The organism is Ancylobacter radicis (assembly GCF_018449475.1).
Classification (GTDB): Bacteria; Pseudomonadota; Alphaproteobacteria; order Rhizobiales; family Xanthobacteraceae; genus Ancylobacter; species Ancylobacter radicis.
This window is the reverse complement of record NZ_JAHCQH010000020.1, coordinates 114,182-170,920: the sequence shown is the minus strand read 5'-3', so window position 1 is coordinate 170,920 and position 56,739 is coordinate 114,182. Positions and strand designations below refer to the sequence as shown.

Annotated in this window: 53 protein-coding genes and 1 riboswitch (2 of these 54 only partly in view); of the genes, 18 read left to right on the top strand and 35 right to left on the bottom strand. The window is 68.3% G+C overall.

Annotated features, from left to right (window positions below; genetic code table 11):
• From KIP89_RS15510 to KIP89_RS15490, 5 genes are all read right to left on the bottom strand, one after another.
• On the bottom strand, positions 1–830 hold the 5' portion of the coding sequence (locus KIP89_RS15510) for an amino acid ABC transporter substrate-binding protein (RefSeq protein WP_213756486.1). Its footprint begins 184 nt before the window's first position; 830 of the gene's 1,014 nt are visible here — the first part of the coding sequence; it begins with the start codon at positions 828–830; its stop codon lies beyond the left edge, outside the window.
• Positions 831–864: 34 nt separating this feature from the next.
• Positions 865–1,482, bottom strand: a complete 618-nt coding sequence (locus tag KIP89_RS15505) for a L,D-transpeptidase (RefSeq protein WP_213756485.1) — start codon at positions 1,480–1,482, stop codon at positions 865–867.
• Positions 1,483–1,730: 248 nt separating this feature from the next.
• Positions 1,731–3,056: a xylose isomerase gene (gene xylA / locus KIP89_RS15500; protein ID WP_213756484.1), complete on the bottom strand. Its 1,326-nt coding sequence runs from the start codon at positions 3,054–3,056 to the stop codon at positions 1,731–1,733.
• Complete coding sequence (gene xylB, locus KIP89_RS15495) at positions 3,053–4,510, bottom strand: xylulokinase (RefSeq protein ID WP_213756483.1); 1,458 nt, start codon at positions 4,508–4,510, stop codon at positions 3,053–3,055. The genes xylA and xylB overlap by 4 nt, the downstream gene beginning before the upstream one ends.
• Before the next feature lie 32 nt (positions 4,511–4,542).
• Complete coding sequence (locus KIP89_RS15490; RefSeq protein ID WP_213756482.1) at positions 4,543–5,580, bottom strand: LacI family DNA-binding transcriptional regulator; 1,038 nt, start codon at positions 5,578–5,580, stop codon at positions 4,543–4,545.
• A gap of 281 nt (positions 5,581–5,861) precedes the next feature.
• On the opposite strand from KIP89_RS15490, the gene xylF reads away from it, so the two are divergent.
• The 8 genes from xylF (at position 5,862) to KIP89_RS15450 (ending at position 12,461) form a co-directional block, all read left to right on the top strand.
• Entirely contained in the window at positions 5,862–6,902 is a 1,041-nt protein-coding gene (gene xylF, locus KIP89_RS15485; RefSeq protein WP_213756481.1) for a D-xylose ABC transporter substrate-binding protein, read from the top strand.
• A gap of 113 nt (positions 6,903–7,015) precedes the next feature.
• Positions 7,016–8,326: a sugar ABC transporter permease gene (locus KIP89_RS15480; RefSeq protein WP_213756480.1), complete on the top strand. Its 1,311-nt coding sequence runs from the start codon at positions 7,016–7,018 to the stop codon at positions 8,324–8,326.
• Between the two features lie 10 nt (positions 8,327–8,336).
• Positions 8,337–9,143 (top strand): ATP-binding cassette domain-containing protein, encoded by an 807-nt coding sequence (locus KIP89_RS15475; RefSeq protein ID WP_213756479.1) that lies wholly within the window; start codon positions 8,337–8,339, stop codon positions 9,141–9,143.
• A 124-nt stretch (positions 9,144–9,267) separates the two neighbouring features.
• Positions 9,268–9,630 carry a hypothetical protein gene (locus tag KIP89_RS15470; RefSeq protein WP_250152540.1) on the top strand — a complete coding sequence of 121 codons (363 nt, stop codon included), beginning with the start codon at positions 9,268–9,270 and terminating at the stop codon, positions 9,628–9,630.
• Between the two features lie 83 nt (positions 9,631–9,713).
• Positions 9,714–10,253, top strand: a complete 540-nt coding sequence (locus tag KIP89_RS15465) for a copper chaperone PCu(A)C (RefSeq protein WP_213756477.1) — start codon at positions 9,714–9,716, stop codon at positions 10,251–10,253.
• 99 nt (positions 10,254–10,352) lie between these two features.
• Positions 10,353–11,720: a PepSY-associated TM helix domain-containing protein gene (locus tag KIP89_RS15460; protein ID WP_213756476.1), complete on the top strand. Its 1,368-nt coding sequence runs from the start codon at positions 10,353–10,355 to the stop codon at positions 11,718–11,720.
• A 72-nt stretch (positions 11,721–11,792) separates the two neighbouring features.
• The gene (locus KIP89_RS15455; RefSeq protein WP_213756475.1) at positions 11,793–12,212 is read left to right on the top strand and encodes a winged helix-turn-helix domain-containing protein; all 420 of its coding nucleotides are present in this window, start codon (positions 11,793–11,795) and stop codon (positions 12,210–12,212) included.
• A 51-nt stretch (positions 12,213–12,263) separates the two neighbouring features.
• Positions 12,264–12,461 (top strand): hypothetical protein, encoded by a 198-nt coding sequence (locus KIP89_RS15450; RefSeq protein ID WP_213756474.1) that lies wholly within the window; start codon positions 12,264–12,266, stop codon positions 12,459–12,461.
• A gap of 99 nt (positions 12,462–12,560) precedes the next feature.
• Here the strand turns inward: KIP89_RS15450 and modC are convergent, their stop codons facing one another.
• From modC to KIP89_RS15430, 4 genes are all read right to left on the bottom strand, one after another.
• Complete coding sequence (modC, locus tag KIP89_RS15445) at positions 12,561–13,661, bottom strand: molybdenum ABC transporter ATP-binding protein (protein WP_213756473.1); 1,101 nt, start codon at positions 13,659–13,661, stop codon at positions 12,561–12,563.
• Positions 13,658–14,347, bottom strand: a complete 690-nt coding sequence (gene modB, locus KIP89_RS15440) for a molybdate ABC transporter permease subunit (RefSeq protein ID WP_213756472.1) — start codon at positions 14,345–14,347, stop codon at positions 13,658–13,660. The genes modC and modB overlap by 4 nt, the downstream gene beginning before the upstream one ends.
• A gap of 48 nt (positions 14,348–14,395) precedes the next feature.
• The gene (modA, locus tag KIP89_RS15435) at positions 14,396–15,205 is read right to left on the bottom strand and encodes a molybdate ABC transporter substrate-binding protein (RefSeq protein WP_213756471.1); all 810 of its coding nucleotides are present in this window, start codon (positions 15,203–15,205) and stop codon (positions 14,396–14,398) included.
• A gap of 193 nt (positions 15,206–15,398) precedes the next feature.
• Positions 15,399–15,641 carry a hypothetical protein gene (locus tag KIP89_RS15430; RefSeq protein WP_250152539.1) on the bottom strand — a complete coding sequence of 81 codons (243 nt, stop codon included), beginning with the start codon at positions 15,639–15,641 and terminating at the stop codon, positions 15,399–15,401.
• 268 nt (positions 15,642–15,909) lie between these two features.
• Between KIP89_RS15430 and KIP89_RS15425 the strand changes: the two genes are divergently transcribed.
• Complete coding sequence (locus tag KIP89_RS15425; RefSeq protein ID WP_213756470.1) at positions 15,910–16,104, top strand: hypothetical protein; 195 nt, start codon at positions 15,910–15,912, stop codon at positions 16,102–16,104.
• Positions 16,105–16,151: 47 nt separating this feature from the next.
• Here the strand turns inward: KIP89_RS15425 and glgX are convergent, their stop codons facing one another.
• The 10 genes from glgX to cbiE all read right to left on the bottom strand — a co-directional run bounded on the left by glgX (position 16,152) and on the right by cbiE (position 32,379).
• The gene (glgX, locus tag KIP89_RS15420; RefSeq protein ID WP_213756469.1) at positions 16,152–20,297 is read right to left on the bottom strand and encodes a glycogen debranching protein GlgX; all 4,146 of its coding nucleotides are present in this window, start codon (positions 20,295–20,297) and stop codon (positions 16,152–16,154) included.
• The gene (gene glgA, locus KIP89_RS15415) at positions 20,294–21,751 is read right to left on the bottom strand and encodes a glycogen synthase GlgA (protein ID WP_213756468.1); all 1,458 of its coding nucleotides are present in this window, start codon (positions 21,749–21,751) and stop codon (positions 20,294–20,296) included. Before glgA ends, glgX begins: the two co-directional genes overlap by 4 nt.
• A 42-nt stretch (positions 21,752–21,793) precedes the next feature.
• On the bottom strand, positions 21,794–23,062 hold the full coding sequence (gene glgC / locus KIP89_RS15410; protein ID WP_213756467.1) for a glucose-1-phosphate adenylyltransferase: 1,269 nt from the start codon (positions 23,060–23,062) through the stop codon (positions 21,794–21,796).
• Between the two features lie 14 nt (positions 23,063–23,076).
• Positions 23,077–25,323: a 1,4-alpha-glucan branching protein GlgB gene (glgB, locus tag KIP89_RS15405; RefSeq protein WP_213756620.1), complete on the bottom strand. Its 2,247-nt coding sequence runs from the start codon at positions 25,321–25,323 to the stop codon at positions 23,077–23,079.
• A 203-nt stretch (positions 25,324–25,526) separates the two neighbouring features.
• Entirely contained in the window at positions 25,527–28,031 is a 2,505-nt protein-coding gene (locus KIP89_RS15400) for a glycogen/starch/alpha-glucan phosphorylase (RefSeq protein ID WP_213756466.1), read from the bottom strand.
• An 85-nt stretch (positions 28,032–28,116) separates the two neighbouring features.
• Entirely contained in the window at positions 28,117–28,494 is a 378-nt protein-coding gene (locus tag KIP89_RS15395) for a DUF423 domain-containing protein (RefSeq protein WP_213756465.1), read from the bottom strand.
• Positions 28,495–28,496: 2 nt separating this feature from the next.
• A complete protein-coding gene (locus KIP89_RS15390) occupies positions 28,497–29,807 on the bottom strand; it encodes a cobyrinic acid a,c-diamide synthase CobB (RefSeq protein WP_213756464.1) in 1,311 nt (436 codons plus the stop codon).
• 136 nt (positions 29,808–29,943) lie between these two features.
• Positions 29,944–30,702 carry a precorrin-4 C(11)-methyltransferase gene (gene cobM, locus KIP89_RS15385; protein ID WP_213756463.1) on the bottom strand — a complete coding sequence of 253 codons (759 nt, stop codon included), beginning with the start codon at positions 30,700–30,702 and terminating at the stop codon, positions 29,944–29,946.
• Positions 30,699–31,097 carry a cobalamin biosynthesis protein gene (locus KIP89_RS15380; RefSeq protein ID WP_213756462.1) on the bottom strand — a complete coding sequence of 133 codons (399 nt, stop codon included), beginning with the start codon at positions 31,095–31,097 and terminating at the stop codon, positions 30,699–30,701. The genes cobM and KIP89_RS15380 overlap by 4 nt, the downstream gene beginning before the upstream one ends.
• Positions 31,098–31,107: 10 nt before the next feature.
• A complete protein-coding gene (gene cbiE / locus KIP89_RS15375) occupies positions 31,108–32,379 on the bottom strand; it encodes a precorrin-6y C5,15-methyltransferase (decarboxylating) subunit CbiE (protein ID WP_213756461.1) in 1,272 nt (423 codons plus the stop codon).
• Here cbiE and KIP89_RS15370 point away from each other — a divergent pair.
• Positions 32,378–33,178 (top strand): cobalt-precorrin-6A reductase, encoded by an 801-nt coding sequence (locus KIP89_RS15370; protein WP_213756460.1) that lies wholly within the window; start codon positions 32,378–32,380, stop codon positions 33,176–33,178. The two genes, cbiE and KIP89_RS15370, sit on opposite strands and share 2 nt — an antisense overlap.
• On the opposite strand, the gene KIP89_RS15365 is transcribed toward KIP89_RS15370, so the two are convergent.
• The 6 genes from KIP89_RS15365 to cobW all read right to left on the bottom strand — a co-directional run bounded on the left by KIP89_RS15365 (position 33,148) and on the right by cobW (position 41,210).
• Positions 33,148–33,936 carry a precorrin-3B C(17)-methyltransferase gene (locus KIP89_RS15365; RefSeq protein WP_213756459.1) on the bottom strand — a complete coding sequence of 263 codons (789 nt, stop codon included), beginning with the start codon at positions 33,934–33,936 and terminating at the stop codon, positions 33,148–33,150. The two genes, KIP89_RS15370 and KIP89_RS15365, sit on opposite strands and share 31 nt — an antisense overlap.
• Complete coding sequence (locus KIP89_RS15360; RefSeq protein ID WP_213756458.1) at positions 33,933–34,670, bottom strand: precorrin-2 C(20)-methyltransferase; 738 nt, start codon at positions 34,668–34,670, stop codon at positions 33,933–33,935. Before KIP89_RS15360 ends, KIP89_RS15365 begins: the two co-directional genes overlap by 4 nt.
• Positions 34,667–35,302: a precorrin-8X methylmutase gene (locus tag KIP89_RS15355; RefSeq protein WP_213756457.1), complete on the bottom strand. Its 636-nt coding sequence runs from the start codon at positions 35,300–35,302 to the stop codon at positions 34,667–34,669. The genes KIP89_RS15360 and KIP89_RS15355 overlap by 4 nt, the downstream gene beginning before the upstream one ends.
• Positions 35,303–36,526: a precorrin-3B synthase gene (gene cobG / locus KIP89_RS15350; RefSeq protein ID WP_213756456.1), complete on the bottom strand. Its 1,224-nt coding sequence runs from the start codon at positions 36,524–36,526 to the stop codon at positions 35,303–35,305.
• Entirely contained in the window at positions 36,523–39,990 is a 3,468-nt protein-coding gene (cobN, locus tag KIP89_RS15345; RefSeq protein WP_213756455.1) for a cobaltochelatase subunit CobN, read from the bottom strand. Before cobN ends, cobG begins: the two co-directional genes overlap by 4 nt.
• Before the next feature lie 158 nt (positions 39,991–40,148).
• Entirely contained in the window at positions 40,149–41,210 is a 1,062-nt protein-coding gene (gene cobW, locus KIP89_RS15340; RefSeq protein ID WP_213756454.1) for a cobalamin biosynthesis protein CobW, read from the bottom strand.
• A gap of 117 nt (positions 41,211–41,327) precedes the next feature.
• A riboswitch (cobalamin riboswitch) is annotated at positions 41,328–41,537 on the bottom strand.
• Positions 41,538–41,684: 147 nt separating this feature from the next.
• Between cobW and cobU the strand changes: the two genes are divergently transcribed.
• The 5 genes from cobU (at position 41,685) to KIP89_RS15315 (ending at position 45,378) form a co-directional block, all read left to right on the top strand.
• Positions 41,685–42,197, top strand: a complete 513-nt coding sequence (gene cobU, locus KIP89_RS15335; protein ID WP_213756453.1) for a bifunctional adenosylcobinamide kinase/adenosylcobinamide-phosphate guanylyltransferase — start codon at positions 41,685–41,687, stop codon at positions 42,195–42,197.
• The gene (gene cobO / locus KIP89_RS15330; RefSeq protein ID WP_213756452.1) at positions 42,194–42,808 is read left to right on the top strand and encodes a cob(I)yrinic acid a,c-diamide adenosyltransferase; all 615 of its coding nucleotides are present in this window, start codon (positions 42,194–42,196) and stop codon (positions 42,806–42,808) included. Before cobU ends, cobO begins: the two co-directional genes overlap by 4 nt.
• Before the next feature lie 135 nt (positions 42,809–42,943).
• The gene (locus KIP89_RS15325) at positions 42,944–43,168 is read left to right on the top strand and encodes an NINE protein (protein ID WP_213756451.1); all 225 of its coding nucleotides are present in this window, start codon (positions 42,944–42,946) and stop codon (positions 43,166–43,168) included.
• A gap of 166 nt (positions 43,169–43,334) precedes the next feature.
• On the top strand, positions 43,335–44,777 hold the full coding sequence (locus tag KIP89_RS15320) for a cobyric acid synthase (protein WP_213756619.1): 1,443 nt from the start codon (positions 43,335–43,337) through the stop codon (positions 44,775–44,777).
• Positions 44,778–45,033: 256 nt separating this feature from the next.
• Positions 45,034–45,378 (top strand): RNA polymerase sigma factor, encoded by a 345-nt coding sequence (locus tag KIP89_RS15315; RefSeq protein WP_369807172.1) that lies wholly within the window; start codon positions 45,034–45,036, stop codon positions 45,376–45,378.
• A 259-nt stretch (positions 45,379–45,637) separates the two neighbouring features.
• On the opposite strand, the gene KIP89_RS15310 is transcribed toward KIP89_RS15315, so the two are convergent.
• Complete coding sequence (locus tag KIP89_RS15310) at positions 45,638–45,913, bottom strand: hypothetical protein (RefSeq protein WP_213756449.1); 276 nt, start codon at positions 45,911–45,913, stop codon at positions 45,638–45,640.
• Positions 45,914–46,194: 281 nt separating this feature from the next.
• On the opposite strand from KIP89_RS15310, the gene KIP89_RS15305 reads away from it, so the two are divergent.
• Together KIP89_RS15305 and KIP89_RS15300 are read left to right on the top strand one after the other, a co-directional pair.
• A complete protein-coding gene (locus KIP89_RS15305; RefSeq protein ID WP_213756448.1) occupies positions 46,195–46,914 on the top strand; it encodes a response regulator in 720 nt (239 codons plus the stop codon).
• Positions 46,911–48,455: a sensor histidine kinase gene (locus tag KIP89_RS15300; RefSeq protein ID WP_213756447.1), complete on the top strand. Its 1,545-nt coding sequence runs from the start codon at positions 46,911–46,913 to the stop codon at positions 48,453–48,455. The genes KIP89_RS15305 and KIP89_RS15300 overlap by 4 nt, the downstream gene beginning before the upstream one ends.
• A 39-nt stretch (positions 48,456–48,494) precedes the next feature.
• On the opposite strand, the gene soxA is transcribed toward KIP89_RS15300, so the two are convergent.
• The 9 genes from soxA to KIP89_RS15255 all read right to left on the bottom strand — a co-directional run bounded on the left by soxA (position 48,495) and on the right by KIP89_RS15255 (position 55,970).
• Positions 48,495–49,292, bottom strand: coding sequence for a sulfur oxidation c-type cytochrome SoxA (gene soxA / locus KIP89_RS15295; RefSeq protein WP_213756446.1), 798 nt, complete (start codon positions 49,290–49,292; stop codon positions 48,495–48,497).
• Positions 49,292–49,612 (bottom strand): thiosulfate oxidation carrier complex protein SoxZ, encoded by a 321-nt coding sequence (soxZ, locus tag KIP89_RS15290; protein ID WP_213756445.1) that lies wholly within the window; start codon positions 49,610–49,612, stop codon positions 49,292–49,294. Before soxZ ends, soxA begins: the two co-directional genes overlap by 1 nt.
• Complete coding sequence (locus KIP89_RS15285; RefSeq protein WP_213756444.1) at positions 49,609–50,094, bottom strand: SoxY-related AACIE arm protein; 486 nt, start codon at positions 50,092–50,094, stop codon at positions 49,609–49,611. Before KIP89_RS15285 ends, soxZ begins: the two co-directional genes overlap by 4 nt.
• A gap of 3 nt (positions 50,095–50,097) precedes the next feature.
• On the bottom strand, positions 50,098–50,556 hold the full coding sequence (gene soxX, locus KIP89_RS15280) for a sulfur oxidation c-type cytochrome SoxX (RefSeq protein ID WP_213756443.1): 459 nt from the start codon (positions 50,554–50,556) through the stop codon (positions 50,098–50,100).
• A 5-nt stretch (positions 50,557–50,561) separates the two neighbouring features.
• Positions 50,562–51,806 carry an NAD(P)/FAD-dependent oxidoreductase gene (locus KIP89_RS15275; RefSeq protein ID WP_250152535.1) on the bottom strand — a complete coding sequence of 415 codons (1,245 nt, stop codon included), beginning with the start codon at positions 51,804–51,806 and terminating at the stop codon, positions 50,562–50,564.
• A 7-nt stretch (positions 51,807–51,813) separates the two neighbouring features.
• Complete coding sequence (locus KIP89_RS15270) at positions 51,814–52,119, bottom strand: c-type cytochrome (protein WP_213756441.1); 306 nt, start codon at positions 52,117–52,119, stop codon at positions 51,814–51,816.
• Positions 52,119–54,305 (bottom strand): xanthine dehydrogenase family protein molybdopterin-binding subunit, encoded by a 2,187-nt coding sequence (locus KIP89_RS15265; RefSeq protein ID WP_213756440.1) that lies wholly within the window; start codon positions 54,303–54,305, stop codon positions 52,119–52,121. The genes KIP89_RS15270 and KIP89_RS15265 overlap by 1 nt, the downstream gene beginning before the upstream one ends.
• A 10-nt stretch (positions 54,306–54,315) precedes the next feature.
• Positions 54,316–54,774, bottom strand: a complete 459-nt coding sequence (locus KIP89_RS15260; protein WP_213756439.1) for a (2Fe-2S)-binding protein — start codon at positions 54,772–54,774, stop codon at positions 54,316–54,318.
• A gap of 290 nt (positions 54,775–55,064) precedes the next feature.
• Positions 55,065–55,970 (bottom strand): SDR family oxidoreductase, encoded by a 906-nt coding sequence (locus KIP89_RS15255; RefSeq protein ID WP_213756438.1) that lies wholly within the window; start codon positions 55,968–55,970, stop codon positions 55,065–55,067.
• Between the two features lie 78 nt (positions 55,971–56,048).
• On the opposite strand from KIP89_RS15255, the gene KIP89_RS15250 reads away from it, so the two are divergent.
• On the top strand, positions 56,049–56,739 hold the 5' portion of the coding sequence (locus KIP89_RS15250) for a helix-turn-helix transcriptional regulator (protein ID WP_213756437.1). Its footprint extends 152 nt past the window's final position; 691 of the gene's 843 nt are visible here — the first part of the coding sequence; the start codon lies at positions 56,049–56,051; the stop codon falls past the right edge of the window.

The following is a 56,739-nucleotide window of genomic DNA, read 5'->3' as shown; positions in this document are numbered from 1 at the left end:
TCCGTACCGACAAACCGCTTCACATCGGGCTTCTGCGAGGACAGCGCCTGATCCAGCGTCGGCTGGCTGATGCCGAGCTCCTCGGCGTTCAGCAGCGCAAACAGGTTCCACTTCACCACGTTCAGCCAGGCATCGTCGCCCTGCCGCACCACCGGGCCGAGCGGCTCCTTGGAGATCACGTCGGGCAGCACGATATGGTCGGCCGGCTTGGCGAGCTTGAGGCGCAGGGCGTAGAGTTGCGACACGTCGGTGGTGAGCACATCGCATCTGCCATCGGCATAGGCCTTGACCACCTCGTCGACGGTCGGCAGCTCGATCAGTTCCAGCGTCATCTTGTTCTGCCGGAAATAATCCTGCGCGTTCAGGGCGCTGGTCGTGCCGCGCTGGGTGCAGACCTTGGAGTTGTTCAGCTCCAGCGCGCCCATCACGTTCTTGGCGGCGGGCACCATGAAGCCCTGGCCGTCATAATAGGAAATGCCGGCGAACATCAGCTTGAGGTCGGCCTCGCGCTGCAGCGTCCAGGTCGAGTTGCGCGAGAGCAGGTCGACCTCGCCCTTCTGCAGCGCCGGGAAGCGGGCCTCGGCCGAGAGCGGCACATAGTCCACCTTGGCGGCGTCACCGAGCACCGAGGCCGCGACCGCGCGACAGAAATCGACGTCGAAGCCGGTCCACTGCCCCTTGTCATCCTTGGCCGAGAAGCCCTCGAGGCCCTGGCTGACGCCGCATTTGAGCGTGCCGCGCGCCTTCACATCGGCGAGCGTATCGGCGTGAGCGAGGCTGGTCGCGAAGAGAGCGCCGGCGGTGGCCAGCGCACATGCGAGCTTGTTCATGTTTCCCCCAGTCGAACGATTGGATGCGGCGGCGTCAGAGTTCCGGCGCCTGCCGGATCACGACCTTGGTGCCCACGGGCACGCGGTTGTAGAGATCCTGCACGTCCGAATTCACCAGGCGGAAGCAGCCCGACGACACGGCCATGCCGATGGTGTTCGGCATGTTGGTGCCGTGGATGCGGTAGACGGTCTGGCCGAGATAGAGCGCGGCCGCGCCCATCGGGTTGCCCGGACCACCGGCCATGAAGCGCGGCAGATAGGGCTGGCGCTCGATCATCTCCGACGGCGGGGTCCAGTCCGGCCATTCGGCCTTGCGGCTCACCTTCTGCAGACCCGCCCACTGGAAACCGTCGCGGCCGACGCCGATGCCATAGCGCAGCGCGCTGGACGGACCGAGCACGAGATAGAGGAAACGCTCATTGGTGTGGATGACGATGGTGCCCGGCGCCTCATTGGTGCGGAAGAACACCGGCTGGCGGCGGAACTGGGGGTCGAGTTGCTCCTCGTCCGGCGAGGGCACATAGCCGGGCTTTTCCGGCACATCGACGATCTGCGCGCCAAGCGTCGCCGGCGGGCGCATCTGGGCGTCGGCGGTGGAGAGAGAAAAGGCGGCCGCCATGGCCAGCACGATTCCCGTTAATCCAAGGCGCATTTCCTATCCCTCTCAAGACGGCGGCGCCGCGGCGCAAGGCTGAAGCAGGTGCGTGACGGGCGGATGATGCCACGCCCGCCAAGGCGCTTCGATGGCCGGACGACGATTCAGCGGTCGCTCCCGCTGGTGATCGAAAGGGGGAATTGCCTTTAAGTCAATCGCCAAGGGATCGCGCGCGAAGGGATCGCCTGCGCGAAGGAGCCTCCCGTGCCGGCTCGCGGGAGCCGGCACGGGAGGATTTCCGCCAATCAGCGGAAATAGCTGCCCGCCAGCGCCTCAAGCCGCTCCTGCCGGCCGGAGCGCGGCTGCGGATCGAGATTCGCGGCGAGGACGCGGGCGGCGATGGAGTCAAGCGAGGCGCCCGGCTCCAGCATCGCCTTGTTCTCGGGCTTGTCCCAGCCGGCATAGCGATCATCGACCGCCTTCTGCAGCGCGCCGTCCTCGATCATGTCGGCGGCGACCAGCAGGGCACGGGCGCACACATCCATGGCCGCCGCATGGGCGATAACGAGATCCTCCGGGTCGATCGACTGGCGCCGCACCTTGGCGTCGAAATTGGTGCCGCCGGTGGTGTAGCCGCCCGCGCGCAGGATTTCGTAGAAGGCGAGCGCGGTGTCCTCGACATTGGTCGGGAACTGGTCGGTGTCCCAGCCGGACTGGGCGTCGCCCTTGTTCATGTCGATCGAGCCGAACACGCCGAGCGCCGCCGCCATGGCGATCTCGTGCTCGAAGCTGTGGCCCGCCAGCGTCGCATGGTTGGCCTCGATGTTGAGCTTCACTTCCTTCTCAAGCCCGGCGCGGCACAGCAGGCCGTACACGGTCGAGACATCGAAATCGTACTGGTGCTTGGTCGGCTCCTGCGGCTTCGGCTCGATCAGGATCGTGCCCTTGAAGCCGATCTTGTGCTTGTGCTCGACAACCATGTTGAGGAAGCGGCCGAGCTGGTCGAGTTCGCGCTTCAGGTCGGTGTTGAGCAGCGTCTCATAGCCCTCGCGGCCGCCCCACAGAACGTAGTTCTCGCCGCCCAGCTCATGGGTGATCTCCAGCACGTTCTTCACCTGCGCGGCGCCATAGGCGAACACGTCCGGGTCGGGATTGGTCGCCGCCCCCGACATGAAGCGACGGTTGGAGAACAGGTTGGCCGTGCCCCAGAGCAGCTTGGTCTTCGACGTCTCCATCTTCCGGGCGAAGATGTCCGCGATCGCCCGCACATTGGCGTTCGATTCCGCCAGCGACGCACCCTCGGGCGCGATGTCGCGGTCATGGAAGGCGAAGAACGGCACGTCGAGAATGCGGAACAGATCGAAGGCGACGTCGGCCTTGGCGCGGGCCAGCGTCATCTCGTCGGCGCCGTGCATCCATGGGCGCAGGAAGGTCTCGCCACCGAACGGGTCGCCGCCCGGCCAGGTGAAGCTGTGCCAATAGGCGACGGCGAAGCGCAGATGGTCCTCCATCCGCTTGCCGAGAACCACGCGGTCCTTGTCGTACCAGCGGAAGCTGAAGGGATCGCGGCTGTCCGGGCCGGCATATTTCAGCGGCTCGGCGGAGGGGAAGAACCCGGACGAGGCATTCATGAAATCACTCCCTTCAAAGCGGGGTAGAGAGCCCGGTAGCGGGCATGACGCTCCGCATAGGCGTGTTGAAGAACGGGGTTGGGTTCGATGGTCTCCAGCCGGCGCGGCGGCAGGCACACGGCCTCCGGCGCCTCGCCGGTGGCCGCCATCCGGGCGAGACGCGCGGCGCCGAAGGCTCCGCCCCGCTCGCCATCCTCGATGCGGTTGAGCGGCAGGCCGAGCACATTGGCCAGCACGCCGATCCAGAAGCGCGAGCGCGAGCCGCCGCCGATCACATCGGCCTGATCGAGCGTCGTTCCGGCCGCGGCGAGCGCGTCGAGGCAGTCCTTGAAGGCGAAGGCGACGCCTTCCAGCACCGCCTGCGTCAGCGTCTCGCGCGACGCATCATGGTCAAGGCCGATGAAGGCGCCACGGATCGCCGTATCATTGTGCGGCGTGCGCTCGCCCGAGAGATAGGGCAGGAACAGCGCCTTGGAGGGCGCGGCCGGCGCCTCGCCGAGCGGCGCCAGCAGATCGCCCGGCGCGATCTTCATCGCTTCCGACCACCAGCCGAGCGCCGAGGCGGCGGAGAGGATCACGCCCATCTGGTGCCAGGTGGCGGGTATGGCGTGGCAGAAGGCGTGCACGCTCGACTGCGGGTTCGGCGCGTAACGGTCGGTGGTCGCCCACAGCACGCCGGACGTGCCGAGCGAGACGAAGGCATTGCCGGCGCCAATCGCGCCAAGCCCGACAGCCCCGGCGGCATTGTCGCCGGCACCGCCCGCCAGAACCGGCGGCGTCGCCATGCCCCAACGCGCGGCGAGGTCCGGCGTGATCCGGCACGCGGCGGCGCTGCCCTCGATGAGGCGGGGCATGTGATCGCGGGAGAGGCCGGTGGCCGCAAGTGCCTCGTCCGACCAGTCGCGGCGCGCCACGTCGAGCCAGAGCGTGCCGGAGGCGTCCGACATCTCCTCGACCATCTCGCCGGTCAGGCGATAGCCGACATAGGCCTTGGGCAGTAGCACCTTGGCGGTTCGCGCGAAAATCTCCGGCTCGTGCTTCTTAACCCAGATCAGCTTGGGCGCTGTGAAGCCGGGAAAGGCGAGATTGCCCGCCACCTGGTGCAGTGCTGGGAAGCGTTCCTCCAGCTCACGGCATTCCGCCGAGGAGCGACCGTCATTCCACAGGATGGCCGGGCGCAGCACCGCGCCGGAGGCATCCAGCAGCACCGCGCCATGCATCTGGCCGGAGAGGCCGATGCCCTGCACGGCCGACAGCGCCGCCGGCTGCTGCGCCTTCAGCGCGTCGATGCTGGCGAGCGTCGCCTGCCACCAGTCTTCCGGGTTCTGCTCGCTGAAGCCCGGTTGCGGGCGGGAAATGGCGAGCGGGGTCTCGGTGGTGGCCAGCACCTTCTGGTCGCCATCGACCAGTACCGCCTTGACGGCGGAGGTTCCGATATCGAGGCCGAGGAACATGCCTCACATTCCTTGTACGCGGGGGGAGAAGATCACGGGAGATTGTCCCGGACGAAGATGTCGATGCGGATACGCTCCTGCTCGTTCAGCAGGGGCTCACCCGCGCAATGCGCTAGCAGGACGCGGGCCGCCGAACGGGACTGGTGGCCGGCATCCTGGTTGATCACCGCGTCCATCACGCCGCGCAGCAGGAAGCGCCGTGTATCGTCGGTGAGGTCATGACCGATGAAGACGAGGTTCTCGGTACGCTCGGCCGCGACGATCGCGGTGCCGATGCCGCGATTGCCGGCGCCGACATTGTAGACGCCGAGAAGGTCCGGCACCTCGCGCAGCATCCGGGCGGTGATCGCCTCGGCGCGCTCCTCGTCGTCGAGACTTTCCTGCGCCGGCAGCACCTTCAATCCGGGATACTCGCCGCCCAGCACCTGCATGAAGCCGAAATGGCGCTCGGCATGGTCGCGCAGCGCCGGCGTGCCGACGATGAGGCCGACCGAGCCCGACCGACCGCCGGTGAAACGGCCGATCAGCGTGCCCGCCGTGCGCCCGGCGGCGATATTGTCGATCCCGACATAATGCAGCCGGTGTGAGGACGGCACGTCCGACACCAGCGTGACCACGGCCATGCCGGACGAGGTGAGGTCGTCAATCGCCGCCCGCACCCGCGGATGGTCGAGCGCCACCACCGCGACGCCGTCATAGCGCCCCATCAGGCCCTCCAGCGTCGAGGCCAGGGTTTCGGGCGCGAACACGTCGACGCGCACCGTGTCGATATAGCCGTTATGGGTGGCGAGCCAGTTGGCGGTATTGGCCACCTGCTCGGCCAGCATGCGCATGAAGACATTGGAACCGGCCGGCAGGACGAAGCAGAAGCGGTATGTCTCGCCCCGCGCCAGACGGGCGGCGGCGAGGTTCGGCCGGTAGCCGAGCCGGGCCACCGCGTCCTTCACCCGGCCGGCCGTGGCGTTGCGCACCCCGGCCCGGCCATTGAGCACACGGTCGGCCGTCGCCAGCGAAACGCCGGCCTCGCGGGCCACGTCCTGCAGGGTGATGCGTGAAAGGGGTCTGGACATACCGTCATGTTGCCCTCAAAATCTGAGGTACGCAACTCAAGACACGTCATCACCACTTAGACCAAAAGTGGAGCGCCTGCGGCCACGGAATTTGCTAATCAGGGCCGATTACCGATCTTTTTGAGGTATGATAAGGTTCTATCGATCACTCAGATCGATCAACAAAAGGACGATTTCGGACATATGTGAGGTTCGAACGTCAGAAACGACCACGGCACGCGTCATCTCTCGAGGACCGAATGCCGACTGGCACAAAGCATCGCACCCTTTGGGAGGAACGCATGAAGACGAGCCTGAGCCTTACCCTCGCCGCGCTGGCGACCGTCGTCACCGTGGGCGCCGCCCGCGCCGCCGAGCCCGTCGTGGGCGTCTCCTGGTCGAACTTCCAGGAAGAACGCTGGAAGACCGACGAGGCCGCCATCAAGAAGGCGCTCGCCGCCGCCGGCGCAAAGTACATTTCCGCCGACGCCCAGTCCTCGGCCGCCAAGCAGCTGTCCGATGTCGAGGCGCTGATCGCGCAGGGCGCCACCGCCCTGATCATCCTGGCGCAGGATTCGGACGCCATCGCTCCCGCCATCACCAAGGCGCAGAACGAGGGCATTCCGGTCGTCGGCTATGACCGGCTGATCGAGAACCCCTATGCCTACTACATCACCTTCGACAACAAGGAAGTCGGTCGCCTCCAGGCCACCGAGGTGATGAAGGTCAAGCCCAAGGGCAACTATCTCTTCATCAAGGGCTCGGCGTCCGATCCGAATGCGGACTTCCTGTTCTCCGGCCAGATGGAAGCCCTCAAGGCCGCCATGGACAAGGGCGACATCAAGAATGTCGGCGAGGCCTATACCGATAGCTGGCTGCCGGCCAATGCCCAGCGCAACACCGAGCAGATGCTGACCGCCAACAACAACAAGGTCGACGCGGTCGTCGCCTCGAACGACGGCACCGCCGGCGGCGCCATTGCCGCGCTTGCCGCGCAGGGGCTTGCCGGCTCCGTGCCGGTCTCCGGCCAGGACGCCGACTTCGCCGCGCTGAACCGCATCGCCCTGGGCACGCAGACCGTCTCGGTCTGGAAGGACTCGCGCGAACTCGGCAAGAAGGCCGCGGAAATCGCCATCGAACTGTCCAAGGGAACCGACCCCAAGGCGGTTCCGGGCACCGCGACCTTTACGGGCGGCCCGAAGAAGCAGGCGATGAACTCGACCTTCCTCAAGCCGCTCCCGATCACCAAGGATAATCTCGGCGTGATCATCGAGGCCGGCTGGGTGCCGAAGGCCACCGTCTGCCAGGGCGTGAAGCCCGGCACGGTCAAGGCCTGCGACTGATCCAGACCGACGGATCGAGACCAAGCGGCGGCGGGAGTTCATCCCGCCGCACGCCCGTCAGGGCGCGCTGAGCGGCAAACGATATGCCCGGCGCGGACACTAGGAGGACGCTCATGACCGAGACCACGACGGCCGCAACGCCGGTACCGTCATCCCCGCCGCAGACCGCGCCGACCTCCTTCATCCGCGCGCTTGAGATCGATGTGCGCTTTCTCGGCATGATCGGCGCCCTCGCCGCCATCTGGATCGTCTTCGACATCCTGGCCGACGGCACCTTCCTGACACCTCGCAATCTCTGGAACCTGTCGGTGCAGAGTTCCTCGATCGCGGTGATGTCGACCGGCATGGTGCTGATCATCGTGATGCGCCATATCGACCTGTCGGTCGGCTCCATCCTCGGCGTCACCGGCATGATCATGGCGGTGTTTCAGGTCAGCTATCTGCTGCCGACCTTCGGCTTCAACCATCCCGCCGTGATGGCGCTGACGCTCGTCGCCGGCATCGCCGCCGGCGCGGCCATCGGCGCCCTGCATGGCTTCGTCATCGCCTATCTCGGCGTGCCCGCCTTCATCGTCACGCTGGGCGGCCTGCTGGTCTGGCGCGGCGCGGCCTGGGCGGTCGCCGAAGGCAAGACCATTCCCCTGGTCGACGACAATTTCAAGCTGCTCGGCGGCGGCGCGGATGGCTCGATCGGCGCCACCTGGAGCTGGGTCGTCGCGGTCATCGCCTGCCTCGCCATCGCGTTTGCAACCGTGCAGGCCCGCCGGCAGCGCCAGCGTTTCCACTTCCCGCTCAAGCCCGTCTGGGCGGAGGTCACCACCATCACCTTCGGTTGCCTGGCGGTCATCGGCGCGACGCTGGTGGTCAACGCCTACACGCTGCCCGCCGTGCTCGCCCGGCGCTATGCCGAGGCCGCCGGCATCGAGGTGCCGCCGGAAGGTCTGAGCGTCAGCTTCGGCTTTGCCGTGCCCGTGCTGGTGGCGCTCGCCGTCGGCATCATCATGACCTTCGTGACCAACCGCACCCGCTTCGGCCGCTATGTCTTCGCCATCGGTGGCAACCCGGAAGCCGCCGAACTGGCCGGCATCAACACCAAGCGCGTGACGCTCGCCGTGTTTGCCCTGATGGGCGCGCTCGCCGCCATCGGCGCGGCGATCTCCACCGCCCGCCTCAACTCGGCCACCAATGCGCAGGGCACGCTCGACGAGCTCTATGTCATCGCCGCGGCGGTGATCGGCGGCACCTCGCTGGCCGGCGGCTCGGGCACCATTGCCGGCGCCATGATCGGCGCGCTGGTGATGCAGAGCCTGCAATCCGGCATGGTGCTGATGCGCGTGGACACGCCCTATCAGAACATCGTGGTCGGCATCGTCCTCGTCTTCGCGGTGTGGATCGACACCGTCTACCGCAAGCGTTTCAAGTGAGGGCCGGCCGATGAACAGCCTCGCAACCACCGCCCCCGCCGCCCGCACCGGCACGCCGCTGGTCGAAATGCGCGATATCGCCATTTCCTTCGGCGGCATCCGCGCCGTCGACAATGTCAGCGTGGACCTCTATCCCGGCGAAGTGGTCGGCCTGCTCGGCCACAATGGCGCCGGCAAATCCACGCTCATCAAGATCCTCGCCGGCGCCTACCGGCAGGATTCCGGCGAGATCCGCATTGGCGGGCAGAAGGCGGAGATTGCCAACCCGCGTGACGCCAAACGCCTCGGCATCGAGACCATCTACCAGACGCTGGCGCTCGCCGATAATGTCGATGCCGCCGCCAACCTGTTCCTTGGCCGCGAACTGATGACCCCTTGGGGCACGCTCGACGACGTGGCCATGGAGGCGGCGACGCGCGAGGTGATGGGCCGGCTCAACCCGAACTTCCGCAAGTTCAAGGAGCCGGTGCGCGGCCTCTCCGGCGGCCAGCGCCAGTCGGTCGCCATCGCCCGCGCCATCCACTTCAACGCCAAGATCCTGATCATGGACGAGCCGACGGCCGCGCTCGGGCCTCAGGAGACGGCGCAGGTGGGCGAACTGATCAAGCAGCTCAAGGCGGAAGGCATCGGCATCTTCCTCATCAGCCACGACATTCACGACGTGTTCGATCTCGCCGACCGCGTCAGCGTGATGAAGAACGGCAAGCTGGTCGGCAGCGCCCGCACCTCGGACGTGACCAAGGATGAGGTGCTCGGCATGATCATCCTCGGCAAATGCCCGCCCGGCGCCACGCCCGGCCCCGGCGCCAGCCTCTGAACCGTGCCGGAGCAGCGGCGGCGTGCCGCTGTTCCGGGCGCGGCGGGAGCGTGCTACATCCGTCAGCGACGCACCGCCGAGGGCCTGAAACGGCATGACCCCTGACCGCAGCACATGGCGCAGAATGGCGACGGCCCTTGCCGTGGCCTATCTGCTTGTGCTGCAGGCCTTCATTGGCGGCATCGCCTCCGGCGCCCATGCGGCGGGGGGCCTTGCCGGCGGCGAGCTGGGACAGATCATCTGCCGCGGTATTCAGGCGGCACCTGAGACTCCCGCCAGCCCGGCCGATCCGGCCCATCACACGCCCGATTGCTGCACCACCGGCTGCCAGATGGCTGTCGGCGCAGCGGCGCCTCCGCCGGTGCCCGTCGTCGCCACGACGCCGGCACGCCTTGCCGTCGCTACCGTCCTCCCGCCGGACCAGACGCTCACCTTCAGCGGACTGAAACGCTCCCCGCGCCTTGCCCGCGCACCTCCCCTCGTTTGACGCATCGCCCTTTCGGGCTGTCTCGCCGTCAATCGAACACGCTGGCCTCTGCCCGGGGCATGCCGGCATAGGGAGTGCATTTCATGATCCGTCACATCTTCAGCCGCGTCCTGCGCCACACCGAGGAGCGCGTCGGCTTCGCCCTGCTCGCCGCCACCCTCGCCCTTTTCGCCATCCAGCCGGCCTTTGCCCATGGCTTCAAGGTCGGTGATCTCGAGATCGGCCATCCCTGGGCGCGCATGACGCCCAACGGCGCCAAGGTCGGCGGCGGCTATCTCTCGGTCGAGAACGAAGGCAAGACGGCGGACACGCTGGTCTCCGCCACCGCCGAGATTGCCGGCCATGTCGAGATCCACGAGATGTCCGTCAAGGACGGCGTCATGACCATGCGCATGCTGCCGAACGGCGTGGAGATTCCCGCCGGCGGCGAGGTGAAGCTGGCGCCCGGCGGCTATCACCTGATGTTCATGGACCTCAAGCAGCCGCTCAAGGAAGGCGAGAGCTTCAAGGGCACGCTGACCTTCGCCAAGGCCGGCACCGTGACTGTCGAGTTCAAGATCGAGGGAATGGGCGGTCCCGCTGGGCATGACGCCCATAGCGGCCACGGCACGCCGGCGAACTGACCGCCGTCCTCTTCGACGCCTGAACGCAATCGCGGCGTGTCGCGCCTGGCTCTCGCGCCGGGCGCTTGACCGCTGCCACCCTGCCGGGAAACCCTTCCGATGACCGCGACATCTGTATCCGCCGACACCAAGGCCGAGGCGAGCGAACGCTCGCTCAATCTCTACCGCGCCGTCTGGCGCTGGCATTTCTATGCCGGCCTGCTGGTGCTGCCCTTCATGATCCTGCTCGCCGTCACCGGCGGGCTGTACCTGTTCCGCGACGAATTGGACGGCCTCTGGCACCGCGACCTCAAGCAGGTCGCCGTGCAGCAGACCGCCCCGCAGGCGCCGAGCGCCTGGATCGCGTCGGCGCTCGCTGCGCATCCCGGAACGGCGGTCAAGATAATCACACCGTCCACCTCATCGGCCTCCGCCGAGGTGGTGGTGAAGACCACCGCCGGCACCCGCCTGTCGGTCTATGTGAACCCCTATGACTCCCGCGTGCTGGGCGATCTACCCGACCGCGGCACCATCATGTGGCTGATCCGCCGCCTGCACAGCCTCGCCGAATTCGGCCCTATCGCCAATGGCATCATCGAAATCGTCGGCGGCTGGTCGATCCTGCTCGTGGCGACCGGCTTCTATCTCTGGTGGCCACGCCAGCAGACCGGCGGCGTGGTGAGCGTGCGCGGGACACCGAAGAAGCGGGTCTTCTGGCGCGACATCCACGCCGTCACCGGCGCCTTCGCCGGCCTCGCCATCGGCTTCATGTCCCTGTCCGGCATGCCCTGGTCGGTGCTGTGGGGTGCCAAGGTCAATGAATGGGCCAATTCCTCGAATTACGGCTATCCGAACGGCGTTCGCACCAACATCCCGATGTCGGACGAGCATCTGGAGCATGTGAACGGCCCCACCACCTGGTCGCTGGAGCAGGCCAAGGTGCCGGTATCCACCGCACCGCAGGGCCAACCGCTCGGCATCGACGCCGCCGCCGCCATCGTCGACACGCTCGGCGTCTCGCCCGGCTACACGCTGAGCCTGCCGACCTCGGCCACCGGCGTCTACAGCGCCTCGATCTACCCGGACGACCTGTCCAAGCAGCGTGTCGTCCATCTCGACCAGTATAGCGGCACGCCGCTGATCGATATGAGCTATGCCGATTACGGCCCGGCCGGCAAAGCCCTCGAATGGGGCATCAACATCCATCTCGGCCAGGAGTTCGGCCTCGCCAACCAGCTGTTCATGCTGGCGCTCTGCTTCGCCGTCATCCTCATGTCGGTCTCGGCCGGGGCGATGTGGTGGATGCGCCGGCCCAAGGGCGCGCTTGGCGTACCGCCGGCACCGGCGGACCGCTCGGTGATGCGCGGCCTCATCGCCATCATGGCGGTGGTGGGGCTCATCTTTCCGCTGGTGGGAGCGTCGCTGGTGGTGATGGTGGTGCTCGACCTCGCCCTCGGCTATCGCCGTGCGAAGGTGAGGACGGCCTGATCGGGTAGGCCTCAACGGGTTCCTGCTGCGCGCCTCTTCCCCTAAGCTCGGCTCATGAGGCGAGAGGCGCGCATGAAGCATCAAAAGGTCGAGGACGCGGATGAAACGGCGGCGCGCAAACCACGCGACGGGCTTTTCATCCGCGTCTATTTTGGCGATGGACGGCACATCGGTCCGGGCATGATCGACCTCCTGGAGACCATCCGCACCGAGAAGTCGATCCTCTCCGCCGCCCGCAAGATGGGCATGAGCTACCGTCGCGCCTGGCTGCTGGTGGACGAGATCGCCGGCAATTTCCGCGAGCCGGTGGTACTCACCCATCCCGGACGGCGCGGCCACGGCACCGACCTCACGCCTTTCGGCGAGCGGCTGATCGCGCTTTATCGGGACATTGAACGTCGCAGCGCGGAGGCCAACGGTCCGGCGGTGGCGGAACTGCGCGCCGCCCTCGCTCCCCTTCCCGCCCCCACGACGACGGCAAGCGACGGGTAGCGTGGAACCATTTCGCCTGCCGCGCAGTTTTCAGCGGAAAGCGGAGGCGAGATGCAGACCCTGATCATCGTCATACTCATTCTCGTGCTGCTGGCCGGTTCGGGTTTCTTCGGCCACCGCACGGGTGGCGTGCGCGGGTTGATCATCGCTCTCGTCATCGCCCTGCTGGTTCTGGCGGTCATCGGCTTCGTCAGCGACGAGTTCGCCGTCGGCCCCGGCGTCGCACCGATCATGCAGGAGCCGAACTAGAGCATTTTCGAGCGAAGTGGATTCCGGTTCGCGTGAAGAAAATGCGTCAAAACAATGAGCTAGAGCTTTTTCGATGAACCGGGGTTCACCGAAAAAGCTCTAGCTCGGCTCGCTCTCCGGCCGGCGGCTGTCCACCGCGACCGACTTCACCATGGCCCACACCGCCTGACCCGGCGCGAGGCGCAGGCGAGCCACGCTCTCGCGTGTCACCATGCTGGCGAGCCGGCTCGGACCGACACTGAGCTCGATGTCGGCATAGGGGCCCTCCTGCATCCGCACCGCTTCGATACGGGCCGACAGCAGGTTGGACACCGAAACCTCCTCTGGACGGCTGAGCGCGATGGCCACGTCGCGCGCCCGCACCCGTGCGCGCACGGCCGCCCCCACCGGGCGCCCGACCTGCGGCACCCGCAGCACGCCGCCGGGAAAGGTGAGGTCCGATAGCGCGAAGGCCTCATCGTGACGGGCCACCGTGCACTCCAGCAGCGCGCCGACATCGAAGCGCCCGATAACCGGCAATAGTTCGGGATTGGCCATGACCTCCGCCACCGGCCCGGCGGCGATCTGCCGTCCATCCGCCAGCGCCACCATGAGCGCGGCGAGCCGCACCACCTCGTCGATCGAATGACTCACATAGAGGATGGGCAACCTCACCTCGTCACGCAGCCGTTCGAGATAGGGCAGGATCTCGGCCTTGCGGGCTTCATCCAGCGCCGCGAGGGGTTCATCCATCAGCAGCAGGCGCGGTTGCGCCAGAAGGGCGCGGCCGATGGCGACGCGCTGGCGCTCGCCGCCCGAAAGCGTGTGCGGTCGGCGCTTGAGCAGATGACCAATACCCAGCAGGTCCACCACCGCCTCGAAGCGGATCGGGCGCTCCGTCGCGCGCGCGCGGCGCTCGCCATAGCGCAGATTGCTGTCCACCGAGAGATGGGGAAACAGCCGCGCATCCTGAAACACATAGCCGACCCGGCGCGCCTCGATGGGCAGGTCGATGCCGCGCGCCTGATCGAAAAAGACCTCGCCATCGACGACGATCCGTCCCGCGTCGGGGCGTACCACGCCCGCTACCGCCTGGATGATGGTGGTCTTGCCGGCCCCCGAGCGGCCGAACAGCGCGGTGACGCCCGCCGCCGGCGCGGAGAAGGCCGCTGCCAGCGAAAAGCCGCCGGGCCGGGCGAGGCGGATATCAATCTCGATCATGCGCGCCCGATCATCACCCGGATGCGCCGGTCCACCAGACCCGCCAGCAGCAGCGCGCCCAACGCGAGCACCACCGAGACGACCGTCAGCCGCAGCGCCATGGCATCGCCATCAGGCATATGGGTGGCGGAGTAGATGGCGAGCGGGATGGTTCGGGTCTGACCCTCGACGTTGGAAACGAAGGTGATGGTGGCACCGAACTCGCCCAGAGCCGAGGCGATGGCGAGCAGTGCGCCGGAAAGCACGCCCGGCAGCATCAGCGGCAGCGTCACCGAGAAGAACACGTCGAGCCTTGAAGCACCGAGCGTGCGGGCGGCGACCTCCAGCCCCCGGTCCACCGCCTCAAGCGCAAGGCGGATCGCGTTGACCGTCAGCGGAAAGCTCACCACGGCGGCGGCCACGGTGGCGCCGGCCGTGGTGAAGATCAGCTTGATGCCGAACCACGCGTCGAGATACTGGCCAATGGCGCCGCGCGCCCCCAGCGTCAGCAGCAGGAGATAGCCCACCACCACCTTTGGCAGCACCAGCGGCAGGTAGATCAGCCCGTCCAGCAGGCCCTTGCCGGGGAAATCCAGCCGCGCCAGCACCCAGGCGACCAGCACGGCGAAGGGCAGGCTCCAGAACGTGGCCCAGAAGGCCACCTCAAGGCTGAGCCGGACGGCGATCCATTCCTCGGGGGTCAGCATCCGATTCTCAAACCCTGCCTGCGCCACCTGTCGTGCGGCGCGCCTAGGCTACTTCACCACGAATCCATAGCGGGCATAGACCGCCCTAGCTTCAGTACCCACAAGGAAGTCGAAGAACGCCCTTGTCGCCGGCGTGTCCTGCCCCTTCACGATCTCGAACGGATACTCCACCGGCGGGTGGCTGTTCGCCGGGAAGGTGGCGACCACCTTCACATTCTTCGCAATGGCCGCATCGGTGGAATAGACGATGCCCGCCCGCGCCTCGCCGCGCTCGACCAAGGCCAGCGCCGCCCGCACGCTCTCGGCACCGACGATGCGCGCCTTCACCGTGTCCCACTGGCCGAGACTGGTCAGCGCCGCCTTGGCATAGATGCCAGCCGGCACGCTGTCGGTAAGGCCCGTGGCGATCCGTCCGTCGGCGCCGAGGAAGGTCAGCCAGTCGAAGCGGGCGTCGATCGTCACCGGCTTGGCCTGATCCGCCGGCATGATCAGCACGAGGCTGTTGCCGATCGGCGTAACGCGCGTCGCCTTCAGCGTGAGGTCCTTGCCTTCCGTGTAATCCATCCATTTGGTATCCGCCGAGGCGAAGATCGCCGCCGGGGCGCCGGCTTCAAGCTGCTTGGCGAGCGCGGAGGAAGCCGCGAAGGAGAAGGCGACCTCCTTGCCGGTCTTCTCCCGGTAGAGCTTGCCGATGTCCTGAAATGCATTGGTCAGGCTCGCCGCGGCGAACACCGTCGTCACCTCCTGCGCACGGGCCGAGGCGAAGGGGGCTACGGCGAACAGGGCGACGGCGACGGCAAGCGCACGACCGATCCTCCGGGGGAAAAGCGGAGCTGATGGAGCGATAGGCGACGGCATGGGCGGCTCCTGGAATGATATATCCATCGATATACATGTATCCGCTCATATACATGATAAGCCGCCATTTGCCAGCCCCCTGCGCCGGCGTGCCAGAGGCAGCGCGATCGACCGGACCGCCAGACGCACGAACGCCGACGCTCCCGGCATGATCCGGGTGCGTCGGCGTCGGTCGATGTCGGTCGGTCGGGCTTTAGTCGATCACGCCGGTATAGCGGGCGGTGTCGGAGGCGACGCGCTCGGCGGCCTCGACGAGGTCCCAAGCGGGCACATCCTCATCCTTGCCGAACACGATCGAGGGGCCACGGCTCACCACGCGGCGGCCACAGCCATCATCAACGACAGCGAATTCATAAATGTGGTGCGCCGTCCGGTGCATCACGCGGACGGTGGAAGGCGACAAGGTGACGACGGCAAAATCGGTGCTCATGCTCATCCCATCCTCCCTGGTGCTGGCCGGGTTTTCCCCGGACGTGTCTGACAGCGATATGCGCAGAGGGGAACTTTGGTCCAATCGAGGCGTTTCGACAACGGTTTTCTGATGCCGGAGGCAATTGGCGCAAGATTAGAGATAATCCAGTGTCGTCCGTACGGTTCAGAACACCCGCTCAATATTGGTTGTGCACTGCACTCGCCGACTTCGCAGCACGGCATTTCACGCGCTGAGCTGTAATTTCGAACGAGACAGGCGGGAGAAGCAAAACATGAACCGGACGACGACCATCATACTCGGCGCCATCATCCTGATTATCGCCGCCTATGCGGCGGTCCAATATTCGGGACGCATGTCGACCCAGCCGACCGAGAACCCCACGCCGCCGGCCTCAACCACGGCACCCGTCGCGCCGCCCGCGACCGATCCCGTCACCCCGCCGCCCTCGACCCCCTCGACGCCCTGAAGACTGAACCGATGAAGGGCTGAGACCTTCGCACTCTTGACCTCCGCCTAGCGGCCGCGCTCCGCCTTCATGGCGGCCAGCGCGGCCTTGGCGCGCGGCGCCTCCAGCACCTCTTCCACCGGCACGGTCAGCCGGCGCCGCCAGTTGGGGCGCTCGCGGTCGGTGCCCGGCAGGTTGACGCCCACCGTCTCCCCGCCGAGATCGTCGATCTGGGCCAGCGCCAGCACGGAGCGGGTGCGCGCCACATAGGCATGCAGCGCCACGAAGAAGGCGTCGGACAGCGGCGCGTCCGGCTCCGGCAGCGCATCGATCAGCCCTTCGCGCAGAAGCGCCGCGGCAAGCTCCGCCTTTTCCTGCGCACGGGCCTGCCGCGCCGTGGCGAGCGTTTCGTCATCCTCAAGACCAAGCGCACGCCGCTCGTCGAAATCGACACCTTCCCACCAGCCCGGCAGGGTCGGCAGGTCATGGGTGGAAATGCAGGCGGCGGCGAGCGCCGGATAATCCTGCGGCGCGATGAACTGCTCGCCCTGCCGTTCGAACCACAGCACGCGGTAGGAGAGCATGCGCTGCTCCGTCAGATGCTCGCGCATCCCATAGGGCACGGTGCCGAGATCCTCGCCCACCACGAGGCAGCGCGCCCGATGGCTTTCCAGCGCCACCTGCCCGGCCAGATCCTCGAAGGGCATGGCGAGATAGGCCCCGTCCGCCCCGCTCGCCCCTTCGGGAATGAGGAAGAGGCGGCGCAGCCCCATCACATGGTCGATCCGCAGCGCACCGGCATGGCGCATATTCGCTCTCACAAGCCGCGCGAAGGCGTCATAGCCGTCACGCTGCCAGGCCAGTGGGTCGAAGGGCGGCAGGTTCCAGTTCTGGCCTTGCGGCCCGAGCGGATCGGGCGGCGCGCCAATGGTGACGCCATGCATCAGCATCGCGGCCTCAGACCACGCCTCGGCCCCCTCCAGCGCGGTACCTACCGCCAGATCGCGATAAAAGCCGAGCGTCAGCCCCGCATTGCGGGCGCGTTGCGCGGCGCCGGCGAGCTGGCGATCGGCCACCCATTGCTGCCACAGCGCAAAACGCACCTCCCCCGCATGATCGGCCGCGAAGGCGGCGACCGCCGGATTGCCGGCGTCGGCCAGACCACCCGGCCAATCACGCCAGCTCCGTCCCGGATGCGCCGCAGCGATCGCCTGAAAGGCGGCGAAGCGTTTCAGCATCTCCCCGCCCTCGGCGAGGAACCGGGCGAAATCATCCTCGGGGCGCGCCTCGAAACGGGCGAAGGCGCCGCGCAGCGCGGCTTCCTTGGCGGCCCAGACGCCGGAATAATCCACCGCCGGCTTGGCCGCGAGCGCGGCGAAGGGCGCGATATCGCCCCCCAGCGCGGCGACATCGATGAAGATGGGATCGAGAAATCGCCGATCGGACGGCGAATAGGGGCTCGCCCGCTCGCGATCGGTATTGAACAGGGCATGCAGCGGATTGAGCCCGACCACGGCCGCGCCGTCCCGTGCCGCCCGCTCGGCGAACGCGCCCAGCGCGGTGAAATCACCGATGCCCTGATCGTCTGCGGCGCGCCGCAGCGTGTAGAGATGCGTGCCGATCCCGAACCAGCGTTCGCCCTCGGCCAGCGGCAGCGGATAATAGGAGGCCGGCGGTGCGATGGTGAGGGCGCAAGTAGCCTCGCCCAGCCGCATTTTGTGCCGCCCGACCTGCAGTTCCGGCAGGGCGATGGCGAGCGTGCGGGCGAGCCGGCCGTCCGGCCGTTCCAGCTCCGCCCGGCGCCCGTCATCGGGACGGATCGGGAAGTCCAGCGTCTCGCCGGTCTCCAGCTCGATCACGGCGTCCAGACGGCGCGTCGCATAAGCGGCCTCGCCCGCCAGTGTCAGCTCGGCCGCCTGCCCGATCTGCATCACATGCGCGAAAGGCAGGTCGCGGCCGAAACGCTGCTCTGAAATGGCCGCCAGACTGTCGGCCACCTCGCCGCCGCTCCCGGCCGGCAGCTTCAGCGCGGCGAGCAGAGCGCGCTTGCTGTCATCGGGCACGTCATGGCTGTTGCCCTCCACATCGGTCCACTCGCCGGCAATGCCGGCGGCGGAAGAGAGCCGCTCCAACAGAGCCGGATCGGGCGCCCGGCGCGGCGCCTGCGGCACGGCTTCCTCGACGACGATCAGCACCGATCGCGCCGCCAGTTCGCCGGGGCTCTCGTCGCTGCCGCGCGCCGGATCGGCGCTGTCGGCGCCAACGCGCCAGACATGACCGTCCCGTGGCCTGGGCAGGCCGAGCGGGCGGGCGCTCCAGCCGGCATTGAAGGCTACCACCACCCGGTCGGCGGCATGATCGTCATCGGCCGGCGCATAGAAGGCCGCCACCAGCGCCCGCGTGTCGGGATTGTCCCATTCCGGCCGCCCACCCTCCGGCGCGCGCCATTCCACATCGGCAATGCCGCTCGCATCGAGCGGGCGCCCGGTGAGCGGGGCTTCCAGCCGCAGCGCGCGGTGAGCCCGACGCAGCGCCACCAGCCTGGCGGTGAAGGCCGCGAGTTCGGCGTCGGCTTTGGACCAGTCGAGCCAGGCGAGTTCGTTGTCCTGCGCATAGGCGTTGTTGTTGCCGGCCTGCGAGCGCCCGCATTCATCGCCCATGGTCAGCATCGGCGTGCCGCGCGCGGTGAGCAGCGTTGCCAGCAGCGCCCGCACATCGCGCCAGCGCGCGCCCATCACGCCGGCATCGTCGGTCCAGCCCTCGACGCCGTGGTTCCAGCTGTAATTGGCGCTGGTGCCGTCGCGGTTGTCCTCGCCATTGGCCTCATTGTGCTTGCGCTCGAACGCGACGAGGTCGGCGAGCGTGAAGCCGTCATGGGCGGTGACGAAATTGATCGCGCGCGAGAGCGGGCGGCGGCGGCTGGCGAACACATCGGCCGAGCCGGCCAGCCGCGTGGCGAGCGGCCCCACCCGCCCGGCATCGCCACGCCAGAAGCGGCGCACATCGTCGCGGAACGTGTCGTTCCATTCACCCCACAGCGCCGGAAACTGCCCGACCTGATAGCCCCCCGGCCCAATATCCCAGGGCTCGGCAATAAGGGCGAGGTCACGCAGCAGCGGGTCCTGCTGCATCGCCGCCAGAAAGGGCGCGTCGGGATCGAAGCCATCCGCGCGACGACCGAGCGTGGCGGCGAGGTCGAAGCGGAAACCGTCGAGCCCGGTGCGCGCCCAGCGCCGCAGCATGTCCATGGCCAGACGCAGCACCGGCGCCCGCTCCAGCGCCAGCGTGTTGCCGGTCCCCGCATCATTGATGAGACGGGAGGGGTCCTGCTTCGCGTGACGGTAATAGGTCGCGTTGTCGAGGCCGCGCAGGCTCAAGGTGGGCCCGAATTCGTCGCTCTCGCCGGAATGGTTCAGCACCACGTCCAGCACGACCTTGATCCCGGCCTCATGCAGCGCCGAGATCGCGCGCGCCACCTCATCGAAGCCGCCGGGCGCGAGGCGCGGGTCGGGCGCGCCGAACACCATCGGATTGTAGCCCCAGTAATTACTGAGGCCGAGCGGCGGCAAATGACGCTCGTCGATCCAGGCCATGGAGGGCATCAGCTCCACGGTGGTGATGCCGAGCTTCACCAGATGATCGAGCGCCGCCGGCTCCACCAGCCCGGCGAACGTTCCGCGCAATTCGACCGGGACCGCCGGATTCTGCCGGGTGAAGCCGCGCACATGCAGCTCGTAGAACACCTCGTCACCCCACCGGAAGGGCGGGACCGCCGCGCCGGGCAGCGCATCGGGCGCGGTGACGATCGCCTTGGGCACGAAGGCCGCGCTGTCCGCCTCGTCCCGTACGGCGCCGCGGGCGCGGGCGTCGAACATCGTCTCATGCAGGGCGAAGGGCCGGTCGAGCCGGCTCGCATAGGGATCGACCAGAAGCTTGGCCGGGTTGAACCGGTGCCCGCGCTCCGGTGCCCAGGGCCCCGCCGCCCGCAGCCCGTACCGCGCGCCCGGCGCGATGCCGCCGATATGGGCGTGGAACACATCCCCGGTGCGGGTGGCGAGCCGATAGCGGGCGGTCTCCACCTCGCCGGCGGCATCGAACAGGCAGAATTCAACGCTCTCGGCATGGGCGGAAAACACCGCCACATTCACGCCGGTCTCATCCACGGTGACGCCGAGCGGCTCGGGCTGGCCGGCCGAAACGGGGCGGGCGCTCACGCGCCGCGCTCCGCCACGAGATCGCGGAACAGCGCCGCATAATCGCGCGCCGCCCGGTCCCACGAGACATCCGTGGTCATGGCGTTGCGCTGCAGCTTCTTCCACAGCTTCTGGTCCTGCCAGAGCCGATGGGTGCGCTTCAGGGCGAGTTGCAGCGCCGGCGCGGTCACCGGGGAGAACTGCACGCCATTGCCCACGCCCGCCGTGCGCGCCACCTCGTTGACGTCGATCACCGTGTCGGCCAGGCCGCCGACGCGCGCCACCACCGGCAGCGCGCCATAGCGCAGGGCGGAAAGCTGGGTCAGGCCGCAGGGCTCGAAGCGCGACGGCACGATCAGCGCATCCGCTCCCGCCTGAATGAGATGGGCTATCGGCTCGTCATAGGTGAGCCGCACGCCGATCCGGCCCGGATGGGTCGCCGCCGCGCCGGCAAAGCGCAGGGCGAGATCCGGATCGCCGGAGCCGAGCAGGGCCAGTTGCGCGCCCAGATCAAGCAGGGTGCCCAGGCTGTCGGCGAGGAGATCGAGACCCTTCTGCCAGGACAGCCGGCTGACCACGCCGAAGACCAGCGTGTCGGGGTTCGGATCCAGCCCAAAGGCCGCCTGCAACGCCGCCTTGTTGGTGTCGCGCGCCTTGATGCGCTTCAGATCGAACGGCGCGGCGATCAGCCCGTCATCGGCCGGATTCCAGGCCGCGTCATCGAGGCCGTTGAGAATGCCGTGGACCACATGGCTGCGGTCGTTCAGCAGCCCTTCGAGCCCCATGCCGCCATCGGGTTGCAGGATCTCGTCGGCATAGGTCGGGGAGACCGTGGTGATGCGGTCGGAGAGCTTCAGCGCCGCCTTGAGATAGCCGAGCGTGCCGTAATACTCGATGCCGTGGATGCTCATGGCTTCCGGCGGAAAGCCGAAGGCGGGAGCCAGCATGGCGGGGAACTTGCCCTGGAAGGCGATGTTGTGGACCGTCGCCACCGTGCCCGGCCGCCGGCTGCCGGAGTAATGCAGATAGGCCGGCGCGAGGCCTGCCTGCCAGTCATGCGCCTGCACCACGTCCGGCACGAAGGCCGGCACCAATCCGAGCCCGATGCCCGACGCCACCGCGCCAAGCGCGGCGAAACGCTGGGCATTGTCGTCCCAATCCTCGCCATCGGGCGCGACATAGGGACCGCCCGGCCGGTCATAGAGATGGGGCGCGTCGATGACGAAGAGGTCGAGCCCCGCCGCTCGCGCGGCGAGCAGCCGGCCCGGACCGCCAAACAGATGGTCGAAATAATAGACCGGCTCGGCCGACTCCAGCACCGCCATCACCGCCGGATAGCCCGGCAGCACGGTGCGCATGTCGACGCCATGCGGCGCCAGCGCCGCCGGCAACGCGCCGGCGACATCCGCGAGACCGCCAGTCTTGACCAGCGGATAGATTTCCGAGACGACCGAAAGAACCTTCAGATCCGACACGTTTTCCCCTGCCCTCGCCGGCCGCCCCCGCCAGACGCTACCTTACATACCCAGCCGGTCAATCATGGGCTGGGTGATGAGGCAGATTCCCTTGTCGGTCCGGCGGAAGCGTTTGGCATCGTGCTCCGGGTCTTCGCCCACGACGAGCCCCTCGGGAATACGCACATTGGCATCGATCACGACGTTCTTGAGCCGTGCCGACCGACCGATCTCGACATAGGGCAGCACCACGCTGTTCTCGATCGTGCCGTAGGAATTCACCCGCACACCGGTGAACAGCAGGGCGCGGCGCAGCGAGGAACCGGAGATGATGCAGCCGCCGGACACCAGCGAGGAGATGGCCTGGCCGCGCCGGCCTTCATCATCATGGACGAACTTGGCCGGCGGCGTGATCTCGCCATAGGTCCAGATCGGCCAGTCGCGGTCATAGAGGTCGAGTTCGGGGACGACGCCGGTAAGGTCGATATTGGCCTCCCAATAGGCGTCCACCGTGCCGACATCCCGCCAATAGGGCGCCGTCTCCATGTCGGAGCGCACGCAGGAGCGGGAGAAATGATGCGCCACCGCCTTGCCGTGCTTGACGATGTAAGGGATCAGGTCCTTGCCGAAATCATGCGTCGACAGCGGATCGGCGGCGTCGCGGCGCAGTTGCTCGATGAGGAACTTGGTCTCGAAGACATAGATGCCCATCGAGGCCAGCGCCTTGTCCGGCCGGCCCGGCATCGCCGGGGGGTCCTTCGGCTTCTCCAGGAAGGAGATGATGTTGTCCTTGTCGTCGACATGCATCACGCCGAACGCGCTCGCTTCCTCGCGCGGCACTTCGAGACAGCCGACCGTGACGTCGGCGCCTGCGTCGACGTGCTGCTGAAGCATGAACTCATAGTCCTGCTTGTACACGTGGTCGCCGGCCAGAATAATGATGTGGCGGGTATCATAGGCCTCGATGATGTCGAGGTTCTGGTACACGGCGTCCGCCGTGCCGAGATACCACATGGTCTCGGAGACCCGCTGGCTCGCCGGCAGCACGTCGAAGCTCTCATTGCGCTCGTGGCGAAAGAAGTTCCAGCCGCGCTGCATGTGGCGGATCAGGCTGTGCGCCTGATATTGCGTGGCGACGCCGATGCGCCGGATGCCGGAATTGAGCGCGTTCGACAGGGCGAAGTCGATGATGCGTGACTTGCCGCCAAAATAGACGGCCGGCTTGGCGCGGCGGTCGGTCAGTTCCATCAGGCGGCTCCCGCGCCCTCCGGCAAGCACATAGGCCATCGCCGTGCGGGCGAGTGGAGCGTTCTGAACCGTCGGCCTTGGCATGAAGCGTCGTCTCCCTAATGCGTCTGTGCGGTGGGGATCTTAGCGTCCGCCTCCGGCCCAGCCTGATCCGTTTCCCATTGAAGGTACAGAGTTGCCAGCGGCGGCAACGTGATTTCGGCACTTGCGGGCTGCCCATGCGCCGGAATGTTGCCGGCGTGGACCATCCCGCAGTTACCAACGCCTGAACCGCCATAGGTTTCAGCGTCCGTGTTCAGTATTTCGCGCCAGCGGCCGGTTTTCGGCAGGCCGAGGCGATAAGGCCCGCGCGGCACCGGGGTGAAGTTGGACACCATCACCACCGGGGCATCACCCTCCTCGCCCAGCCGCAGCCAGGCGAAGACCGATTGCGCGGCGTCGTCGACCACGATCCACCGGAAACCCTCCGGCTCGCAGTCGCGCGCATGGAGGGCGGGCGTCTCGCGGTAGATGTGATTGAGGTCGCGCACCAGAAGCTGCGTGCCGCGATGATGCGGCCCCATCACCATCAGATGCCAGTCGAGCGAGCGTTCCTCGCTCCATTCGCGCCGCTGGGCGAACTCCTGCCCCATGAACAGGAGCTTCTTGCCGGGATAGGCCCACATCAGCCCGTAATAGGCGCGCACGGTGGCGAAACGCTGCCAGTCGTCGCCCTGGGTGCGGCCGAGGATCGTGCCCTTTCCATGCACCACTTCGTCATGCGAGAGCGGCAGCACGAAATTCTCGGAGAAGGCATAGACGAAGCCGAAGGTGATCTTGTCGTGATGCCAGGGCCGGTAGGCGGGATCGAGCGCCATATAGTCCAGCGTGTCGTGCATCCAGCCCATGTTCCATTTGAAACCGAAGCCGAGGCCGCCGGCATAGACCGGCTGCGAGACGCCGGCCCAGGAGGTCGACTCCTCCGCGATCACCACTGTGCCGGGATGCTCGGCATAAATGGTCTCATTCGCCCGGCGCAGGAAGGAGACGGCGTCCTTGTTGTCGTTGGAGCCGTCCGGGTTGGGCGACCACTCGCCGTCCTTGCGCGAATAATTCAGGTAGAGCATCGAAGCCACCGCATCCACGCGCAGCCCGTCGATGTGGAAACGGTCGAGCCAGTACAGCGCGTTGGCGATCAGCATATTGGCGACTTCACGCCGGCCGAAGTCGTAGATCGCCGTATTCCAGTCGGGATGGAAACCGCGCCGCGGGTCGGCATGCTCATAGAGCGGCCCGCCGTCGAAATGGGCGAGGCCGTGAATGTCGGTCGGGAAATGCGCCGGCACCCAGTCGAGAATGACCGACAGCCCCGCCTGATGCGCCCGGTCAACGAAGCGGGCGAAGCCGGCGGGGTCACCGAAACGGCTGGTCGGCGCGAACAGGCCGATCGGCTGATAACCCCAGGACGCGTCGAGCGGGTGCTCGGAGACCGGCAGCAGCTCGATATGGGTGAAGCCCATCCATGCGGCGTAATCGACGAGTTGGTCGGCCAGTTCGTCATAGGTCAGCCAGCGGTCGCCCTCACCGCGCCGCCAGGAGCCCAGATGCACCTCATAGGTCGACATCGGCTTGGCCTTCGCGGCGCCCTGCGCGCGGGCGGCGATATGGGCCGCGTCATGCCATTCGAAATTGTCGGTGCGGGCGACGATGGACCCGGTATTGGGACGCAGCTCGCCGCGGAAGCCGAACGGGTCCGCCTTCAGCGGCAGCAGGCGCCCATCGGCGGACACGATCTCATATTTGTAGATGGTTCCCTCGCCGACGCCCGGCGCGAACAGCTCCCACAGCCCGCTATCGACGCGCTTGCGCATCTGGTGGCGGCGCCCGTCCCACTGGTTGAAGTCGCCGACGACGGATACCCGCGAGGCATTGGGCGCCCAGACGGCGAAGCACACGCCCTCCACCCCCTCATGCGTGGTCGGATGCGCGCCGAGCCGCTCATACAGCGCGCGATGCGTGCCCTCGACCAGCAGGTGATCGTCCAGCGGCCCCAGCACGGGCCCGAAGCTGTAGGGATCGTCGAGCAGCCATTCGCCACCGTCATTGCGTGCGCGCAGGCGATAGCGCGCCCAGGCGGGACGGTCGGTCACCAGCCCCTCGAAGAAACCGGCGGGATGGCGGGACGTCAGCGAAAGGAAGCGTGTGCCATCGGCATTGATGGCGTCCAGCGCCTCGGCATCCGCAACGAAAGCACGGATGACAAGGCCATCCGGGGTCTCGTGCGGACCGAGAACGGCAAAGGGATCGTGATGGCGGCCGGCGACGAGAGCGTCGATTTCCTCGTCAGGGGCCTGCCACGCAAACATCGTCACCCAATTCTCCTGCGCCGGATTCGCACCATCAAGACCCGACCGCCATGAAGGTTCCTTTACCGCAGCATGAAAGTCCACAATCCGTTACGTGATACCCGCGCAGAAGGTTACTGCCGGCGCGGCAGGCCCAAAGCAAACGACCGCCCGGCGGGTGCCGGACGGTCGTTGCCTGATCGTCTCACGTCTCAGGACGACGTTTAGCGAACGTTGCGCACCGGCACGTTCCAGATGTCGTGGGCATATTCGGAGATCGTGCGGTCGGAGGAGAACCAGCCCATATTCGCCGTGTTGATGGCGCTGGAAGTCCACCAAGCCGGCTTGTTGTTCCAGCGTTCGTCGACCTTGCGCTGGGCATCCCAATAGGCATCGAAGTCCGATGTCACCAGGAAATAGTCGTGGTGGCGCAGGGCGTCGACCAGAGGCTTGAAGCGGTCGGGCTCATCCGGCGAGAACACACCGGACTCCACCGCGTCGAGCACCTCGCCCAGATGCGCCGACTTCTGGATCGCGTTGTATTCGTCGACGCCGGTGCGGCGGCGCTCATCCACTTCCTCGGCGGTCAGGCCGAAGATGAAGATGTGGTCGTCGCCGACATGGTCCTTGATCTCGACATTGGCGCCGTCGAGCGTGCCGATGGTGAGCGCGCCGTTGAGCGCCATCTTCATGTTGCCGGTGCCCGAGGCTTCCATGCCCGCCGTGGAAATCTGCTCGGACAGATCCGCTGCCGGGATGATGCTTTCGGCCAGACTCACATTGTAGTTCGGCAGGAACACGACCTTGAGCAGATCGCGCACGGTCGGATCGTCATTCACCACGCGGGCGACATCATTGGCCAGCTTGATGATGAGCTTGGCCATATGGTAGCTGGCCGCCGCCTTGCCGGAGAAGATCTTCACCCGCGGCGCCCAGTTTCGCGCCGGGTTGGCGCGCATCGCGTCATAGAGCGCGATGGTCTCCAGCACGTTGAGCAGCTGGCGCTTATATTCGTGGATGCGCTTGATCTGCACGTCGAACAGCGCGCCCGGATTGACCTTGATGTCCAGCCGGTCGCGGATGATGCGGGCCAGCGCGACCTTGTTCTGCCGGCGCACGGTGGCGAGCCGGTCGTGCAGCGAGCTGTCGCCGGCCACCGCGATGAGCTTCTTCAGCTCCGCCGGATCGTCCAGCACGGCGGGACCGCACACATCGACCAGCAGATTGGTGAGGCCCGGATTGGCCTGATAGAGCCAGCGGCGGAAGGTGATGCCGTTGGTCTTGTTGTTCATCCGCTCCGGGAACAGCCGGTAGAAGTCCTTGAACACCGTCGTCTTCATCAGCTCGCTGTGCAGCGCCGCGACGCCGTTGATCGAGTGCGAGCCGAGGAAGGCAAGATTGCCCATGCGCACCCGGCGACCGTGATCTTCCTGGATCAGCGAGACCGAGGAGAGGAGTGCGTCGTCACCGGGGAACTCGGTGCGCACCTTCTCCAGATGCTTGGCGTTGAGCTGATAGATGATCTGCATGTGGCGCGGCAGCACCCGCTCCATCAGCGGCACCGGCCAGGTCTCCAGCGCCTCCGGCAGGAGCGTGTGGTTGGTGTAGGAGATGGTCCGGTTGGTGATGTCGAAGGCTTCGTCCCAGGCGATGTCGTGCTCGTCCACGAGCACGCGCATCAGCTCGGCCACCGCGATCGCCGGATGGGTGTCATTGAGCTGGATCGAGACCTTGTCGGGCAGCGAGCGCACATCGCCGAAGCTGTCGACATGGCGGCGGATGAGGTCGTGCAGCGAGGCGGCGGTGAAGAAATATTCCTGCCGCAGGCGCAGTTCCTGGCCCGCCGGCGTGGCGTCGCTCGGGTAGAGAACCTTGGAAATCGCCTCGGCCTTCACCTGATTCACCAGCGCGCCGACATGGTCGCCCTGGTTGAAGGCGTCGAGCCGCAGCGGATCGGCCGCGCGCGCCGACCACAGGCGCAGCGTGTTCACATGCCGGCCGCGCCAGCCGACGATGGGCGTGTCATAGGCCACCGCCTCGACCGTCTCGGCCGGGTGCCAGACCTGCTTCTTGCGGTCATTGCCGACCGCCACCGCCTCGACCGAGCCGCCGAAACCGATGTCGTAATAGACCTCGGGACGCTCGAATTCCCACGGATTGCCGAAGGACAGCCAGTCCTCGGGATATTCCTGCTGCCAGCCATTCTTGATCCTCTGGCGGAACAGGCCGTTCTCGTAGCGGATGCCGTAGCCATAGGCAGCGATGGAGAGCGTCGCCATGCTGTCCATGAAGCAGGCGGCGAGGCGCCCGAGGCCACCATTGCCGAGCGCCGCGTCGGGCTCCACCTGCCGCAGCCGGTCGAGATCGACGCCGAGATCGCCGAGCGCCGCACGCACCGTGTCGAGCAGTTCGAGATTGGTCAGCGCGTCGAACAGGAGACGGCCGATGAGGAATTCCAGCGAGAGGTAATAGACCCGCTTGCGGCCTTCCGAATAGGTCTGCCGGGTCGAGGTGATCCAGCGATCGACGATGCGGTCGCGCGTGGCGAAGGCGGTCGCGAGGAACCAGTCACGGTCGCTCGCGGCAGCCGGATTCTTGCCCACCGCATAGGTGAGCTTGGAGATCACCGCAGCGCGGAATTTGGCAACATCGTCGCTCTCGGCGGGTGCCGACGGGCGGACGGGGGTCTCCGGCTTGTCCAGCATCTTCTCTTCAGCCTCGACAGACATCCAGCTTCTGCTCCCATTGCGGCATTCCGCGCCCGGCTGAGCCAGCACGCGGGGCCGTCCGTCTTCATGCAACCTTTTGGCCAACTCAACCCGCGCGGTTACCGCGCCGGAAAGCCGCCAGAGCGACAACGACCCATCCAAGGATCAGCATAGTCCCGCCGGTTGGGGCGGCCATAGGAAAAATCACGATATTCCAGAGTGATCGCAGGGCGAGCGTGCCGCCGAACAGCAGCGCGCCGAACCCCACCAGCCCGGCCCCGGCATCGGCGATGGAGAAAGCCGGGCCCTGCGCGGTCGCCAGAGCCGCAACGGCGATGGCGCCGGCCGCGCCCAGCATCAGGAAATAGGCCGCCGTCGTCAGATTGGGGTCCGGGTTCATATGCGCCCCGGCCGCCGCCGCGGCGACGCCCGCCCCGCCCATGAGGCCGGCAATCAGCACAATCAGGCGGCGAAACAGGTTCATCTCTACTCCATGGCGATGACGTGGAAGAAAGTTCCCGAGACCTGCCCGCGTCGACTGCCGGCCGGCCCCAGCGACTTGCCCTGTCCATCGCCCAGATCGACCAGCGGCGTATCCTCGCCGCGCTGTGTGACGGTGGCATAATGGAACTCATGCCCGCGCAGTCTTGTCCCCAGCGGCCCGAGAATACCGGCCTCGCGCATCACCACGCGGCGATAGCCCAGGTTAAGCTGCCGCCGGGCAAAACTCGTCCCATGCCCCAGAAGGCCGAGCATGGGATGCACGACGCCCTGCGCATCCTCCAGGGTCTCCCCCAGTACCATATAGCCGCCGCACTCGCCATGGACCGGGCGGGTGACGGCAAATCGGCGAACGCCCTCAAGGAAATGCGTGGCGCCAGCGAGCCGCCCGGCATGGAGTTCCGGGTAGCCGCCCGGCAGCCAGCAGGCATCGCAGGCCTCATCAGGTGCCTCGTCGGCCAGCGGCGAGAACGGGATGATCTGCGCACCCGCCCGGCGCCAGCCGGCGACGAGATGTTCATAGGCGAAGGAAAACGCCACATCCCGCGCCAGCGCGATGCGCTGTCCGGGCGGCGGCACCGGCACGCCCGCCCCGTCCCCGGCCGGGATCGAGGCGCCGAGGCCGGCCAGCGCGTCGAGATCGAGATGGGCCGCCGCGAGATCGCCCAGCCGGTCGAGATGGGCGGCGAGGCCCGCATGTTCCTGCGCCTGCACGAGGCCGAGATGGCGCTCAGGCAGGCTCATTGCCGCATCGCGCGGCAGCGCGCCGAACACCGTCATGCCCAGCGCCGCGATGGCTTCGCTGGCCTGCAGGCGGTGGCGCTCGCTCGCCACCTTGTTGAGGATCACACCGGCGATGCGCACCTGCGGGTCATGCGTGGCAAAGCCCCGCACCACCGCCGCGGCCGATTGCGACTGGCCGGAAATGTCCAGCACCAGCACCACGGGCAGGCCCAGCGCGGCGGCAAGATCGGCGGCGGCCCCGGTCCGGCCCGGCTCGCCCATGATGCCGTCGAACAGGCCCATCGACGCCTCGATGATGACGAGGTCGGCCTCCTGCGCCGCCTCGCCCGCGAGTGCCCGCACCAGCTCCGGCGCCATGGCGAAACTGTCGAGATTGAGCCCCGGCGCCCCGCAGGCGGCGGCGTGAAAGGCGGGGTCGATATAGTCCGGCCCGGATTTCACCCCCCGCACCCGCAGCCCCCTGCGGGCCAGCGCGGTGAGCAGGCCGAGCGTCACCGTGGTCTTGCCCGAGCCCGAGCGCGGCGCGGCGAGGATGAAGCCCCGCGCGGTCACGAACGGCCCTCGGTTTCAGCATCCTTCGAGGCTCGCTTCGCTCGCACCTCAGGATGACGGCGTTCGCACAGAACCACGTCATCCTGAGGTGCTCGGGCATCGCCCGAGCCTCGAAGGATGTACTTCTGACACCCGCTCATTCCCGCCCCCGAAAGCGACGCTGATAGGTGGCGTCATAGAGCGCGCTCTCGCGAAAATCTGACGTCGCCAGCGCCCGGCCGACCAGGATCAGCGCGGTGCGCTCCACCGGCTGGGCCGCCACCTTGGCGACGATGTCGCCGAGCGTGCCCTCGATCACCCGCTCGGTCGGGCGCGTGGCTTCCACCACCACCGCGACCGGACAGTCCGCCCCATAGAGTGGCCCCAGTTCCGCCGCCACCGTCTCCAGCGCGTGGATGGCAAGATGGATGGCCAGCGTCGCCCCGGTGGCACCGAACGCCGCGAGCGTCTCGCCCGCCGGCATGGCCGAGGCACGGCCCGACACCCGCGTGATGACAAGGCTCTGCGCCACGCCCGGCACGGTCAGCTCGCGCCCCAGCACCGCACTCGCCGCAGCGAAAGCGGGCACGCCGGGGGTCAGCGTATAGGCGATGCCGCGCCGCTCCAGCCGGCGGACCTGCTCGGCCACCGCCGAATAGATCGACAGATCGCCCGATTGCAGCCGCGCCACATCCTGCCCGGCCTGATGGGCCGCCACGAACTCCGACTCGATCTCGTCCAGCGACAGCGGCGCCGTATCGACGATGCGCGCCCCCGGCGGGCACCAGCCGAGCACTTCCGGCGGCACGATGGAGCCGGCATAGAGGCAGACCGGGCAGCGGGCGATCAGGTCGCGCCCGCGCAGCGTCATCAGATCCGCCGCGCCGGGACCGGCGCCGATGAAGTGCACGGTCACGTTGGCTCCATCCCCTTCTCCGCCTCCCGCGCCAGCGCGCATGTGACGGGCCCCAACACGAAGCGCGGCCCGATCAGCGTCGAGCGCCGGCCGGCCACCGCCAGCGCGGAGGCTTCCGCCACCGAGGGCACGCCCATCAGCGCCACCACGCGTTCGGAATGGGTCAGCACGCGCTTGCCGGCGGCCTCCAGCTGCGATTGCGGCACCATCACCAGCAGCAGACCCATGTCGAGCGCCGCCTTCATGATGCCGGCCTCGCTGCCCTTCAGCGCCGGTGTCGCCATCAGCGAGATGTCGCACAGCTTGACCTCGTGGCGCTCCATGGCGCCGCGCACCGCCGCGCAGACTTCCTCCGCCGTCACGCCGCGACGGCTGCCGACGCCAGCCACGATCATGGCGCCCCCCTCACGGCTTGACCCAGCTCCATTGCATGACCGGCATCGCCGCCCGCCAGCCGGTGAGCCCGCCCACCGGCTCGGCGCGGGAAATCGCGAGGCGCACGAGGCTGCCGCCGCGCACCGCATGTTCGGCGATCAGCAGCGCCTCGGTCTCCAGCGTCACCGCGTTGACCACCAGCCGCCCGCCGCAGGGCAACGCGATCAGCGCCATCTCCAGCACGCCGCCATCTCCGGCCCCGCCGCCGATAAAGATCGCATCGGGCGCCGGCAGGCCGGCCAGCGCCTCCGGGGCCGCGCCTTCCACCACCTGAAGCCCGGGCACGCCGAGCGCGGCCGCGTTGCGCCGCACTCGCGCCGCCCGCTCGGGCCGCTCCTCGATGGCGATGGCCCGCAGCGAGGGGTCGGCCAGCATCCATTCGATACCGACCGAGCCGGAGCCGGCGCCGATATCCCACAGCACCTCCCCCCGGCGCGGGGCGAGCGAGGAGAGCGTCACCGCGCGGATTTCGCGCTTGGTGAGCTGGCCGTCATGCTCGAAATAGGCATCCGGCAGGCCCGGCGCGCAGGCAATGATGCGCGCGCCCTTCCCCGCCTCGACCTCGATGGCGACGAGGTTGAGCGGGTCCACGCCGTGCAGATCGAAGGTCTCGGCGCGGCAGGACCGCATCGTCTCGCGCGGGCCCCCCAGCGCCTCCAGCACATGCAAAGTCGAGCCGCCAAAGCCGGTGGCGGACAGCAGCGCGGCGATGTCGCCCGGCCCGGCGCCGTCCGAGGTCAGCACCAGCAGGCGCTGGCCGGGATGCAGATGCGCCCGCACCAGATCGAGCGAACGGCCATGCACGGTGAGGCTGGTCACCTCGGCCAGCGGCCAGCCCAGCCGCGCCGCCGCGAGGCTGAAGGAGGACGGCGCCGGCAGCGTGCGCATCTCGTGGGCCGGCACATGTCGCGCCAGCACCGCGCCGACCCCGTGCAGGAACGGATCGCCCGAGGCCAGCACGCAGACCCGCCGTCCGCGCAACGCCACCACCTGTTCGACACCGCGCTCGAACGGGCTCGGCCAGGCCTGCGCCCGCCCGGCCACCGCACGCTCCGCCAGCGCCAGGTGACGGGCGCCGCCGAACACGATCTCCGCCGCCTCGATCAGCCCGCGAGCGGTGGGGGAGAGCCCATCGAGCCCGTCCTCGCCCATGCCGACAATGGACAACCAGCGCCCGTCCGGCGCATCGTCGCCGCGCGCCGGCGCTGCGGAGCCGGCGGCGAAGGACTCAAGCTGCGTCATGATCCCGTCTTCCCCTGCCCGTTTCAAACCCTTGCGCGTGCTCATCCTCGGCGGCACCGGGGAAGCGCGCGAACTCGCCACCGTGCTGGCCGAACGCGCGGAATTCGCCCTCAGCCTGTCGCTTGCCGGCCGCACGCGCAACCCGCTCGATCTGCCCGGCGCCGTGCGAAGCGGCGGTTTCGGCGGCGCGGAGGGGCTCGCGGCGCATCTGCGCGAGGCCCGCATTGACGCCCTGATCGACGCCACCCACCCCTTCGCCGCGATCATCTCGGCCAATGCCGCAAGCGCCGCCGAACGGGCACGCGTGCCGCTGCTCGCCCTTGCCCGCCCTGCGTGGGAAGCCCAGCCCGCCGACCGCTGGACGCCAGCGGCGGACATTCCCGAAGCCGTCGCCCGCCTTGGGGTGACGCCCCGCCGGGTGCTGGTGGCGCTCGGCCGCAATGAGGTGCGCGCGCTGGAAGCCGCCCCGCAGCACCATTACCTCGTCCGTAGCATCGACCCGGTCGAGCCGCCGCTCACTGTACCGGATGCCCGCTACATCACCGCGCGCGGGCCGTTCCCGCTGGAAGACGAACGCACCCTGCTCGTCACCCACCACATCGACGCCGTGCTGTCCAAGAACAGCGGCGGGACGGCGACCGCCGGCAAGATCGCGGCGGCGCGGGAGATGGGCATCGAGGTTGTCATGGTCCAGCGCCCGCCGCGCCCAAAGGTGGAGACGGTCGGCAGCGTGCAAGACGTCATCTTCTGGCTGGAACGCCTCGCCCATCAGCGCCCCCCGCTGCGGCGCGGCGTGTAGACCAGTGCCGGCCGGCCGGGCCGCTCGACGATCCGCGTCTCCACCGAGCCGACGATGATGCAGGTCGCCATATCCGCCATGTCGCCGCGCGCCTCGCTGAGCGGCACCACGGCAAGGCGCTCATCCGCGCGTCCCACCGCCCGGCCGAAGATCACCGGCACGCTGGCGGGCAGCTCATCCCGCAGAATGTCGAAGGCGGTATCGAGCTGGTGCGGGCGCGCCTTGGACACGGGGTTGTAGAACGCCATGACGAAGCCCGCCTGCGCGGCGAGGCTCAGCCGGCGCTCGATCAGTTCCCAGGGCTTGAGATTGTCGGAGAGCGAAATCGCGCAGAAATCATGGCCGAGCGGCGCCCCCGCCTGCGCCGCCACCGCCAGCATGGCTGTGATGCCCGGCACGATCTCCAGCTCCAGTTCCCGCCAGTCATCCGGCCCGGCCTCGATCGCCTCGATCACCGCCGCCGCCATGGCGAACACGCCGGGGTCTCCGCCCGACACCATCGCCACCTGAGCCCCGGAGGCGGCATGGGCGAGCGCGGCGCCGGCCCGTGCCAGTTCCTCGCGATTATCGGAGGCGTGGCGCGTCTGCCCATCCCGCGCCGGCACGCGGTCGAGATAGGGGATGTATCCATAAAGCGCGTCCGCCGCTTCAAGCGCGGCCTGCGCCTGCGGCGTGAGAAAGCGCGCCTCGCCCGGCCCCAGCCCAACGACGCTCAGCTTGCCGACGACGCTCAGCTTGCCCGCGCTGCCCGCGTTCATGCCCGCCCGCCCCAGCCGGGCACCAGCACGATGGCGAAATAGGGCGCCGGGCCCTCGGCGCGGCTGGCGAGCGGCACGCAATGGCTGTCGCTCATCGTGCCGCGCTCGACATAGACCGCGCGCTCCAGCTTGCCGGCCGTTTGCAGCGCGCGGCGGATCTTCGGCAGATTGCGCCCGACCTTCATGATGACCGCCGCATCGGCCTCCGTGAGCCGGCGGGCAAGCTCGGCCTCCGCCAGCGTGCCCGGCAGCACGCTCAGCACGTCGTCGCCCTGCGCGATCGGCGCCCCGGCCTGCGACCAGCAGCCGGACATGCCGGTGACGCCGGCGATCACCTGCGTGTCATAGCGATCCGCCAGCCGGACATGCAGATGCATGTAGGAGCCGTAGAACATCGGGTCGCCCTCGGAGAGCACGGCAACCGTGCGCCCGGCATCGAGATGCGCCGCCACCGCCTGCGCCGAGGCGTCGTAGAAGCCGGTAATGGCGGATTTATAGGGCGCCTCGTCCTTCGGCATCTCGGTCGTCACCGGATAGAGCAGCGGCAGTTCCACCGCCCCCGCGCGGAAATGGCGATGCGCGATGGTGCGGGCATGGCTGGCATTGCCGAGCTTGGCGAAGAAGGCGACCACGTCCGCCTCGCCCAGCGCCCGCACCGCCTTCAGCGTGATCAGTTCCGGGTCGCCGGGCCCGACGCCGACGCCGATCAGCCGCCCGGCTGCACCATCGCTCATAGGCCCGGCCTCGCCAGCGCATTGACCGCCGCCGCCGTCATGGCGCTGCCCCCTAACCGCCCGCGCACCACCAGCCACGGGATGCCGTGATCGCCCTCGGCCAGCGCGTCCTTGGATTCGGCCGCGCCGACAAAGCCGACGGGAATGCCGAGAATGGCGGCCGGCTTCGGCGCCCCCGCGTCGATCATTTCCAGCAGCCGGAACAGCGCGGTCGGCGCATTGCCGATGGCGATGACCGCGCCCGCCATATGGTCGCGCCACAGTTCCAGCGCCGCCGCCGAGCGCGTGGTGCCCATCCGCTCCGCCAGTTCCGGCACGGAGGGGTCGCGCAGCGTGCAGATCACCGGATTATCGGCCGGCAGCCGCGCGCGGGTGACGCCATGCGCCACCATCGCGGCATCGCACAGGATCGGCGCGCCGGCCTTCAGCGCCGTGCTGGCCGCACGCACGAGGTCCGGGGCGAAGTCGATGGCATAGGCGGCTTCCACCAGCCCGCAGGCATGGATCATGCGCACAGCGACATCCGCCTCCTCCGGCGTGAAGCGGCCAAGCTCGGCCTCCTCGCGGATGATGGCAAAGGAACGCTGATAGATCGCGGTGCCGTCGCGGACATAGTCGAACGGGGTAGACACTCAGTCGCCTTTCTCGATCAACGCGGCCACGGCCTCGCGCAGCCCCGCCATGGGCAGGGGATGCCGGGGCAGGATGCGCGCCGGAACCGTGCGCGGCGTGCCTTCGACCACGAGACCGACCCCCTCGTCCAGTCCCACAATGGTCAACCGGGCCGGCGCCGGGTGGGCGCAGCCCTTGATGCAGCCGGAAACATGCAACTCGCCCGCGCCCAGCAGCGGCGCGAGATCGCGGGCGAGAGCGTGCGTCTCGATCCGCGCGGAGGCGCAGGCCGGCTGCCCGGCGCAGGCGGCGACCCGGCGCAGCGGATCGGCGGGATTGGTGAGGAAGCCGAGCCGGGCCGCCTCGGTCTTCAGTGATTCCGCGCGCTCGGCAGCAAACCCCACCAGTAGCAGCGCCCGCCCGGCCGCCGGCTCGACCATGCGCACGCCCGCCCCCCTCGCCGCAGTAACGAGCGCGGCCAGCCGGTCCGCCGTCACCTGCCCGAAGGCAAGCCCGATGCCGAGCGCCACGGTGCCGTCGGTGAGCGGATGCAGCCCCACCGGATCGACATGTCGCCGCACCGGAGCGGGAGGCATCGGGAGCAGCCCCACCCGCGCCGCCAGCGCCGCGATTCCGTCGCGCCCGACAAGATCGCCCATCCGCGCCGCCGGCCCCTCCTCGGCCAGATTCTGAAGCAGGGTGAGGATCACCGACGCTGCCCGCGCGGAGGGGGAAAAACCTGCCTCCCGCCCGGCCAGCGCGATCCGCCAGCCATCCGCCTGCGCCGTGGCGGCGATGTCCGCCTTCAGCGCGGCCAGCGACAGCACGCCGCCGGCATCGACGACCACCGAGGCCTTCGGCGCGAGGCGCGGCACCAGCCCGGCGGCGCCCTGCCCCACCGCCTCGGCGAGCGGACGCGGATCGGCGAGCTCCCCCGGATCGAGGCCCGCCAGCGCGCTGATTTCCACCGGAAAGCCGGTCGGCAGGTCGATGCCCAGCGCCGCCACGCCCGCTTCCAGCCGCCCTGCCGTCTCCGGCGAGAGCCCGCGCAATTGCAGCTTGCCGCGCGCGGTCACCTCAACGATGCCGTTGCCGAGCGCACTCGCGAGCCGGGCCAGACCGTCCATCTGCTCAAGGGTGAGCGGCGCGACGGGCTGGAGCCGCGCCAGCAGCCCGTCGCCGGTCGGCATCGGCTCCGGCAGCGACGGGCAGGCGCCCCGGCGCATCGCCTCGATCCCGCTCATTCCGCCGCCTCCCCGGACAGCACAGCGAGATCGCTGGCGACATCGTTGCGGCGCGGGTGCCAGAGCCCTTTGTCGCGCGCCCGCTCGAAACGCGCGGCGATGAAGCGCGCCGCCTCGGGCGAGGCCTCCATCAGGAAATCGCGCACCTCGGCATTGCCGACATAGGCGCCATGCAGCGCATCTATCAGATGGCCAGGCACGGCGCGCGTCGCCTCGGCGAAGCCGATCAGCCGGTCCACCGTCTCGGCCATTTCCGCCGCCCCGCGCGGTCCGTGCCGCATGAGACCCTCAATGTAGCGCGGATGCGCCCGGCCGCGCACGATGCGGGCCAGCGCCTGCGCCAGCGGGCGGGCCTTCGGGCGCGCGGGATCGGACGTGTCGAGCACCACTACATCCGGCATCCGCCCGAGCCTTTCTGCCGCCGCCGCGAAGCCGCCGATAAAGGCGAGGTCCGCATCGCCCTCCAGAAGATCGCGACCGGGATCGTCCGCGCCGTGAATCAGCAGCTCCGCCGCCGCCACCCGCGCCGCGAAGGCGTCGCCGGCCGCCCGCCCCTCGCCCTCCGCCCCGCCATAGGCATGGGACGCGGCATCGAGATAGGCGGCGCCCAGCGCCTCCGGCTCGATCTCGCCCGTCCGCAGCCCCGCCCCATAGGCGCCCGGCGCGGTGCCGAAGATGCGCAGCGCCCCCTCGCCGGCCGCCCGCAGCGGGTTCTCGTCGGGCAATTCGTCCCGCGCCGCCACCGCCCGCACGGCCGCGTCGAGCAGCGCGATCTGCGCCGGGAACAGGTCGCGGAACAGCCCGGAAATGCGGAAGGTGACGTCGACGCGCGGGCGCCCGAGCACGGCCGGCGGCAGCACCTCGACCCCGGTGACGCGGCCCGAGCCGGCATCCCAGACCGGGCGCGCGCCGATCAGCGCCAGCCCCTGCGCGATCTCCTCGCCGCCGGTGCGCAGCGTCGCACTGCCCCAGAGGTCCAGCACGAGGGAGCGCGGCCAGTCGCCATGCGCTTGCGCATAAGCGCGCAGCACCTCCTCCGCCGCGAGCCTGCCGAGATCCATCGCGGTCGGCGTCGGCAAGGCGCGGGGATCGACGGTGAAGAGATTGCGGCCGGTCGGTATCACATCGGTGCGTCCACGCCCCGGCGCGCCGGCCGGCCCCGCCACAACGCGCCGCCCGTCCAGCGCCGCCAGCAACCCGTCGCGCTCGGCCTCCCCGCAGTTCCCGCGCCCATAGACGTGGAAGCCGTCCTTGAGCCGCATCTCCTTGATGTCGCAGAGAAAGGCGTCGATTTCCTTCAGCGCCTCGTCCGGTGTCGCCGTGCCGGTCAGCCCGGCATCGCGGGCAATGCCGGTGCGCTCGGCCTCGGCGACGATCAGCGTTGCCAGACGCTCGCGCCGCCGCCGGTCGAGCCCGTCGGCCTGCGCGTACTCATCGACCAGCCGCTCCAGCTCCGCCGCCTCGCCGGCGAGCCCGGTCTCCAGCGTCGGCGGCGGCAGATGGCCGAGGGTGACGGCGGCGATGCGCCGCTTGGCCTGCGCCGCCTCGCCGGGATTGGAGACGATGAACGGGTAGGCCACCGGCAGGCTGCCCAGCACCAGCTCCGGGAAGCAGCCGCGCGTGAGCGCCACATGCTTGCCCGGCAGCCATTCCAGCGTGCCATGCGCGCCCATATGCACGAGTGCGTCGGCGTTTTGCTGCAACCATAAGCCGAAGGCGAGCAGACCATGGCGCGCCGGCAAAGCGGGATCGTGATACTGCGCCCGCCGCTCCGCGAGCGAACCGCGCTCCGGCGCCAGCGCCACGGTGACGTTGCCGAAGCGCGCGGCGCGGAAGCGGAAGGCGCCGCCCGTGAGGTTCGGATCATCCTCGGGCACGCCCCACGCCGCATGGACCGCCGCGACGGCCTCAGTGGGAAGGGTGGCGAGATGGGCGCGGTAGGCGGTGAGGCTCAGAACATCGTCATGCCCGGCCTTGGGCCGGGCATCCACGTCTTCCTCACCGCCCAGCGCCTCGCGGCCAAGGCGTGGATGGCCGGGCCAAGCCCGGCCATGACGGTCGGGAGCGGTCACCGCCGCCAGCAGCGCCCGTTCATCGGCCGGCACGTCCGCGACGCGGTAGCCCGCCGCCGCCATGTCGCCGAGCAGCGCCCGCACGCTGGCGGGCACGTCGAGGCCCACCGCCCAGCCGGTGCGGCCGGGGGCGCCGGCATAATCGGGCATGAGAACCGCCACCCGCCGCTCCGCACGCGGCGTCGCTTGCAGCCGCGCCAGCGCCGCCACGCGGTCCGCGACCTGCGCCACGCGGTCGGCCTCGGGCCGGTTCACCAGCAGCGTGAAGCCGGGCACGGCAGCACTCTGCGCCGGCGCCTTGAAGGACAGCGCGCCCGCCAGCACCCGCCCGTCCAGTTCCGGCAGCACGACATGCATGGCGAGGTCCGCGCTGGTCAGCCCGCGCACGCCGTCCAGCCACGCCTCGCGCTTGGTGGTGGCGACGATGGCCTGCAGCACCGGCACGCCCGGCGCATCGAGCACCGTCGCTTCCCCGGGATCGGCGGCGGCGAAGGCGGTAAGCGTGACGATTGCCGCCGGGTTCATCCCCGCCAGCGCCTCGCGCAGGAAAGCGATGGAGACCGGCTCCTTCAGGCTGGCGACGAAGATCGGGCGGGGCGCCAGTCCGCGCGCCACCAGCGCGCCACAGAGCGCATCCACTGGGGCAGTGTCCCCGGCCAACCACATGGAACGGTAGAAGATGAGGGGGATGGTGGGGGCTGAAGGCCCCTCACCCCAACCCTCTCCCCGACGGGGAGAGGGAGCAGGGAGCGCCGCACCGGCGGAAAGAGCCCTCTCCCCGTCGGGGAGAGGGTTGGGTGAGGGGGAAGCCACGCTCGTTTCGAGGGGCGCCCCGCCCCCGTCATAAAATCCCGCCAGCGGCACGGGCGCCGGTTCTGCCGCCGGCAATTCGCGCCCCGCGAAACCCGCCGTGCGCCGTAGCAGCGCACGCATATTGTCGGGCCCGCCGGCGCGGAAATAGCCGAGCAGGGCGTCAAGCTCCTCCGCCGGAAGCGTCGAGGCCTCGCCAAGGCGCGGGTCGTCGCGGTCCTCGCCCGGCAGCACGGCGAGGTGGAAGCCGCGCGCCCGCGCTTCCGCCCCCAGCCGCTCGACGCCATAGCGCCACCAGTCCAGCCCGCCGAGCAGGCGCACCACGACGAGCCGGGCATACACCGCCACGCTGTCGATCCACAGATCGACCGACATCGGGTGCTTGAGATCGCGCAGGCTGGCGAGCCGCAGGCTCGGCAAACGGCCGGGCGCGCTCGCCTCCTCAGTCTCCTGCGCCCGCTCCAGCGCCGCGAGGTCGCTGTCGGTGAAGGAGACGACCACCACCTCCCCCGGCGTCTGGCCGAGGTCCACCGGCTCGGCGAGATCGTCGAGGCTGGTCGAGGTGGTGGTGAGGATGTGCATGGGGTGTCAGCGCCTCGCAGCCTGTGCGCCGTCATCCTGAGGTGCGAGTGACGCGAGCCTCGAAGGATGGGTGTAGCGCGCGGGACGACGACCATCCTTCGAGGCCCGGACGATGTCCGGGCACCTCAGGATGACGGTGCTTGGTGACACGCTTGGCCTCACGCCGCCACACTCTCGCCGGCGAGGATGGCCTCCACCTTGGCCCGGTCGAGCCCCTTCAGCCCGATGGCGACGAGGCGGCCGGTGCGCGCATCGCTGCCCCAGGCGCGGTCATAATGATGGGCAACGCGCGGGCCGACCGCCTGCACCAGCAGCCGCATCGGCTTGCCGGCGACGGGCAGGAAGCCCTTCACCCGCAGCACATCCGCCTCATCCGCCGCGCGGGCGATGCGGGCGGCGAAGGCGGCGGGGTCGGCGATCTCCGGCACCTCGACGACGAAGCTGTCGAAATCGTCATGGTCGTGGTCGGCCTCATTGTCGTGGTGGGTCTTGCGGTTCTCGATGTCGTCCTCGGTGCCGACGCCGAGGCCCATCAGCACCGCCGGGTCGATCCGCCCCTCGGTGATGGAAAGCACGCGCACGCCCTTGGGCAGTTCGCCCGCTAGCGCCGCCTGCGCGGTCGCGAGGCCGGCGGCGTCGATCAGGTCGGTCTTGGTCATGATGACGAGATCGGCGCAGGCGATCTGGTCGTCGAACACTTCCTCGATCGGGTCGTCATGGTCGAGGCTGTCATCGGCCACGCGCTGGGCGGCCAGCGCGTCATGGTCATGGGCCACGCGGCCGGCCGCCAGCGCCTCGCCATCGACCACCGCGACCACGCCGTCCACCGTCACCCGGCTCTTGATCGCCGGCCAGTGGAAGGCCTGCACCAGCGGCTTGGGCAGCGCGAGGCCCGAGGTCTCGATCAGGATGTGATCGACCTTCGGCACGCGCGAGAGAATGGCGTCGAGCGCGGGGACGAAATCATCCGCCACCGTGCAGCAGATGCAGCCATTGGCCAGCTCGACGATGTTCTCCTCCGGGCAGGTCTCGATGCCGCAGCCGCGCAGGATCTCGCCGTCAATGCCGACATCGCCGAACTCGTTGACGATCACGGCGAGCCGCTTGCCCTTGGCGTTCTCCAGCACATGGCGGATCAGCGTCGTCTTTCCCGAGCCGAGAAAGCCGGTGACGATGGTGCACGGCACACGGGACAGGGAATCGACAACGGCGCTATTCATGATGGCGTCTCCACGCAAGCCAATCGGTTGACGGGATGCGCCGGTCGCGGCGGGAATCGCCACGCGAGAGGCCGCCAAAGGCGCGGCTCTGCCTGACAGCCGGGCACCCCGCCGGCCTTCAGCACCGAACCTTCGGCAGGTCTCCTGGCTCGCGGGTCGCCGCCTCGTCGCCGCCTTCCCGGGGGTGTCCCAGTGGCTTTCCGGCGCAGGCTCGCCGCTCACAGTTGCGGGGGCAGCCGCGGAATTGGAAGACGCAAGGCCCTCCGCACCGCATTCCCTCTTCGTCCCGCGCCCGAAGACGCGAAAACCGATGGTCGCGATCACTTAAGGAGGGTGAGCCGGGAAAGTCAAACCGGCGGTCCCGGCAGGGGCGCTGTTGCCCGGCGATCCGCCCTCGCTATAGTCCGCCGCCTTGAGGCCGCAGAGGACAGGAGCCGTGACGATGATTGAGCCGCGCCCTGCCCCGGGTGTCCCGTGGCGCTGACGCTCGTGCTCGGCGGCGCCCGCTCGGGCAAGAGCCGCCATGGCGAATCCCTGATCGAGGCGCTCCCCCCGCCCTGGCGCTACATCGCGACGGCACAGGCTTGGGATGACGAGATGGCCGCCCGCATCGCCGAGCATCGCGGCCGGCGCGGCGCGGGCTGGGAAACGATCGACGCCCCGCATGATCTCGCCGCGGCGGTGAGCGCCCTGCCCGCCGGGGTGCCGGTGCTGGTCGATTGCCTCACATTGTGGCTCAGCAACCGGATGCTGGCGGAGGCGGACCTTGTGATCGAATGCGCGGCGCTGGTGGAGGCGCTGGCCGCCCATGACGGGCCGGTGGTCGCGGTATCGAACGAGGTCGGCCTGTCCATCGTGCCGGACAATGCGCTGGGCCGGCGTTTTCGCGACGCGCAGGGCCGGCTGAACCAGAGCGTGGCGGCGCGCGCGTCCCGCGTGATCTTCATGGTCGCCGGGCTGCCCATGATGGTGAAGGACGAGAGATGAGCGAAATTTCCCCGGAAGAAGCCGCCCGCCACCGCGCCAAGATGGAAAAGCGCAAGGCGGTGCAGGACGCCGAAGTGGCGGAGAAGACCATCGAGAAGGGCCTGCTCATCGTCCATACCGGGCCGGGCAAGGGCAAATCCACCGCCGCCTTCGGTCTCGCCTTGCGCACGCTCGGCCATGGCGGGCGCGTCGGCGTGGTGCAGTTCATCAAGGGCGCGTGGGACAGCGGCGAGCGCGCGGCGCTGGAGAGCTTCGGCGACCGGGTGGCGTGGCATTCCATGGGCGAGGGCTTCACCTGGGAGACGCAGGACATCGCCCGCGACATCGCCGCCGCCACGCGGGCGTGGGAGAAGGCGCAGGAGCTGATGGCCGACCCGAGCATCGGCCTGCTCATCCTGGACGAACTGAACATCGCCCTGCGCTATGAGTACCTTCCGCTGGACACACTGGTCACCACACTGGCCACGCGGCGGGAGGGGCTGCACGTCGTCGTCACCGGCCGAAACGCCAAGCCGGCGCTGATCGAGGCGGCCGATCTCGTCACCGAGATGGGGCTGGTGAAGCACCATTTCAAAGCCGGGGTGAAGGCGCAGAAAGGCATCGAGTTCTGATGGCCCCCGAGCCACGCCGTGTCCGAATATCCCGCAGCTTCTGGCCCGTGCGATCTCGAAATCCGGCACGTCGCTTCCTATCTCTAGGAGGACGCCGGCTGTCGCGGCGTGATCCTGCTACGGAGCAACGCGTCTATGCGTTCCACCCCGATCGCCTATCTGTTCTGGTTCTTCTGCCTCATCGGCGTGTGCGGCATTCACCGTTTCTACGCCGGCCGCTACTGGACCGGCGCGCTGTGGCTGCTGACCCTCGGCCTGCTCGGCATCGGCCAGCTCATCGACCTGTTCCTGATCCCCGGCATGGTGCGCGAATCCAATCTGGAACGGCGCGTCGACTATCTGGAAACACGGCGCGGCTGAGCCGGTTCGTCACGCCGTCATCCCCGGACTTGATCCGGGGATCCACGACTTCGCCTGAATCGCGTGCGCTAGCAAAGACATGGATGGCCGGGCCAAGCCCGGCCACGACGGGTCCCAAGTGGGAAGCGCGCGCATGACGCCTCCTCCTCGCCACCCCCTCGCCCTCATGTTCCAGGGCACCGGTTCGGATGTCGGCAAGTCGCTGATCGTCGCCGGCCTTGCCCGCGCCTTCACCCTGCGCGGGCTGAAGGTCCGCCCCTTCAAGCCGCAGAACATGTCGAACAACGCCGCCGTCACCGAAGATGGCGGCGAGATCGGCCGCGCGCAGGCGCTGCAGGCCCGCGCCGCGCGGGTGGCGCCATCGGTCCACATGAACCCGGTCCTGCTGAAACCCCAGAGCGAGATCGGCGCGCAGGTGGTGGTGCAGGGCCGCTCGCGCGGCAATGCCAAGGCGGCCGACTATCAGAAACTGAAGCCCAGCCTGCTCGCCGCCGTGCTGGAGAGCTATGCGCATCTGCGCGAACAGGCCGACCTCGTTCTTGTGGAAGGCGCCGGCTCGGCCTCCGAGATCAATCTGCGCGCCGGCGACATCGCCAATATGGGTTTTGCCCGCGCCGCCGACGTTCCCGTCATCCTGATCGGCGACATCGACCGCGGCGGCGTCATCGCCAGCCTCGTCGGCACAAAAGCCGTGCTCCCACAAGACGATGCGGCGATGATCCGTGGCTTCCTCGTCAACCGCTTTCGTGGCGACCCCACCCTGTTCGCCAGCGGCATGGACGAGATTTCCGCCCGCACCGACTGGCCCGCGCTCGGGCTCATCCCCTTCTTTCCCCACGCCCGTCGCCTGCCGGCGGAAGACGCACTGGCGCTCGACGCCGCTGCCATTGCGAAGCCACACGCCAAGCTGCGCATCGCCGTGCCGCTGCTGCCGCGCATCGCCAATTTCGACGATCTCGACCCGCTCGACGCCGAGCCCTCGGTGGAGGTCATCCGCGTGCGGCCCGGCACCCCGCTGCCGGCCGATGCCGATCTCGTCATCCTGCCGGGCTCGAAGACCACGATCCCCGATCTGGCCGACTTCCGTCATGAGGGCTGGGACATCGACCTGCTGGCTCATGTCCGGCGGGGCGGGCGGGTGCTCGGCCTGTGCGGCGGGTACCAGATGCTCGGCCGCTCCATCGCCGACCCGGCGGGTATTGAGGGCCCGCCCGCCACCGTGCCGGGGCTGGGCCTTTTGGAGGTCGACACCGTGCTGGCCGGCGAGAAGCGGCTCGTCGCCGTCACCGGCACGGCCGAGGGCGTCCCCTTCGCCGGCTATGAGATGCATATGGGCGTCACCGAGGGTCCCGGCCGCGCCCGCCCCTTCGCGCTGATCGACGGCGCGGGAGACGAGGGCGCGGTGTCACAGGATGGCCGCGTTATCGGCACCTATGCGCATGGCCTGTTCGCGGATGACCGCCAGCGCCGCCACTGGCTCGCCCGCCTCGGCGCCCCGCCCTCCGATCTCGCCTATGAGGCCGGCATCGAGGCCACGCTCGACGCCCTCGCCGCGCATCTGGAAGCCCATGTCGATCTCGACCGGTTGCTGGAGATCGCGCGGGGCTGAGGGAGGCATGGCGCGCCCCTATTTGCCCCCATGCCCGAGGTACCGTTTAAGAGTCACGGGGTGCATGGCGCCCTGAAGCGGACCGTACGGACAACCGCGATTGCCCACGCCCCCGATACTGGCTCTGATGCCTTTCGATGGCTACTTTTACTCTATAATACATTTAAACTAATGATATTGCTATATAAACTCGTTTTCCGTAGAGAGTGGCCGGAACGGTGCGCTTGGCGCCATTTCGGGATTTGGATCCTTGCCTGTGCTGGCTGCTGCCTCCGATCTTGGCCATCTGTTTCGTACTGAGCATGAACGCTTGATGCGGGCCATGCGCCGTCTCGTTGGCAGCGCGGTCACGGCGGAAGACCTTGTGCAGGATGTGTTTGTCGGCCTGCTGCGCGGCGATGCCTTCATGGGTGCCGAGAACAAGCAGGCTTATCTCGCTCGATGCGCGACGAACATAGCCCTCACGGACGTCTGCAGCGGCGCCTCGACCGGCTATGTCTATCAGAGCTTCGATGGGCCGGGCGATGATGTGATCGGCCGGGATGCCGCCAACGAGGCCAATCTCCAGCTTTTCCGCATCGGCCTCAACTATCGGTTCTGAGATGGGAAAACGCGCACCGGCCCTTGCCGGGCGGCTCCCACGATAAGGCGGCCCCGGTCCGTTCAAGAGCACCGGGACACTGGCCTCGGCGATGACCTTCGTCACGTGGCCATGGCCGGCTCCCCCAGCATCGCGCCGTAACGCCCCTCGGCCTCAGGCGGCGGCATGTCTTTGCCGATAGGCTCCGAGCCGCCGGCGAGTAACGCGAAGGCGCGGGCCTTTCGACCCGCGCCCGCTCGTTTCTCAAGGCCTGACCCACTCAGCGGTTGGAGCGTTTGTCCATCTCGATGGAGCGCCGGATATAGGTCTCGAGAGGAGGCGCCGGCGGCACATTGACCGAGGCGTTGCGCCCCTCGACCAGTGGCGCGCCCGGTTGGCCCGCGGCTTTCGGCTCGCTCGCTCCACGGGCGGCAGCCTCATAGCCCGTCTTTTCCGCAGACCGCGCGCCCTCCGCCAGCGCCGTATTGGCTACGCCGGCGGCAACCAGGGAAAGGATGGTAGCGGTGACGGTCATCTTCCAGTTGAAAGCGTTCATAGCGACATGTCCCGTTCATTTTTCTCCTGATCGGACGTTTATCCGCACAGGAAGAAACTCATCAAAGATAAGAATTACTGAATTTAGTCACGTTCTCCTGCGTGGCACGCATTACCGTCGCTGGATGAACTCAACATAAGGGGCACATGTCGCAGATTTTCTTCAGATACAGGACCTAATTGTCTCGCCTTGTCCCGGACACTGGAGGCTATACGATTTGTTACAATTTTTTCCAGCAGCGAAAGGGCGATGGCGGTATGTAAAAGGCGTGGAGCTTTCATATGGACGCCGTACCGCACATCGCCATCGTGGATGACCATCGCGACATCCGCGATCTGGTCGGCAAATATCTGCACCGACACGGCTATCGCACGTCGCTGGCGGAGAGTGCGGCCTCGTTCCGCCGCCTGATGGAGCGCAACGCGTTCGATCTGGTTGTGCTCGATGTGATGATGCCCGGCGAGGATGGGCTCTCCCTTTGCCGCTATTTGCGCGAGTCCACCAATCTTCCGGTCATCATGCTCACGGCAATGGCGGAGGAGACCGACCGGATCGTCGGGCTGGAACTTGGCGCCGACGACTATCTCTCCAAGCCGTTCAACCCGCGCGAATTGCTGGCGCGCATCAAGGCGGTGCTTCGGCGGGTTCAGAGCCTGCCGCCGCAGCGCGGGCAGCTCAAGGCCAAGGAGGTCCGCTTCGAACGCTGGGCACTGAATGTCGGACGGCGCGAACTGATCGACCCCGACGGGCTCACCGTGCCCCTGAGCACGGCGGAGTTCCGGCTGCTGAGCGTGTTCCTGGAGCATGCCGGAATGGTGCTGAGCCGCGACCAGTTGCTCGATCTGACGGTCGGGCGCAGCGCCGAGCCCTTCGATCGGGCGATCGACAATCAGGTCAGCCGACTGCGCAAGAAGATCGAGATCGATCCGAAATCCCCGGTGCTCATCAAGACGCATTGGGGCGGCGGTTACAGCTTCTCGGTCGAGGTTGAAGGCCAATGATCGGCGTGTGGAACCGCAGCCTGACCGCCCGCTTTGTCGCCGTGATGCTGCTGGCGCTCGCTCTGTCGCAGGGCATCAGCTTCCTGCTGTTCACCGACGAGATCGGCGGCGCGCTGGTGCGGGCGGCCAAGACCGAATTCCTGAGCCGCACCGCCTCGGTGGCGCAGGTGCTGGAGACCACTCCGCCCGCCGTGCAGCACGACATCCTGCAGGCCAGCGGAACCAGCTACACCCGCTTCTGGGTCTCGCCGAGCTTCCCCGGCGATGTCGAGAGTTGGCGGGGGGAGGCCAAGCGGCGCCTCGCCGAGCCGCTGCCGACACTGGCCAATCTGGCCGGCACCGAGCAGGTATCGCGGGAGACGGCAGCGGACGCTTCGATGCCTGCGCCACAGACCGTGAGCGTCACGGTCATGTCGCCGGCCGCGACGAACGGCGCCGCCGCGGCCTCCTCCTGGATCGACCTGCCGGCCCATGCCTGGCCGCTCTCGCGGGCGGCCAAGTTCCTCTACTGGAACGATGCCGGCGGGATGGGTCTGGCCGTGCAGTTGAAAGACGGCTCCTGGCTCAACAGCGCGTTCTCCAAAAAGATGGTGAACAGCATGCTGACCACGCGCTCGCTGATCTCCCTGGCCGTGACGGCGGTCATCCTGTCGCTGTGCGCGGCCTTCATCGCCCGCACGATGACGAAGCCGATGCGACGCCTCGCGGCGGCGGCGGAAGCACTCGGACGGGGAGAAAGCGTGGCACCGCTCTCGGAAAAGGGCCCGGACGATATCCGCCACACGGCGGTGGCGTTCAATCTCATGCAGTCGCGGCTCCAGCGTTTCGTCGAGGACCGCACCCGCATGCTGGCGGCGATCGGACATGACCTGCGCACGCCGATCACCTCGCTGCGGCTGCGGGCGGAATTCGTCTCCGACGACGAGACGCGCGAGAAGATGCTCGACACGCTCGACGAACTGCGCGCGATGACCGAGGCGACGCTGGCCTTCTCGCGCGAACAGGCGAACGAGGAAGTCACGCGGAATGTGGACCTCACAGCACTGGTGGGCAGCCTGTGCGACGACCTCGTCGAACTGGGCAACGAGATATATTGTGCCGAAGGGCAGCAGATCAGCTACCGCTGCCGGCCCGACGCGCTGAAGCGGGCGATACGCAATCTCGTGGAGAACGCAGTGCGCTATGGCGAACGCGCGCGCGTCTCGCTGCGGACGACACCGCAAGCGATCGAGATCGTGATCGAGGATGACGGGCCCGGCATTCCCGCCGATGCCGTCGAGAAGGTTTTCGAGCCGTTCTTCCGCATGGAACATTCGCGCAATCGCGAGACCGGCGGAATAGGTCTTGGCCTGTCGATCTCGCGCAACATGGTGCGCCACCATGGCGGCGATATCCTCCTTGCCAACACCGGGCATGGCTTGCGCGCCACGATCAGCCTGCCCCATGCGGCCACGCCGACGCCGGAAGCGAAGGGAACGGCACGTTCATTTCGTCGGGCCGGCCGGTCCATCATTGCCGTCCAGCGCACGCCGGCGGAATAAGCCATTCGGCCGGCGGCTGTTTGAGGACAGCAAAGTCGCTCAAGGGCGGATGCCGGGAGTCTCCATCTCCATGCCCGCGGCGCGCTGCATCAGGTAGAGCTCGAGCGCGATGAAGTCGTCGGAGCCGGTGGCGAAGGGCTCGGCGCGCACGCCGATCATGCAGTTGCGCAGCCGGCGCTGCAGCGAGCCGATGCCCTGCCATTCCAGCCGATACAGCGGGTAACCGGTCGGATGCGCCTGCGTGACCGCGCTGCCGGCCAGACGCTGGTTCCAATTGTCGTCGTGGCAGGAGGCGCAGGCGAGGTCGAGCTGGCCCATGCGGGTCGTGAAGATCTGGCGCCCGGCGTCGCGGAACGGCGTGAGGCGGGCGTCGTCGGGAGGCGCAATCGGCATGCCGCGCGACTGGTGGGCGACAAAGGTGGTGAGGGCCAGAAGCTCGTCGCCGTCGCGCGGCAAGGCTGTCCCGCCTTGGCGTTCGCTGCGGCATTGGGCGATGCGGCCGGTGAGGTCGATGGGTTTGCCGGTTGCCGCATCAAGGGCGGGATAGCGCGCCGCGACGCCGCGCATGCTGGCCTGCGCTGCGCCGTGGCAGCTGGCGCAGGATTGGTCCGCCGGGCCGGCCTTCTGCGTCCACAATCCGGCGCCTTGCAGGACCCAGAGCATGCCGGGATTGGCGGTGTCGTCCGCCTGTATGGCCTGCGTCTCCGGCGCCATGAAATCCCGGCCCGAGCGCCGCTCGCCGGGGGAAATGTCGTCCGTCGAGGCGTGGCTCGTCAGTACGATGAGGAGACCAGTGACGCCAGTGAGGACGATGAGGCGTGCCGCCGGCCCCGGCATCAGGTCACCACGATCTCGGCGCTGGCGCTTTCCGTCTGTCCCTGATCGTCGGTCCATTCAAACCCAACCGTGCCGCTGGCCGAGGCGATGAGGCTGAACGACACGAAGGGATTGGCCGAGACGGCGGGGAAGAACTCGGCGAAGAACACCTCCTCGCCGCCATAGGTGCAGACGAACCGCGTGATGATCCGCCGGGGGATCTCGACGCCGTTCGGCCCCATGCGGTAGCCGGTCTCCATCGGGTGGGCGATCATCGCCCTTATGTCGATGATGTCGCCGCGCCGGGCGGTCTTGGGAACGCTGACGAGGGCTTTGGTCATGTCAGGTCCTCGATGCAGGCCGCGAGCGTGACGATGACATTGGCCTCGCTCGACCAATAGGTGCCGTCGCTCAGCTCGGCGACCGCGATCACCGTCTGGGAGGTGGCCAGCCGGATGCGGGTGGCGATGCGCGCCCGGCCGTTATGCGGGCCGAGCCGGAACACCGCGATGTCGGCCTGCGGGTTCTTCTCGTTGAACAGGGCGATCCGGCGCACATGGGACTGCGCCGTCATCGGGCTCTCGACGTCGATGGTGACGCCGACCGCATTGCCGTTTTCGACCAACGGGGGAAGGGTGAGTTTCACCCGCCCTGCCGTCACCGGCGCGCCGCCGGTGAAGCCGGCAACGGCCTGCTGGAGCGAGGGACGCGCCAGCGCCCGCACCGACAGCGCGAGCACCAGAAGACCGATGCCGCCGGCGAGCACGGCGCGCCGGCCGAGCGCCGTGTTGCCCAAGGGATCACGAGTGGTGGGCTCGGTCATCGCTCACTCCTTCAACGTCACGAGATAGGCGACCAGATGCTCGATTTCCGCCGCCTCGAGCACCGGCTTGTCCTGCCATGCCGGCGCGGTCCGGGCGCCGCTGTAGAGCGAATAATAGGCCGGCATGATGCTCGAAGGGTTGAGCCGCTTCATGTCGACGATGCGCAGCCGGATCTGGCCTTCGCTGAGCCGGGCGCCAATGCCGGCGAGGCTCGGCGCCAGCGTGCCCTGAAGCGGCGCGGCGCCGGACGGCAAAGCGTGGCAGAGAATGCAAAGGCTGCGATGCCGCTCGCTGAGCAGAACCTGCCCACGGGCGGGGTCCCCGCGCTGGCCGGCAAGCGGCTCGTTGATGGCATCTGCTGTGACGACATAGGGCGCGAGCGGGCGGACCGGGGTGTCGTCGGCCCGCGCAGTGCCCGGAATCCCCATGAGCAGGGCGGCAGCGGCCGATGCGCCCGTCATCCGCCTCACCCGAAGGCTTCCGCGGTGATGGTGTCGAACCACGCCTCGCCATAGGCGGCCTCCTCGGCGCGCTCGGCCAAGGACGCATCGAGCGGCGAGGTGCCGCCGGCGCCCTCCACCTCGGCGAGCAGGCCGTCCTTGGGGCTGTACACGCCGGCGATCGAGATGCCGTAATCCGGCGCCAGCAGGCTGTAGCAGGTGTTGATCAGCTTGGGCGCGCTGGGGTCCCGGCCGCGCAGCAGGGCGATCACGGCATCGGCGCCGGCCTTCGCCTGCGCGTTGGCGCTGAAGGCGGATTTCGGCATGGCGCCGCCGATGACGGCATCGCCGAGGACGTGGATGTTCGGCACCAGCCGGGATTCGAAAGTCACGGGGTCGATCGGGCACCAGCCCGTGCGGTCGGCGACGCCGGCGAGCGCGGCGATGGCCCCGGCGCGCTGCGGGGGGATGACATTCGCCACCGCCGCGCGATGATCGCCAAATTCGGTGCGCAGCGTCCGGGTCGCGACGTCCACCTCGGTCACCGCGCCGCCGAAGGACAGCGACACCCATTCGATCATGCCGGGGTAGAGCGCGGCCCATCCGGCCTCGAACAGGCGCTGCTTGGAGAAGGCTTCCTTGGCGTCGAGAATGAGGATCTTCGAGCGCGGCTTGTTGGCCTTGAGGTAGTGCGCGATCAGGCTCGCCCGTTCATAGGGTCCGGGCGGGCAGCGAAACGGATTGGCCGGCGCGGAGATGACGACCAGCCCGCCATCCTCCATGGCCTCCAATTGACGGCGCAGCAGCAAGGTCTGCTCCCCCGCCTTCCAGGCGTGCGGCATCCGTTCGGCGGCATTCGCATCATAGCCGGGAATGGCGTCGAGGCGCATATCGATGCCCGGCGCGACGATCAGGCGGTCATAGGAGAGCCGCACCTCGTCGGTGAGCACCACGCGGCGCTGTTCGGGGTCGATCCCGATCGCCTTCTGCTGCACGTGAACGATGCCGTCCGCCTCGATCCCGGCATAGCCGAAATGCTGCGCCTCCATATCCCGCAGGCCGGCAATCACCGCATTGCTGAGCGGGCAGGCGGTGTAATGCGCATTGGGCTCGATCAGGGCGACCGCTATTTGCGGGTCTTCCCGCTTGATGGCGCGGGCAAAGCTGGCGCCGGCGAAACCGCCGCCGATCACCACGACCTTGGGCGCGGTCTGCGCGAGGACCATGGGGCTGCCGAGCGCAACACCCGCGCCGGCCGCCAGTCCCCGCAAGACGCTCCTACGGCTGAGCGGGAGCGTTGCCGCCCGCGGCGAAATAGTCGGCGATGGCGCGCGTTTCCTCATCGGTGAAACCCTTGGCGATACGCGCCATCACGGTCGAGCGGCGCTCGCCGGTGCGGAACGCCGCCATCTGCGCGACAATCTGCTCGGCGGGCTGTCCGTTCAAGCTCGGGACGGGCCCCTTTCCGGCGGTGCGCGGATGGCATCCCGAACAGGAGGTCGCCCCGCGCGGCGGCGCGGCATCTGCCGGCGCGGCGGACACGAAGATCCACAGCGCCGCCAGTACGAGATGAACCCGCCACATCAGGCAAGCTCGTGGTTCTTCAGCGGCATGGTGCGGTAACGCTTGCCGGTCGCGGCGAACAGCGCATTGAGCACCGCCGGCGCCGCGACCGCGATGGTCGGCTCGCCAACACCGCCCCAGAAGCCGCCGGAGGGCAGGATAATGGTCTCCACCGCCGGCATCTGCGCCATGCGAAGCACCTCATACGTGTCGAAGTTCTCCTGTTCCATCCGGCCGCCCGCGACCGTGCACTCGCCATAGAGGCATGCGGACAGGCCATAGACGAACGAGCCCTCCACCTGCCGCTCGACCTGCGCCGGGTTGACCACATGGCCGGGATCGGTGGCGGCGACGATGCGGTGGATCTTGAGCTGGCCATCCTCGACCGACACCTCGGCGGCGGCCGCGACATAGGAGCCGAAGCCCATGATCTGGCCAAGGCCACGGAAGCGACCCTCGGCTGGCGGCGTGTCCCAACCGATGCCCCTGGCCGCCGCCTCCAGCACGGCGAGGTGCTTGGGATGATTGACCATCAGCTTGCGCCGGAAGGCGAGCGGCTCGGCGCCGGCCGCATGGGCCAGCTCGTCGACGAAGCACTCCATGTAGATGGCGTTCTGGTTGAGGTTCACGCCGCGCCAGAATCCCGGCGGGATCGGCGGGTTGCGCATGGCGTGATCGATGAGGAGGTTGGGCACGGTATAGGCGAGATGGCCTTCCGGCAGTTTCGCGGTCAGCCCCTGGAACACCACCGGGTCCATGCCGCCCTGCATGCCTTCCGGCCGCACCCAGGCAAGGATCGACTGGCCGGAAATGCGCATGTGGAGCGCGGTCAAATTGCCATCCGCGTCCAGCGCGCCGGTGAGCTTGGCCTGCGTGGTCGGGTGATAGGCGCCGTGGAGCATGTCCTCCTCGCGCGACCACAGCAGCTTGACCGGGGTGCCGGGCATCTGCTTGGCGATGCTGACCGACTGGCGGACATAGTCCTGGAAATTGCCGCGCCGACCGAAGCCGCCGCCGAGATTGATCTTGTAGACCTCGCACTGGGCGACCGGCAGACCGGACGCCTCGGCGACGGCCGCGAGACTGGCCTCGCCGTTCTGCGTCGGCACCCACACCTCGCATTTGTCCGAGGTGTAGAGCGCGGTGGCGTTCATCGGCTCCATGGTGGCGTGGTTCTGGTACGGGTAGGCGTAGGTGGCGGTGATCACCTTGCCGCCGGCGGCCGTCACGCGGGCCAGCTCGGCCTTGGCATCGCCCTGACTGTTGCCGATGAAGGCATCCGTGGCGTCCAACCCCTCCGCCAGCATCTGGCGGATGCTCGCGCTGCTGAGACCCTTGTTGGGGCCGTCATCCCAGACGATCGGCAGGGCATCAAGCGCCGTCTTGGCGCGCCACCACGTATCGGCGACGACGGCGACGGCGGTGTCGTCCACCTTCACCACCTTCTTCACGCCGGGCATCTTCTCGACCGCCGCCGCATCGAAGCTCACCAGCCTGCCGCCGAAGGTGGGGCAGGCCTTGATGGCGGCGTTGAGCATGCCCGGCAGCGTGAGGTCGGCGCCGTAAATCTGCTTGCCGGTGAGTTTTTCCACCGTGTCGAGACGCGCCAGCGGCTTGCCGGCGATCTTCCAGTCCTTCGGGTCCTTCAGCGTCACCTCGGCGGGCGGCGTCAGGCGGCCGGCGGCGTCGGCGACCTTGCCGAAGCTGGTGGTGCGCCCGCTGGGCGTGTGGGTGATGATGCTGTTGGCGGCCGTGCATTCGCCGGCCGGCACCTTCCATTCCGCCGCCGCCGCAGCGATCAGCATGTGGCGCGCGGCGGCACCGCCCTTGCGGACGTAATCATGGGAATCGCGGATGCCGCGACTGCCGCCGGTGGAATAGCTGCCCCAGACGCGGTCGCGCTTCAGGTTCTCACCCGGCGTGGGATATTCGGTGGTGACCTTCGACCAGTCGCATTCCAGCTCCTCGGCGACGAGTTGGGCAAGGCCGGTGAGCGTTCCCTGGCCCATTTCCGAGCGGGCCACCCGGATGACGACCGTGTCGTCGGGCTTCACCACGACCCAGGCATTGACTTCCGGCGGCCCTGCGGCTGCCGCGTCCTGCGCCAGCGCGGCGAACGGAACGTGGAAGCCGAGCGACAGACCGCCAACGGTGGCGGCGGAGCCGACGATGAAGTTGCGGCGCGATACCGACTGAATGATGCTCATCTCGCTCTCCTCAGCCGGCCTTGCCGTCGGCCACCATGTGGATGGCGGCTCGGACGCGGTTATAAGTGCCGCAGCGGCAGATATTGGTGATCTCGGCATTGATGTCGTCGTCGGTCGGCTTGGGGTTGGTCTCCAGCAGGCTGGCGACCGCCATGATCATGCCGGTCTGGCAATAGCCGCACTGCGGAACCTCAAGCGCCAGCCAGGCCTTCTGCACGGGGTGCGAGCCATCCGGCGACAGGCCCTCAATGGTCACGATCTTCTGGTCGGCACCGATGGCTTCCAGCGGCATCACGCAGGACCGCGTGGCCACGCCGTCGATGTGAACCGTGCAGGCGCCGCATTGCGCGACGCCACAGCCGAATTTGGTGCCGGTGAGGCCAGCCTGTTCGCGCAGCACCCAGAGAAGCGGCGTATCGGGCTCGGCCTCGATCTCGTGCATCTGCCCGTTGATGGTGAGTTGAACCATGATGGGACCCCGACTGGAGAAACGGTGCATATCGTTGCCGCCCGGAGCTGAAGGCATAGGCGCCCAGCGCGCGTCGCGGCGTGCGTTCGTTGACGGTGGAACGCTAGGGGCGCGGTGTCGCAGAAGCGTGCCGCCTCCGCCTTGTTTTGTCGCGATGTGTCGCCAAGGCACGGCTTGATAAGAATTGATACAAAGTAGGACAGTCGCGGCTTCGACCGAGGCGACGCGCCCTGCCCTCCGGCGCGGGGCCGTCGTCGCCGGGGGGCTCGGCCTCTGACCCTCTTTCGCCGTCAGAGCGGGCGGGATTCGAAATAGCCCGCTTCCTGAATGTCGGTCAGAAGGTCAGGCCCCGAGGGGCTCCATCTCAGCGTGGCCTGGGTTTGCCGGCTGGAGGCGCGCTGATCCATCGACGCGAAGTCGACGAACCAGCCGAAATGATCGCGCGCCTCATCCGGCGTCAGCGAGACGAAGGGAACGCCCAGACCCGCCGCAATCGCCTGCGCAATCTGTCGGAACGGGATGCCTTCTTCAGCCACCGCGTGGAATGTCGCGGTGCCCGGCCCATGCTCGACAGCGAGGCGAAAGGCGCGGGCGGCATCCTCCACATGCACGGCGGGCCAGGCGTTTTCGCCCTCGCCGATACAGGCCGAGCGGCCCTTCCGCCGCGCCATGTCGATCAGCAACGGGACGAAGCCGTGGTCGCCTCTGCCATGCACCGACGGAGGCAGGCGCATGATCCCCGCCCGAATGCCGCGCTCGGCGAGAGCCCGCGCCGCGGCTTCGGAGGCCCGTGGATAGCTGTCGGACGGAGGGAGGGCGGCGTCGACCTCCAGGGCAACGGGTCCGGGAGCGTTGAGGGAAGCAAGGCCCGCCGTGACGATCAGCGGCTTGGCTGTCCCTTCGATGGCCGCGCCGAGTGCCTCAATGGCGGCCCGATCGATCGCGCAGGCTTCCGCGAACCGGGAGAAGTCGTGGATGAAGCCGGTATGGATGACGGCCTCACAGAGCTGCGCGCCCTGCCGAAGCGTTTCAGGAGCCTGGAGGTTCCCGCGAAGAACCTCCGCGCCCACCCGTCCGAGTTCCTCCGCACTCCGATCCGACCGCGCAAGCCCCAGAACCCGATGGCCGTGAGCCAGCAGTTCCGCCGTCACGGCGGAGCCGACGAAGCCGGTCGCGCCGGTCACAAATACTCGCATGACTGTCCTCCTTCTTGTCGAGGAGGAGAATATTCGCCAGAATACAACCAGTTAAAGATGTGACTTTATACGGGTATAATGACTACCAGACTGGACAGCACCTGCGAAACAAACCGCCTTGGCGCGTTCCTGAAGGACCGCCGGCAGCGGCTCGACGCCGCCGCTCTCGGCTTTGGCGGTCGTCGGCGCACGCCGGGTCTGCGGCGGGAGGAAGTGGCCCAGCGGGCCCATATCAGCACCACCTGGTACACATGGCTCGAACAGGGCCGCGGCGGCGCCCCCTCGCCGCGCGTGCTCGACAGCCTCGCCAATGCGCTCATGATGACCGAGGCGGAGCGGGAGCACCTGTTCCTGGTCGGCATCGGCCATCCGCCGAAAGCTCGCATCCCGGCGCAGCAGGGCATTTCGGGGCGGCTGCAACGGTTCCTCGACGCCATGCCGATGATCCCGGCGACCGTCGCAACGTCGACATGGGACATCATCGGCTGGAACCGCGCCGCACGGCTTGTTCTCACCGACTACGAAGCCCTCGCGCCAAATGAGCGCAACATCTTGCGACGGATGTTCCTCAATCCGGCGACCCGCGCGGCCCAGGGCGATTGGGAAGCCGTCGCACGTTTCCTGGTAGCCACCTTTCGCGCCGAATCCGCGCGGGCGGGTGAGGACGAGCGGGCGCGCGAACTGGTCGCGGAACTCTCCGCCAAAAGCGCCGACTTCACACGCCTGTGGAGCGAGAACGACGTGCAGATGACCGGGGAAGGCGTGAAGA

Coding starts and splice junctions, on each gene's coding strand:
- KIP89_RS15505 (WP_213756485.1), bottom strand. CDS start 1,482: ATGCGCCTTGGATTAACGGGAATCGTGCTGGCCATGGCGGCCGCCTTT.
- xylA (WP_213756484.1), bottom strand. CDS start 3,056: ATGAATGCCTCGTCCGGGTTCTTCCCCTCCGCCGAGCCGCTGAAATAT.
- xylB (WP_213756483.1), bottom strand. CDS start 4,510: ATGTTCCTCGGCCTCGATATCGGAACCTCCGCCGTCAAGGCGGTACTG.
- KIP89_RS15490 (WP_213756482.1), bottom strand. CDS start 5,580: ATGTCCAGACCCCTTTCACGCATCACCCTGCAGGACGTGGCCCGCGAG.
- xylF (WP_213756481.1), top strand. CDS start 5,862: ATGAAGACGAGCCTGAGCCTTACCCTCGCCGCGCTGGCGACCGTCGTC.
- KIP89_RS15480 (WP_213756480.1), top strand. CDS start 7,016: ATGACCGAGACCACGACGGCCGCAACGCCGGTACCGTCATCCCCGCCG.
- KIP89_RS15475 (WP_213756479.1), top strand. CDS start 8,337: ATGAACAGCCTCGCAACCACCGCCCCCGCCGCCCGCACCGGCACGCCG.
- KIP89_RS15470 (WP_250152540.1), top strand. CDS start 9,268: ATGGCGACGGCCCTTGCCGTGGCCTATCTGCTTGTGCTGCAGGCCTTC.
- KIP89_RS15465 (WP_213756477.1), top strand. CDS start 9,714: ATGATCCGTCACATCTTCAGCCGCGTCCTGCGCCACACCGAGGAGCGC.
- KIP89_RS15460 (WP_213756476.1), top strand. CDS start 10,353: ATGACCGCGACATCTGTATCCGCCGACACCAAGGCCGAGGCGAGCGAA.
- KIP89_RS15455 (WP_213756475.1), top strand. CDS start 11,793: ATGAAGCATCAAAAGGTCGAGGACGCGGATGAAACGGCGGCGCGCAAA.
- KIP89_RS15450 (WP_213756474.1), top strand. CDS start 12,264: ATGCAGACCCTGATCATCGTCATACTCATTCTCGTGCTGCTGGCCGGT.
- modC (WP_213756473.1), bottom strand. CDS start 13,661: ATGATCGAGATTGATATCCGCCTCGCCCGGCCCGGCGGCTTTTCGCTG.
- modB (WP_213756472.1), bottom strand. CDS start 14,347: ATGCTGACCCCCGAGGAATGGATCGCCGTCCGGCTCAGCCTTGAGGTG.
- modA (WP_213756471.1), bottom strand. CDS start 15,205: ATGCCGTCGCCTATCGCTCCATCAGCTCCGCTTTTCCCCCGGAGGATC.
- KIP89_RS15430 (WP_250152539.1), bottom strand. CDS start 15,641: ATGAGCATGAGCACCGATTTTGCCGTCGTCACCTTGTCGCCTTCCACC.
- KIP89_RS15425 (WP_213756470.1), top strand. CDS start 15,910: ATGAACCGGACGACGACCATCATACTCGGCGCCATCATCCTGATTATC.
- glgC (WP_213756467.1), bottom strand. CDS start 23,062: ATGCCAAGGCCGACGGTTCAGAACGCTCCACTCGCCCGCACGGCGATG.
- glgB (WP_213756620.1), bottom strand. CDS start 25,323: ATGTTTGCGTGGCAGGCCCCTGACGAGGAAATCGACGCTCTCGTCGCC.
- KIP89_RS15400 (WP_213756466.1), bottom strand. CDS start 28,031: ATGTCTGTCGAGGCTGAAGAGAAGATGCTGGACAAGCCGGAGACCCCC.
- KIP89_RS15395 (WP_213756465.1), bottom strand. CDS start 28,494: ATGAACCTGTTTCGCCGCCTGATTGTGCTGATTGCCGGCCTCATGGGC.
- KIP89_RS15380 (WP_213756462.1), bottom strand. CDS start 31,097: ATGATCGTGGCTGGCGTCGGCAGCCGTCGCGGCGTGACGGCGGAGGAA.
- KIP89_RS15370 (WP_213756460.1), top strand. CDS start 32,378: ATGATCCCGTCTTCCCCTGCCCGTTTCAAACCCTTGCGCGTGCTCATC.
- cbiE (WP_213756461.1), bottom strand. CDS start 32,379: ATGACGCAGCTTGAGTCCTTCGCCGCCGGCTCCGCAGCGCCGGCGCGC.
- KIP89_RS15365 (WP_213756459.1), bottom strand. CDS start 33,936: ATGAACGCGGGCAGCGCGGGCAAGCTGAGCGTCGTCGGCAAGCTGAGC.
- KIP89_RS15360 (WP_213756458.1), bottom strand. CDS start 34,670: ATGAGCGATGGTGCAGCCGGGCGGCTGATCGGCGTCGGCGTCGGGCCC.
- cobG (WP_213756456.1), bottom strand. CDS start 36,526: ATGAGCGGGATCGAGGCGATGCGCCGGGGCGCCTGCCCGTCGCTGCCG.
- cobN (WP_213756455.1), bottom strand. CDS start 39,990: ATGCACATCCTCACCACCACCTCGACCAGCCTCGACGATCTCGCCGAG.
- cobW (WP_213756454.1), bottom strand. CDS start 41,210: ATGAATAGCGCCGTTGTCGATTCCCTGTCCCGTGTGCCGTGCACCATC.
- cobO (WP_213756452.1), top strand. CDS start 42,194: ATGAGCGAAATTTCCCCGGAAGAAGCCGCCCGCCACCGCGCCAAGATG.
- KIP89_RS15325 (WP_213756451.1), top strand. CDS start 42,944: ATGCGTTCCACCCCGATCGCCTATCTGTTCTGGTTCTTCTGCCTCATC.
- KIP89_RS15320 (WP_213756619.1), top strand. CDS start 43,335: ATGTTCCAGGGCACCGGTTCGGATGTCGGCAAGTCGCTGATCGTCGCC.
- KIP89_RS15310 (WP_213756449.1), bottom strand. CDS start 45,913: ATGAACGCTTTCAACTGGAAGATGACCGTCACCGCTACCATCCTTTCC.
- KIP89_RS15305 (WP_213756448.1), top strand. CDS start 46,195: ATGGACGCCGTACCGCACATCGCCATCGTGGATGACCATCGCGACATC.
- KIP89_RS15300 (WP_213756447.1), top strand. CDS start 46,911: ATGATCGGCGTGTGGAACCGCAGCCTGACCGCCCGCTTTGTCGCCGTG.
- soxA (WP_213756446.1), bottom strand. CDS start 49,292: ATGCCGGGGCCGGCGGCACGCCTCATCGTCCTCACTGGCGTCACTGGT.
- soxZ (WP_213756445.1), bottom strand. CDS start 49,612: ATGACCAAAGCCCTCGTCAGCGTTCCCAAGACCGCCCGGCGCGGCGAC.
- KIP89_RS15285 (WP_213756444.1), bottom strand. CDS start 50,094: ATGACCGAGCCCACCACTCGTGATCCCTTGGGCAACACGGCGCTCGGC.
- soxX (WP_213756443.1), bottom strand. CDS start 50,556: ATGACGGGCGCATCGGCCGCTGCCGCCCTGCTCATGGGGATTCCGGGC.
- KIP89_RS15270 (WP_213756441.1), bottom strand. CDS start 52,119: ATGTGGCGGGTTCATCTCGTACTGGCGGCGCTGTGGATCTTCGTGTCC.
- KIP89_RS15265 (WP_213756440.1), bottom strand. CDS start 54,305: ATGAGCATCATTCAGTCGGTATCGCGCCGCAACTTCATCGTCGGCTCC.
- KIP89_RS15260 (WP_213756439.1), bottom strand. CDS start 54,774: ATGGTTCAACTCACCATCAACGGGCAGATGCACGAGATCGAGGCCGAG.
- KIP89_RS15255 (WP_213756438.1), bottom strand. CDS start 55,970: ATGCGAGTATTTGTGACCGGCGCGACCGGCTTCGTCGGCTCCGCCGTG.